At 71.6% G+C, this 57,671-nt stretch carries 44 protein-coding genes (2 of these 44 cut by a window edge); 31 read left to right on the top strand and 13 right to left on the bottom strand.

The window, feature by feature from the left end:
- Together ACIBTS_RS10115 and ACIBTS_RS10110 are read left to right on the top strand one after the other, a co-directional pair.
- Positions 1–60, top strand: the 3' portion of a protein-coding gene (locus ACIBTS_RS10115; protein ID WP_399318131.1) for a gamma-aminobutyraldehyde dehydrogenase. It extends 1,380 nt beyond the left edge of the window; 60 of the gene's 1,440 nt are visible here — the last part of the coding sequence; its start codon lies beyond the left edge, outside the window; its stop codon occupies positions 58–60.
- A 186-nt stretch (positions 61–246) separates the two neighbouring features.
- Positions 247–1,059 carry a class I SAM-dependent methyltransferase gene (locus ACIBTS_RS10110; RefSeq protein WP_399318129.1) on the top strand — a complete coding sequence of 271 codons (813 nt, stop codon included), beginning with the start codon at positions 247–249 and terminating at the stop codon, positions 1,057–1,059.
- 215 nt (positions 1,060–1,274) lie between these two features.
- Here the strand turns inward: ACIBTS_RS10110 and ACIBTS_RS10105 are convergent, their stop codons facing one another.
- Complete coding sequence (locus ACIBTS_RS10105) at positions 1,275–1,859, bottom strand: hypothetical protein (protein ID WP_399318127.1); 585 nt, start codon at positions 1,857–1,859, stop codon at positions 1,275–1,277.
- A 205-nt stretch (positions 1,860–2,064) separates the two neighbouring features.
- Between ACIBTS_RS10105 and ACIBTS_RS10100 the strand changes: the two genes are divergently transcribed.
- The 4 genes from ACIBTS_RS10100 to ACIBTS_RS10085 are packed head-to-tail and all read left to right on the top strand — an operon-like array spanning position 2,065 to position 4,097.
- Positions 2,065–2,418 carry a sortase-dependent protein gene (locus ACIBTS_RS10100; protein WP_399318419.1) on the top strand — a complete coding sequence of 118 codons (354 nt, stop codon included), beginning with the start codon at positions 2,065–2,067 and terminating at the stop codon, positions 2,416–2,418.
- A complete protein-coding gene (locus ACIBTS_RS10095; RefSeq protein ID WP_399318125.1) occupies positions 2,415–3,080 on the top strand; it encodes a class F sortase in 666 nt (221 codons plus the stop codon). Before ACIBTS_RS10100 ends, ACIBTS_RS10095 begins: the two co-directional genes overlap by 4 nt.
- On the top strand, positions 3,077–3,574 hold the full coding sequence (locus tag ACIBTS_RS10090; protein ID WP_399318124.1) for an RNA polymerase sigma factor: 498 nt from the start codon (positions 3,077–3,079) through the stop codon (positions 3,572–3,574). Before ACIBTS_RS10095 ends, ACIBTS_RS10090 begins: the two co-directional genes overlap by 4 nt.
- Positions 3,558–4,097 carry a hypothetical protein gene (locus ACIBTS_RS10085; RefSeq protein ID WP_399318122.1) on the top strand — a complete coding sequence of 180 codons (540 nt, stop codon included), beginning with the start codon at positions 3,558–3,560 and terminating at the stop codon, positions 4,095–4,097. Before ACIBTS_RS10090 ends, ACIBTS_RS10085 begins: the two co-directional genes overlap by 17 nt.
- Before the next feature lie 45 nt (positions 4,098–4,142).
- Here ACIBTS_RS10085 and ACIBTS_RS10080 read toward each other — a convergent pair whose 3' ends face one another.
- A complete protein-coding gene (locus ACIBTS_RS10080) occupies positions 4,143–5,381 on the bottom strand; it encodes a serine hydrolase domain-containing protein (protein ID WP_399318120.1) in 1,239 nt (412 codons plus the stop codon).
- Positions 5,382–5,739: 358 nt separating this feature from the next.
- Here ACIBTS_RS10080 and ACIBTS_RS10075 point away from each other — a divergent pair, with 358 nt between their 5' ends.
- Entirely contained in the window at positions 5,740–7,443 is a 1,704-nt protein-coding gene (locus tag ACIBTS_RS10075; RefSeq protein ID WP_399318118.1) for an RNA polymerase sigma factor, read from the top strand.
- Positions 7,444–7,455: 12 nt separating this feature from the next.
- Here ACIBTS_RS10075 and ACIBTS_RS10070 read toward each other — a convergent pair whose 3' ends face one another.
- Both ACIBTS_RS10070 and ACIBTS_RS10065 read right to left on the bottom strand, forming a co-directional pair.
- On the bottom strand, positions 7,456–8,154 hold the full coding sequence (locus tag ACIBTS_RS10070; protein ID WP_399318116.1) for a glycerophosphodiester phosphodiesterase: 699 nt from the start codon (positions 8,152–8,154) through the stop codon (positions 7,456–7,458).
- A 15-nt stretch (positions 8,155–8,169) separates the two neighbouring features.
- The gene (locus ACIBTS_RS10065) at positions 8,170–9,453 is read right to left on the bottom strand and encodes an adenosine deaminase (RefSeq protein WP_399318115.1); all 1,284 of its coding nucleotides are present in this window, start codon (positions 9,451–9,453) and stop codon (positions 8,170–8,172) included.
- 83 nt (positions 9,454–9,536) lie between these two features.
- Here ACIBTS_RS10065 and ACIBTS_RS10060 point away from each other — a divergent pair, with 83 nt between their 5' ends.
- Positions 9,537–10,337, top strand: coding sequence for a DUF4190 domain-containing protein (locus tag ACIBTS_RS10060; RefSeq protein ID WP_399318113.1), 801 nt, complete (start codon positions 9,537–9,539; stop codon positions 10,335–10,337).
- A 356-nt stretch (positions 10,338–10,693) separates the two neighbouring features.
- Here ACIBTS_RS10060 and ACIBTS_RS10055 read toward each other — a convergent pair whose 3' ends face one another.
- Positions 10,694–11,686: an immunity 49 family protein gene (locus ACIBTS_RS10055; RefSeq protein WP_399318111.1), complete on the bottom strand. Its 993-nt coding sequence runs from the start codon at positions 11,684–11,686 to the stop codon at positions 10,694–10,696.
- A gap of 325 nt (positions 11,687–12,011) precedes the next feature.
- Positions 12,012–12,887: a LysR family transcriptional regulator gene (locus tag ACIBTS_RS10050; protein WP_399318109.1), complete on the bottom strand. Its 876-nt coding sequence runs from the start codon at positions 12,885–12,887 to the stop codon at positions 12,012–12,014.
- Between the two features lie 122 nt (positions 12,888–13,009).
- Here ACIBTS_RS10050 and ACIBTS_RS10045 point away from each other — a divergent pair, with 122 nt between their 5' ends.
- Entirely contained in the window at positions 13,010–14,008 is a 999-nt protein-coding gene (locus ACIBTS_RS10045; RefSeq protein WP_399318107.1) for an NADP-dependent oxidoreductase, read from the top strand.
- Positions 14,009–14,273: 265 nt separating this feature from the next.
- Positions 14,274–14,789 carry a hypothetical protein gene (locus tag ACIBTS_RS10040; protein ID WP_399318106.1) on the top strand — a complete coding sequence of 172 codons (516 nt, stop codon included), beginning with the start codon at positions 14,274–14,276 and terminating at the stop codon, positions 14,787–14,789.
- 576 nt (positions 14,790–15,365) lie between these two features.
- On the opposite strand, the gene ACIBTS_RS10035 is transcribed toward ACIBTS_RS10040, so the two are convergent.
- A complete protein-coding gene (locus ACIBTS_RS10035) occupies positions 15,366–15,926 on the bottom strand; it encodes an NADAR family protein (RefSeq protein ID WP_399318104.1) in 561 nt (186 codons plus the stop codon).
- A gap of 222 nt (positions 15,927–16,148) precedes the next feature.
- Here ACIBTS_RS10035 and ACIBTS_RS10030 point away from each other — a divergent pair, with 222 nt between their 5' ends.
- The 6 genes from ACIBTS_RS10030 (at position 16,149) to ACIBTS_RS10005 (ending at position 23,310) form a co-directional block, all read left to right on the top strand.
- On the top strand, positions 16,149–17,663 hold the full coding sequence (locus tag ACIBTS_RS10030; protein WP_399318102.1) for a gamma-aminobutyraldehyde dehydrogenase: 1,515 nt from the start codon (positions 16,149–16,151) through the stop codon (positions 17,661–17,663).
- 69 nt (positions 17,664–17,732) lie between these two features.
- Positions 17,733–18,980: a PotD/PotF family extracellular solute-binding protein gene (locus tag ACIBTS_RS10025; RefSeq protein ID WP_399318099.1), complete on the top strand. Its 1,248-nt coding sequence runs from the start codon at positions 17,733–17,735 to the stop codon at positions 18,978–18,980.
- A 5-nt stretch (positions 18,981–18,985) separates the two neighbouring features.
- Positions 18,986–20,137, top strand: coding sequence for an ABC transporter ATP-binding protein (locus ACIBTS_RS10020; RefSeq protein WP_399318097.1), 1,152 nt, complete (start codon positions 18,986–18,988; stop codon positions 20,135–20,137).
- Between the two features lies 1 nt (position 20,138).
- A complete protein-coding gene (locus ACIBTS_RS10015) occupies positions 20,139–21,068 on the top strand; it encodes an ABC transporter permease (RefSeq protein ID WP_079659188.1) in 930 nt (309 codons plus the stop codon).
- Positions 21,069–21,869 carry an ABC transporter permease gene (locus tag ACIBTS_RS10010; RefSeq protein WP_399318095.1) on the top strand — a complete coding sequence of 267 codons (801 nt, stop codon included), beginning with the start codon at positions 21,069–21,071 and terminating at the stop codon, positions 21,867–21,869.
- A gap of 22 nt (positions 21,870–21,891) precedes the next feature.
- Positions 21,892–23,310: an NAD(P)/FAD-dependent oxidoreductase gene (locus ACIBTS_RS10005; protein ID WP_399318093.1), complete on the top strand. Its 1,419-nt coding sequence runs from the start codon at positions 21,892–21,894 to the stop codon at positions 23,308–23,310.
- A gap of 6 nt (positions 23,311–23,316) precedes the next feature.
- Here the strand turns inward: ACIBTS_RS10005 and ACIBTS_RS10000 are convergent, their stop codons facing one another.
- The gene (locus ACIBTS_RS10000; protein WP_399318091.1) at positions 23,317–24,945 is read right to left on the bottom strand and encodes an IS200/IS605 family accessory protein TnpB-related protein; all 1,629 of its coding nucleotides are present in this window, start codon (positions 24,943–24,945) and stop codon (positions 23,317–23,319) included.
- A gap of 285 nt (positions 24,946–25,230) precedes the next feature.
- Here ACIBTS_RS10000 and ACIBTS_RS09995 point away from each other — a divergent pair, with 285 nt between their 5' ends.
- Positions 25,231–25,671, top strand: a complete 441-nt coding sequence (locus ACIBTS_RS09995) for a hypothetical protein (RefSeq protein ID WP_399318090.1) — start codon at positions 25,231–25,233, stop codon at positions 25,669–25,671.
- 133 nt (positions 25,672–25,804) lie between these two features.
- Here ACIBTS_RS09995 and ACIBTS_RS09990 read toward each other — a convergent pair whose 3' ends face one another.
- Entirely contained in the window at positions 25,805–27,523 is a 1,719-nt protein-coding gene (locus ACIBTS_RS09990; RefSeq protein ID WP_399318088.1) for a PucR family transcriptional regulator, read from the bottom strand.
- Between the two features lie 87 nt (positions 27,524–27,610).
- A complete protein-coding gene (locus tag ACIBTS_RS09985) occupies positions 27,611–29,995 on the bottom strand; it encodes an ATP/GTP-binding protein (RefSeq protein WP_399318087.1) in 2,385 nt (794 codons plus the stop codon).
- A gap of 280 nt (positions 29,996–30,275) precedes the next feature.
- Between ACIBTS_RS09985 and gabT the strand changes: the two genes are divergently transcribed.
- From gabT to ACIBTS_RS09970, 3 genes are all read left to right on the top strand, one after another.
- Positions 30,276–31,610, top strand: a complete 1,335-nt coding sequence (gene gabT / locus ACIBTS_RS09980) for a 4-aminobutyrate--2-oxoglutarate transaminase (protein WP_399318086.1) — start codon at positions 30,276–30,278, stop codon at positions 31,608–31,610.
- Positions 31,611–32,093: 483 nt separating this feature from the next.
- Entirely contained in the window at positions 32,094–32,831 is a 738-nt protein-coding gene (locus ACIBTS_RS09975; RefSeq protein ID WP_399318083.1) for a phosphatase PAP2 family protein, read from the top strand.
- Between the two features lie 40 nt (positions 32,832–32,871).
- Positions 32,872–34,317 (top strand): aldehyde dehydrogenase family protein, encoded by a 1,446-nt coding sequence (locus ACIBTS_RS09970; protein ID WP_399318081.1) that lies wholly within the window; start codon positions 32,872–32,874, stop codon positions 34,315–34,317.
- 148 nt (positions 34,318–34,465) lie between these two features.
- Here the strand turns inward: ACIBTS_RS09970 and ACIBTS_RS09965 are convergent, their stop codons facing one another.
- Positions 34,466–37,315 carry a glycoside hydrolase family 3 C-terminal domain-containing protein gene (locus ACIBTS_RS09965; RefSeq protein ID WP_399318080.1) on the bottom strand — a complete coding sequence of 950 codons (2,850 nt, stop codon included), beginning with the start codon at positions 37,313–37,315 and terminating at the stop codon, positions 34,466–34,468.
- A gap of 321 nt (positions 37,316–37,636) precedes the next feature.
- Here ACIBTS_RS09965 and ACIBTS_RS09960 point away from each other — a divergent pair, with 321 nt between their 5' ends.
- From ACIBTS_RS09960 to ACIBTS_RS09930, 7 genes are all read left to right on the top strand, one after another.
- Positions 37,637–39,328 carry an extracellular solute-binding protein gene (locus tag ACIBTS_RS09960; protein WP_399318078.1) on the top strand — a complete coding sequence of 564 codons (1,692 nt, stop codon included), beginning with the start codon at positions 37,637–37,639 and terminating at the stop codon, positions 39,326–39,328.
- Positions 39,329–39,355: 27 nt separating this feature from the next.
- The gene (locus ACIBTS_RS09955) at positions 39,356–40,387 is read left to right on the top strand and encodes an ABC transporter permease (RefSeq protein WP_399318076.1); all 1,032 of its coding nucleotides are present in this window, start codon (positions 39,356–39,358) and stop codon (positions 40,385–40,387) included.
- On the top strand, positions 40,384–41,319 hold the full coding sequence (locus ACIBTS_RS09950; protein WP_399318074.1) for a carbohydrate ABC transporter permease: 936 nt from the start codon (positions 40,384–40,386) through the stop codon (positions 41,317–41,319). The genes ACIBTS_RS09955 and ACIBTS_RS09950 overlap by 4 nt, the downstream gene beginning before the upstream one ends.
- A gap of 217 nt (positions 41,320–41,536) precedes the next feature.
- Entirely contained in the window at positions 41,537–43,765 is a 2,229-nt protein-coding gene (locus tag ACIBTS_RS09945; RefSeq protein ID WP_399318072.1) for a WD40/YVTN/BNR-like repeat-containing protein, read from the top strand.
- Positions 43,765–45,747 (top strand): beta-galactosidase, encoded by a 1,983-nt coding sequence (locus ACIBTS_RS09940; protein ID WP_399318070.1) that lies wholly within the window; start codon positions 43,765–43,767, stop codon positions 45,745–45,747. The genes ACIBTS_RS09945 and ACIBTS_RS09940 overlap by 1 nt, the downstream gene beginning before the upstream one ends.
- Entirely contained in the window at positions 45,744–48,005 is a 2,262-nt protein-coding gene (locus ACIBTS_RS09935; protein WP_399318068.1) for a glycosyl hydrolase family 95 catalytic domain-containing protein, read from the top strand. The genes ACIBTS_RS09940 and ACIBTS_RS09935 overlap by 4 nt, the downstream gene beginning before the upstream one ends.
- 26 nt (positions 48,006–48,031) lie before the next feature.
- Positions 48,032–48,760 (top strand): hypothetical protein, encoded by a 729-nt coding sequence (locus tag ACIBTS_RS09930; protein WP_399318066.1) that lies wholly within the window; start codon positions 48,032–48,034, stop codon positions 48,758–48,760.
- Positions 48,761–49,088: 328 nt separating this feature from the next.
- On the opposite strand, the gene ACIBTS_RS09925 is transcribed toward ACIBTS_RS09930, so the two are convergent.
- Both ACIBTS_RS09925 and ACIBTS_RS09920 read right to left on the bottom strand, forming a co-directional pair.
- The gene (locus ACIBTS_RS09925; RefSeq protein ID WP_399318064.1) at positions 49,089–51,131 is read right to left on the bottom strand and encodes a TIM-barrel domain-containing protein; all 2,043 of its coding nucleotides are present in this window, start codon (positions 51,129–51,131) and stop codon (positions 49,089–49,091) included.
- Between the two features lie 102 nt (positions 51,132–51,233).
- The gene (locus tag ACIBTS_RS09920; protein ID WP_399318062.1) at positions 51,234–52,247 is read right to left on the bottom strand and encodes a LacI family DNA-binding transcriptional regulator; all 1,014 of its coding nucleotides are present in this window, start codon (positions 52,245–52,247) and stop codon (positions 51,234–51,236) included.
- Between the two features lie 447 nt (positions 52,248–52,694).
- Here ACIBTS_RS09920 and ACIBTS_RS09915 point away from each other — a divergent pair, with 447 nt between their 5' ends.
- From ACIBTS_RS09915 to ispG, 4 genes are all read left to right on the top strand, one after another.
- On the top strand, positions 52,695–54,632 hold the full coding sequence (locus ACIBTS_RS09915) for an acyl-CoA dehydrogenase family protein (protein ID WP_399318060.1): 1,938 nt from the start codon (positions 52,695–52,697) through the stop codon (positions 54,630–54,632).
- Between the two features lie 109 nt (positions 54,633–54,741).
- Positions 54,742–56,001, top strand: coding sequence for a 1-deoxy-D-xylulose-5-phosphate reductoisomerase (gene dxr / locus ACIBTS_RS09910; RefSeq protein WP_399318059.1), 1,260 nt, complete (start codon positions 54,742–54,744; stop codon positions 55,999–56,001).
- A complete protein-coding gene (locus ACIBTS_RS09905) occupies positions 55,998–57,302 on the top strand; it encodes a M50 family metallopeptidase (RefSeq protein ID WP_399318057.1) in 1,305 nt (434 codons plus the stop codon). Before dxr ends, ACIBTS_RS09905 begins: the two co-directional genes overlap by 4 nt.
- Before the next feature lie 227 nt (positions 57,303–57,529).
- Positions 57,530–57,671 carry the beginning of a flavodoxin-dependent (E)-4-hydroxy-3-methylbut-2-enyl-diphosphate synthase gene (gene ispG, locus ACIBTS_RS09900; protein ID WP_399318055.1) on the top strand. The gene runs 1,016 nt beyond the window's last position, so 142 of the gene's 1,158 nt are visible here — the first part of the coding sequence; its start codon is at positions 57,530–57,532; its stop codon lies beyond the right edge, outside the window.

Raw genomic sequence — 57,671 nt, 5'->3', positions numbered from 1 at the left:
GCCTACGGCTTCGACGACTACACACGCATCAAGCACGTGATGACGTCCCTGGACGTGTAGGAGGCGGGCCACCGCAGCGAGGGGTGTGCCGCGCGCACGCCCCTCGCCTTCCGACGCCCCCTTCTGGGCCGATCGGCTCAAGGGCGGCGCGCCTCGGCCGGGAGGGCGGGCGGCGGTGGACGATCGGTGGGGATGCGGCCTCGGGACCGCTGTCCCGCATCGTCCCACCGCACGAGAGGCCCGGCCATGAAACCGTCCGACGACGGACGCTACGGCGAGGCCGTCTTCGGTCCCGAACGGGTGGGCGAGGGCGAGCGCATCGATTTCGGCGCCCTCGCCTACGACGATTTCACCCTGGCGCGGCTGCGGGCCCTCGGGGCCGGCCCGGGGTGGCGCTGCCTCGACGTGGGCGCCGGTACCGGCACGGTCTCCCGCCGGCTGCTGGACGAGGCCGGGGTGGCGAGCGTGCTCGCCGTGGACCGCGACGTACGCTTCCTCACCGAGCGGGCCGTGCCCGGGCTCGACGTGCTGAAGGCCGACATCGCCGCCCCGCACTTCGCCCCCGGTCGATTCCGGCTCGTTCACGCGCGCTTCGTGCTGATGCACCTGCCCGAGCGCGACCGCCTGATCACACGACTCGCCGAACTCGTCGAGCCCGGCGGTGTCCTGGTGCTCAGCGACGCGGTCGACCTGACGTGCGACACGACGCCCGGCACGCCGTACACGTCGATGATGCGGGCGATGTGGCAGGGGCTGCGGGCCGCCATCGGCACTGACGTCTCCTGGGTGCCGTCGTACCCGCACCTGCTGCGCGAGGCGGGGCTCGCGTCCGTCGCCGCCGAGGTCCATGTGCCGCCGCTGCTGCCGGGCAGTCCCATCAGCCGCTTCTGGGCGGACACCTGGGAGCGGAGCAGAGCGGCGATGCTCGCCACCGGCCTGGTCGACGACCCGGCCGTCGACGAGGCGATCCGGTACCTCGGCTCCGACGAATGCGCCGCACTGTCGGCCGGCATGCTCACCGCCTGGGGAAGGAAACCCGAGGCGACCGCCCCGCGCTGACCCGCCCCGACCCTAGGGCCTGTCCGGCGGATCATGCCGCAGACGCGGGGGGTGGCACGCCCTCCCCTCACTCTCGGCTTCGCTCGAGCGGGGGGACCCCCATCGCGTCGACGCCCTCCTCCGCCTTGCATCTGGACGCACCACCCCCCGCTCACGTGCGCTGACAGGCGCGCCGCTGCTTTCCTCCGACTTGATCCGCCGGACAGGCCCTGGTCTCAGCTCAGCCACTCGAAGATGCCGTCCCAGAACGCGGAGTCGTCCACGAACAGGTCCTCGTCGATCATGCGCGCACGCAGCTCGGTGACGGCAGCCGCGCGTACGTCGTCGTCGGCCGCTTCGAGGGCGTCGCCCGATTCGGCGATCAACCCGAGGAGCACGGCCAGCCGGGGGAGGTCGTCGGCCGCCGGTCCCTTCCAACCGGCCCCGTGGTCCCACCCGTTGGGGTCGTAGTGGGTGATGCCGCCGTCCGCCGCGTCGAGCATCAGGTGCTGGTCGGACCAGGTGGCCACGGTGAAGCAGAAGTTCTTGGGCGGGGAGTCGTCATCGGGGTAGCGCTCCCCGTAGATCTCGTCGGCGTCAAAGGGCTCCCACCCGTCCTCGTCCCGCAAGTGCCTCGTGTCGATTCCCGCCACCCCGATGCGGACGGCGGGAAAGCCGACCCTGAGCAGGAACTCCCTCGATCCGGCATCGGTCAACTCGGCCGGCAGAGCGGCCTCGTCGGGTCGCCACAGCGAGCCCTTGCCCAGCCGTTCCTCCAGCCACACCGCGTCGGGTATCAGCGGAGTGTCGTCGTTCTTCACCGTGTGGCCCCCATGGGTTGCGCGTCTTTGGATCATTGCCGACCCCAGTCAATCGCAAGGCGGACGCGGCCGGATCGACGGCTTCCGTCCCGCAGATGATCAGGCGCATGGGCTTTGCCATCTCTTTGCAACCTGCTCCCGGGCTGCCTCGTCTCTCCGCTCGATCCGTCAACGGACCGATGAAAGAGAGCGATTCATGCGACTCATGCCCCGAACCGGCTTCGCCGCCCTGGCAGTTGCCGGCGCCGCCGTGCTGGCGGGCGCGGCCCCCGCGCTCGCCGACGGCACGCCGACCCCCGTCCCCAGCGCCGCCACCCCGGCGGCGAGCGAGGCCCCGGCCGACCCCTCCACCGCCCCGAGCGCCGCGCCCGCGGCCAGCACGGCCCCGAGCGCCGTGCCGAGCCAGGTGAGCGTCGTGCCCAGGGGAGCGGCCGACACCGGCGTCGCGGAGCCCTCCGAGAGCCACACCGGAGTGATCGGCGGCAGCGCGGCCGCGGCGCTCGCGACGGCCGGCGCGGCCTTCTACGTCGTACGGCGCCGGAGGGCGACCGGCGCATGAGGGCGCTCTCCAGGCGCGCCCCGGCCCTGACGGCCCTGGCGGTGCTGCTGCTCACGGGCTGCGCCGGCCACGCGGCCGACGACCACCCGGCCGCCTCCGCCGACCCGGTCGCCACGACCGCCGCACGTACCCCGGGCGCGTCCTCCACCCCCTCCGGCCGGGCGGCGCGTCCCCTCGCCCGCTCGGCGCCGATCGGGCTGCGGATTCCGGCCATCGGGGTCGACACCCGGGTCATGCGGCTGGGGCTGGCCGGCGACGGCAGCGTGCAGGTGCCTCCCGTCGAGAAACACGACCGGGCGGGGTGGTACGAGCACTCGCCGACACCCGGGCAGACCGGTCCGTCGGTGATCCTCGCCCATGTCACGGTCGGCCGGTACGGCGACGGAGTCTTCCGTCACCTCGACCGGCTGCACCGGGGCGACCGGATCGAGGCGCGCCTGGAGAACGGCACGACGGCCGCGTTCGCCGTCACCGATGTACGGACCGTCGACAAGGCGCGGTTCCCGACCGAGGAGGTCTACGGGAACGTGGACCGGCCCGAACTGCGTCTCATCACGTGCGGCGGGCCCCGTACCGGCGACGGATACCGCGACAACGTGATCGTCTTCGCCGCGCTGAGCACAGGTTCCGGTGCCGCGTCGAGTTCCGCGGGAGAACGTTGAAACGCTCACGCACGCGCGAGAGGGCGGCGTCCGAGCTGTTCTCCGCCCTCTACCCACGCCTCGCCGGCTGGTGCCGCCGTCTCGTCGACGACGACGAGACGGCGCACGAGATCGCCTCGGAGGCGTTCACCCGGCTCTGGGCCCGCTGGACGAGCGTGGCGGAGCCCCAGGGCTTCCTCTTCGTCACCGCCGCCAACCTGGTCCGCGACCACTGGCGCAAGCTCGAACGGGAGCGCAGGGCCGTGCGCCGGGCCACCGTCGAGGCCGCCGTCGCCCCGCCCGCCGAACCGGCCGACCCCTCGGTGCGGCTGCTCGTGCAGTCGCTGCCCGACCGGCTGCGCGTCCCGATCCTGCTGCACTACTACGCTGACATGCCGATCAGGGAGGTGTCCGTGCTGACCGGGCGCAAGGAAGGAACCGTCAAGGCAGACCTGCACGCGGCCCGCGAACTGCTCCGCGCCCACCTGAGGAGAAGCCTTGATCACACCCGCTGACGACTTCGACGACGGCCCGGACCTCGACCCCGACGACCCGCTCACCGTCATCCTGCGCCCCACCCCCGGCCACCTCGGCCCGCCGCCCGGCCGGTACGAGGAGATCCGTCGCGGCGCGGCCCGCCGCAGGGTGCTGCGCGCTGCGGCAGGCGTCGGCGCGACCTGCGCCGTTGCCGCGCTCGCCGTCCTGCTCCCGCTGCGCCTGACCGCGTCCGACGCGCCCGCCCGCCCGACGGTCCCGCTCGCCCCGCCCCCGATGAGCAGTTCCCCGACGATGCCCACGCCTTCACCCTCCGTGCCGTCGTCGTCCATGCCCTCGCCGCCCACGCCCTCGCCGTCCGTCGTGCCCGGCGCCGAGCGCCCTACGCAGGGGGCCGCCACCCCCGCCCCGGCCCCCGTGCCCTCGACTGCCCCCGACGGCACCGCTGTCCCGGAGACCGCCCGCACCCCCGTGGGCGAGCCGAGCCCGTCCGTGCAACAGGCGACCCCGTCCGACCCGAGCACGCCGTCACTCTCGCCGTGAAAGGTGCTCCGGCGGTGCTGGCGGCGGTGGCGGTCGTGACGTCGGCTACCTGAGTGCCGCCAGGGCGATGCGCTTGGCCACCGGGTTCATGTCCTCGCCCTTGGCGTCCGTGGAGTTGACCGAGTAGACGAGGGTCCGGCTCAGGTCCCGCGTCCCGGCGAGCACCGCGTTGTAGCCGTACCGGCCGCCCGACTTGAGCCAGTACACCTTCCCCTCCAGCTCGAAGCGCTGCAGGCCCGCACTGTAGGTGGCGCCCTTGATGCCCGCCGGGACCGTGAACATCTCCTCCAGCTGCGGCTCGGGCACGATCCGGCCCCGGAAGAGGGCGGTGAGCAGCCGCTCCAGATCGGCGGTCGTGGAGATCATGTCGCCGGCCGCGAACCGGTCCGCCTGGTTCCACTCGGTCACGTCCACGAACTCCGTCGTCCTGTCGGCCTTCTTCACTGCCTGGTAGCCGCGGTTGTGGGGGCCTAGGATGCGCGGGTCGGAGCCCGGGAAGTACGTGTCCCGCATCCCGGCCGGTGCCAGCACCAGCCGGGTGGCCTCGGAGGCGTACGAGCGTCCGGTCGCCTTCTCGATCAGCAGACCGAGGAACGTGTAGTTGATGTTGAGGTAGTGCTGCTTCTTCCCCGCGCAGAACTCCGGCTTCTTCGCTCCCGCCGAAGCGGCGACCTGCCGCGGGGGCAGCGTGTCGAAGCGGTGCGCGTACACCTCCTCGAAGGAGTCGCCGAGGCCCACGCCCTCCGGGATGCCGCTGGTGTGGTTGAGCAGCTGCCGTACGGTGATCGGCCGGAACTGCCTGCCGAGGAGCCCGGGCAGATAGCGCTGGATCGGCGTGTCGAGGTCGACCCGCCCCTCGGCCGCGAGACGGAGCACGGCCGCCGCCGTCACCACCTTCGTCGTCGAACCGGCCCGGAAGCGGGCCTCGGGGTCGGCCGCCGTGCCGCTCGCCAGATCGTGTACGCCCGCGCTGCCGCGCCAGACTCCGTCGATGCCGCCGACCCGGACGAGCGCGGCGGTCGCGTCGGCGTCCGGGAGCCCGGTGAGCGCGGCGGTGAGGGCCTGGGTGTCGAGGCCGGCCGTGTGCTGTGCGGCCGCTGTCGCGTCAGCGGCGGCGGGCGTGGCGAAGGCCGGGGCGGCGGGCGTGGCGAAGGCCGGGGCGGCGGGCGTGGCGAAGGCCGGGGCGGCGGGCGTGGCGAAGGCCGGGGCGGCCAGCGGGCCGGCCGCCGTGAGGGCGAGGACGAGGGAGGCGGCCAGGACGGTGGTACGGCGGCGAAGAAGCATGCTCAGGACTCCTGGGAAACCGGCGAGGGCGAGGGCGAGGGCGAGGGCGAGGGCGAGGGCGAGGGCGAAGAGGGGCGAGGGGCAAGGGGCGTAGGGGACGAGGGGGCGAGGGAAGCGGATGAGGGGGTCGGAGGATTCGTGATGATCGTCCGACGGGGCGGGGTCGTTCCGGATCGTCGGCGGGGAGGGGGCCGGTCCCTGAAGGAACCCCGAGCAAGTCCCGTGCAGGATGGGGGAGTTGTGCGGGGCTTCCGCTACGGGTGCGGAAAAAGTGTTATCCCGGGCCCGTTCCGCTCGTCCCCACGGGTGTGATCTCCGACATTGCCAACAGCGGGGGCCCGGCTGAGAGGGTGCGGGCATGAGGACGTACGCCGACGCCGAGGCCGCGCACTGGCGGGCCACCATCGCCGACGCGCAGGCCGGAGACCGGCAGGCGCTGGACGAACTGGTCGCGGGCTGGCTGCCGCTGGTCTACAACATCGTCGGCCGCGCCCTGAACGGCCACGCCGACGTCGACGACGTCGTCCAGGAGACCATGCTGCGCGCCGTCGGCAACCTCGGCTCGCTGCGCGACCCCGACAGCTTCCGCTCCTGGCTGGTCGCGATCGTCATGCGGCAGATACGGGACCGCGCGCGCCGCAGGACGACGCAGCGCCTCGATGAGAGCGTGCCACAGGACGAGGCCGCCGACTTCGCCGAACTCACCGTTCTCCGGCTCCAGTTGGAGGGCCAGCGCCGCGAGGTCGCGGAGGCGGTGCGCTGGCTGGACGACGAGGACCGGCAACTGCTGTCCCTGTGGTGGCTCGAGGTCGCCGGCGAACTCACCCGCCGCGAACTGGCCGCCGCCGTGGGCATCAGCCGCCAGCACGCCGCGGTGCGCGTGCAGCGGGTGAAGGAGCGCCTGGAGGTCTCGCGGGGTATCGTGCGCGCCCTCGACGGCGCCTGCCCCGACCTGCGCGAGGTGACCGCCCGCTGGAACGGCCGCCCGGACTCCGTATGGCGCAAGCGGCTGGCCCGGCACATTCGCGGCTGCGGCTACTGCGGCGACACCAGCGAGCCCGTCGTCCCGGCGGAACGGCTGCTCGTCGGGATCGCACTGGTGCCGATCCCGGCCGGCTTCACGCTCTCCCTGGCCCTCGGCGGCAAGACGGCCGCGGCGGCCACCGGCACGGCCTCCGTCGGCTGGTCCGCGAAGGTGCTGACCGCGCTGACCAAGCCGGCCGTCGCGGTCACCGCCGGCGCGACCCTCGCCGCGGGCGGCGCCTACGTCGTCGTACAGACCCCCGACGACCCGCCCCGGCGCGCGGCGGTCGTCCCCACGGCGGCGAGCACACCCGCCCCCGCGCCGCCCGCCGCTTCCCCCACCCCTTCCCCTTCCCCGTCCGTCTCGCCGTCGCCGTCCCCCTCGCCGTCGGTGACGCAGGAGAAGACCGCGCTCTACGGCAGTGTCGTCGACGCCGTCGACGGCGCGCCCGCCCCCAACACCCCGCCCGCCGCCCTGCCGCAGCGGCCCGCGTCCGGCCTCACCAGCAGCGGCGGGGCGCACGCGACCATGACCCACCGCGGGGACGGCGTGACGCTCAGCGGGCAGGGCTATGTCCTCGTGCGCTGGCAGATAATGCCCCAGTACCGCCCCGGCAGTCTGGTCATGCCGAGTTGGACCGGCCTCAGGGGCAAGCTCTTCCACGTGGCCTCGGGCGGCGGCCGCCGCATGGACGACCCCGTCAGCGACACGGACAGCACGGACACCGGCATGGGCAACAAGACCACCGGGTACACCGTGCTGCCGGCCGGCGCCCAGCAGATGTGGCAGAACGAGTACTTCTACCTCACCGGCAGCGTCACCCTCACCGTGAACGAGCGGGGCGCCGACTACAACCTCAACGTCTTCCCGACGACGTGGGACGCCGTGGAGAAGGACGTCAGGACCGGCCCCGCCCAGGGCGCCCGGCGCTACGGCCTGGTCCGCGACACCGGCGGGGACGACACGCCCGTCCCGCAGTACGTCACCCGCGAGACCCCGGCCGACCCGGCGACCGTGGCACAGCGCTCACGCGTCTAGCCAGGACCCGTCCTAGCGGTCCGGGTCGCCCTGCTCGCGCAGCGCGGTCAGGACGTCGATGCGGTTGGTGGTGATGGAGTCGACGCCCAGGTCGATGAGCCGGCGCAGCGAACGACGGGTGTCGGGGGTCCAGACGGAGAGCAGATAGCCGTCGTGGTGGACGCGCGCGGCCAGCTCCCGGTCGACCAGGGAGAAGCGGTAGTTGAGCCAGCGCGGCTTGACCGCGGTGAGCAGGGCCGGGCGCGGGGGCGCCAGGCTGGTGTGGGTCAGGGCGATCTCGGCGGACGGGTCGGCAGCGCGCACGGCGAGCATGGCGGTGGCGTCGGCGCAGTAGTACGCGCGGTCGGCCGCCCCCGCCTCCCGTACGGCGTCCACGATCCGGCGGGCGGTCCGCACCTCCCGGGTGCCCGGCAGGTCCAGCATCACGCGGCTGCCGTCGGTCGCCGCGAGCGCCTCCGCGAGCGTCGGCACCGCGCCCGCCGTCAGCCCGCGCACCTCGGCCGCCGACAGCGACCGCAGCGGCCGGTCCAGCTCCCACAGCCGCTTCAGCGTCTCGTCGTGCAGCAGCACGGGTACGCCGTCCCGGGTGAGGCGGACGTCGAACTCGACGGCGTCCGCGCCCTGGTCGAGCGCGGAACGCAGCGAGTCGAGCGTGTTCTCACGGAAGCGGTACGGGTCGCCGCGATGGGCCACGGCAGTGAGCGTCTGCATGGGCCCATTGTGACGTCAGGGGGCGAGCCATTCCGCCGTGTAGGCGTCGATCTCGTTCCTGAGCCGCCCCTTCCCGGCCTCGTCCAGGAAGGACGCCTCGACGGCGTTCGCGGCGAGGTCGGCGAGAGCGCGCTCGTCGAGGTCGAGGAGACGGGCGGCGACCGCGTACTCGTTGTTCAGGTCGGTGCCGAACATCGGGGGATCGTCGGAGTTGATCGTGACGAGGACGCCGGCCTTCACGAACTCCTTGATCGGGTGCTCGTCGAGGGTGCGGACCGCGCGGGTGGCGATGTTCGAGGTGGGGCACACCTCCAGGGCGATGCGGTGCTCGGCGAGATGCGCGAGCAGCTTTCCGTCCCGCGCGGAACTGGTGCCGTGGCCGATGCGCTCGGCGCGCAGGTGGGTCAGCGCGTCCCACACCGTCTCGGGGCCGGTGGTCTCGCCGGCGTGCGGCACCGAGCGCAGGCCGGCGGCGATCGCCCGGTCGAAGTACGGCTTGAACTGCGGGCGCGGCACGCCGACCTCGGGGCCGCCCAGCCCGAAGGAGACCAGCCCCTCCGGGCGGATCCGGTCGTCGGTGGCCAGCCGCGTCGTCTCCTCGGCCGACTCCAGTCCCGCCTCGCCGGGGATGTCGAAGCACCAGCGCAGCACGGTCCCGAACTCCGCCTCGGCCGCCTTGCGGGCGTCCTCGATCGCGTCCATGAAGGCCCGTTCGTCGATGCCGCGCCGGGTCGAGGAGAACGGGGTGATGGTCAGCTCGGCGTACCGAACCTGCTGGCGGGCCAGGTCCCGGGCGACCTCGTACGTCAGCAGCCTGACGTCCTCCGGGGTGCGGATGAGGTCGACGACCGACAGGTACACCTCGATGAAGTGGGCGAAGTCCGTGAACGTGAAGTAGTCAACCAGGGCCTCGGGGTCGGTGGGCACCTTGGAGTCGGGGTGCCGGGCGGCCAGTTCGGAGACGATGCGAGGGGAGGCGGAGCCGACGTGGTGGACGTGCAGTTCGGCCTTGGGCAGCCCGGCGATGAAGGCGTGCAGGTCGCGGGCGCCTGCCACGGTGGGCGCGGTGGGAGCGGCGGGCACACCGGAGACGGGGGAGCCGGGGGAGCCGGAGAGGGGGGAGCCGGGGGTTGCGGCGGCGTCGAAACGGTCGGTCATGGGGTCCTCCCCAGGGACGGCGTCCCGGGCCGAGCGGGCCTGACGGGACGCGGGTGATCGGCTGATCGATGAGTCGGGATCATCGTAGGCGGCGCTCTCCCGTGCCCGTCGCCCACATCCCCGAGCTGTGGGCCGTAGCATGACGGAGCGTACGCGGGACGGAACGGTGTTCGGATGACGGAACGCGCACGCTTGGCAGAGGGTGACAAGAGGGGGATCCACGCATGTCCGACGACGCGCCGACTCCGGCCGGTGACGCCGAGGCAGCCGGTCCGCAGGACGCGGTTCCCAGGGTGTCGTTGGGCAAGGGCACGACGGCCTCGGGCACGACGGATTCGGGCTCCGCGGGCAGCGCTGTCGGCGCTACCGGTGGCTCTCCGGTCGCGCCGAACCCCTGGGCCGCCCCGGGCGACGGCGCGCAGAGCGGCCCCGGCCACACCGTCGCCGCGAACGAACCCCTGGCTCCCACCCCCTTCCCGCCGTTCGTCCACGACCGGCGGACGGTCAGCCCGCTGCCCTCGGACGGCGCCTTCGGCGGCCCGCAGGCGAACGGTCCGCTCGGGTCGTTCCCGCCGCCCGACCCGGCGACCGCCGTCGGCGGTCCGCCGCCCAACCCCTTCGCGCCTCCCGCGCAGGGCGGTGTGGTCCCCCCGCCGCCGATCGCACCCGACGGGCCAGGACAGATCCCGTACGGCTATCCCGGCGGCTACGGCTACCCCTCCCACCCCCACTACGGGGGCGGCGCTCCCGGTCTCTACGGCTGGGCCGGGCACGGGGCCGGGGAGAGCAACGGCATGGGCGTCGCCGGGCTCGTGCTCGGGATCATCTCGGCCGTCGTCTTCTGCCTGTGGCCGGTGGCGATCGTCCTCGGCATCCTGGGCGTCGTCTTCGGCGCGGTCGGCCGCGGCAAGGCCAAACGCGGCGAGGCCTCCAACCCCGGCCAGGCGCTGGCCGGCATCATCTGCGGAGCCGCGGGCATCGTCCTGGCCATCGGCCTGGGCGTCCTGGTGATCGTGGCCCCCTGAGGCGGGAGCCCTACTGATCACCTGGGCCGCCATCGCCCTCATGAGCAGGCGCATCGCCCGTAAGGGCGCCACCCCAGCCGGCCAGGGAAACCAGCGTCGGCCGACACCTGACGGCACCGCTCGGCAACCTCCGACGCCTCGCCCGTGACAGGAGGGTTCCAGGATCGCAGGGGAAGTTGAGGTGTCCCGGTCAGTCGTGCCCAGGTGCGTCCGCGTGCCTTGCGGGCTCGGGCAGTGGTTCGGTCTTCCGTCCTCGGCTATCGCACAGGCGTACGCGCTGCCTCGGTGGGGACGAGTCCGTCTCCACGACGATGTCCTGGATGTCGGGCCAGACCCACTTCCGCACTCCGGGTGGCCTACTTGGCGGCCCAGCGGCCCAAATTGTTCCGGTTCCTCTCCGCCGCCAGGCGCGGCGCGTCCGGCGATCCCAGCAGACCGTACGGCAGATACCCGGACCGGACACCGAGTTCCCACCCATGGACCTGGACGGCGAGGCAGGCCAGGGCGAGGGTGCCGAGGGGGAGGAGGGACCGGGGCGCGGGATCACCGGCATCGGCCTCGACGCTCTCCCGGTACGCGACCAGCCGGGCGACGAGGGCGTCCTCGAAGGTGTGCTGGTCGTCGTCGAGGAGCACCCGGAGCAGCCGCTGGTCCGCGCTCAGCGCGTCGCCGACCTCGTCGAGCCGCCGGGCGGCCTCCGCGCGCTCCCCGGCGTCCGGCTTGCGCAGCGGAACCGTGGGCCAGTCGCGGGGCAGATGCCCGGCCGCCTCGGTGAGATAGGGGCACAGGGCGTCCATGGCGGCGAGGTCGGCGGGGTCGGAGACGGAGGTGTACCGGTTGTAGGGCACGCCGTCACGGATGGCGGGCGCGTAGTCGCCGCGCAGCAGCAGCCCGGTGACCCGCTCCCAGTCCCACACATGCCCGCTGACGACACACATCTCGAACATGTCGAGCCAGGTCCGCGCGGTGGGCGCCTCCTTGACGACGTCCCGGAAAGTGATGGGCCCGTCCCCGAACTCGTCGTCGTCCGGGTCCGTGCTGATCCGCTCCCCGACGAGGGGGAACCGGAGTTCCTGGTCGCCGCTCGGGAAGCACATGATGCTCAGCACTGCGTGCACACACTCCGCGGCGGTGACGGCGACCGTGCCGGCCGCAGCGTCGAGCCCCGGCTCCGTCACCGTTCGCGCGGCGACGTGGTCGAGCAGTTCGTCCGCCATGGCCCGGATCAGCGTCGGCGAGATGCTGCCGTACCGCAGCGAGTGCCACCGCGTGTAGGCCCGGCCTTCTATGTCGTCGAGCGCCTCGGCCAACCGCTGCTCGCCGACCTGATGGCATGTCACATTCCGCACGTACCCCGCCCCTTCATGAACTCCCCGACTGGACGAAGCACGTTATCAACGGGCACTGACAGCACTACTGAAACCTCGGCGATCCCAAGCTGCTCGACGGCTACAGCCTCAGTGGGAAATTTCTGAGGTCGGCTGCTGTTGAGCTGCCTCTCTTGGGCCGGGAAGCCGGCTCCACGGACAGCTCCACCGGGGAGGTCCCCGGCGTCCTGTACAAGGTGCGCGGTGTATCCGGGTGGGCTTCAGCCGGGGGTGCCAGTTGCACTCCTCGGGCTGGACGACGCCCTGGTGGACCTGCCACCCATGGTCATCGCCGACCTGGTCCCGGTCAGGCTGCCGGGGCGGTCAGGACGGCCTGGGCGGCCAGGCGGAGATTCCTGATCATCGGATTCGGGTCGCCCTTGCGACTGACCAGGACGACCTGGCTGGGGGGAGCGCCCTCGATCGGGACGGTGACCAGGTCGGGACGCAGTGAGCTGCGCCGATCGCCGACCGGTAGCACGGCGATCGCCCTGCCACTCGCGACGAGTTCGAGCTTGTCCTCGTAGTTCTCCACCGGCGGCACGCCGGCCCCGAGGATCCGGTAGGAAGTCCAGTCCGCGGTCGCGAACGCGCACGGCGCCGCCTCTTCGCCGGCCAACTCCTCCGCGGTCACCGACGCGCGGTCGGCCAAGGGATGGCCGCGCGGGACCACGAGCATCCGGGGCTCCTCGTACAGCGGGGTGGTGAACACGTCGTCGGCGGCGAGCGGCAGCGGGGTCCGCGCGATCAGGGCGTCGACGCGCTTGTCGGACAGCGCCCCGACGTCGCGGCAGCTCAGATGCCGGGTGCTGATCTCCGCGTCAGGGTAGTGGCGGCGCAGTTCCCGTACGGCGGCAGTGACCACCAGGTCTTCGACGTAGCCGATGGCGATCCGTTCGGTCTGGGCTTGTTCACGCACGGCCAGCTCGGCCTGCCGGGCGGCCTGCAGCAGGGCATGGGCCCGGGGGAGGAACGTCCGGCCGGCCGGAGTGAGCCGGGTGCCCTGGAAGGTGCGGTCCAGCAGTCGTGTGCCGAGATATTTCTCAAGCCGTTGGATCTGGCGGCTCAGCGCCGGCTGGGCCACGTGCAGTTCGGCGGCGGCCCGGCCGAAGTGCTGGTGCGCCGCCACCACGGTGAAGTAGCGCACCAGCCGCAGTTCCAGGTCCTGCCCGAGATCGTTCACCCGTGCAGCGTATGTGTCATGCCGTTTCGGAATGGCCAGGTTGCCGAACCGGTCTTGGACGGCCATGCCGTCCCGGGCCTTGACTGAAGGAGCAACGTTTCCCCGAGAAAGCGACAGGCGCGATGAAGGCGATCCAGTTCCACGAAGCGGGCGGGCCGGAGGTTCTGCGGTACGACGAGGTTCCGGTTCCCGAGATCGGCCCGGGCGAGGTGCTCGTCCGGGTGCACGCGGCGGGCATCAACCCGCCGGACTGGTACCTGCGTGAGGGGATGAAGGTCATGCCGGCCGAGATGAGGCCGGCGCTGGAGTTCCCGCTGATCCCCGGAACGGACATGTCGGGCGTGGTCCAGGCGGTCGCTCCGGACGTACTGGGGTTCGCCGTCGGTGACGAGGTCTTCGGCATGCTGCGGTTCCCTGGATTCGACGGCCGGACATACGCCGAGTACGTGGCCGCCCCGGCTTCTGACCTGGCACTCAAGCCGGCCGGTATCGACCACGTGCAGGCGGCCGGTGCGCCGATGGCCGTGCTGACGGCCTGGCAGTACCTGGTTGATCTCGGCCACGACGTGCCGTCTCCTTTCACCGGCCAGGTCCACCGGCCGGTGCCGATCACGCCGGGGACGACCGTGCTGGTGAACGGGGCGGCCGGTGGAGTGGGCCACTTCGCGGTGCAGCTGGCCAAATGGAAGGGGGCACACGTCATCGCGGTGGCCTCGGGCCGGCACCAGCGGTTCCTGCGCAAGCTCGGCGCCGATGAGTTCATCGACTACACCACGACGCGGGCCGCGGACGTGGTCAGGGGCGTCGACCTGGTGATCGACACCGTCGGTGGGCCGGCCGGCTCACGCTTCCTGAGCGTGCTCAAGCGCGGCGGCACCATGCTTCCGGTGTTCTTCGCCCGGTACGACCCGGAAGATACGGCGCGTCTGGGCATCACCGTCTCCAACATTCAGGTGCGTTCCAACGGCCCCCAGCTCGCCGAGATCGGGCGCCTGTTCGACGAGGGCAAGCTCCAGATCGGGGTGGACAGCACCTACCCGCTGCCCGAGGCGGCCGGCGCACACACGCGAGCCGCGCGGGGCCACATCCAAGGCAAGATCGTGCTGACAGTGGTCTCGTGATCGCCGAACTCCAGCAGACGGTGGCGCACTACGCCGACCGGAAGGGTGCGGCACCACCTGAGCAATGTGGGACGGCACCGTCATGGCAATGGATTCCGGGCCGCCCGACGGGCGCTCAGCACTCCTTGTGCGCGTCTGGTTGTGCAGCCAACGTGGACAGCCCGATCGGCATGGAACCGGGGACGGCCCCGAGCGCCTCGCGATACTGTTTTTGCACGCATTGCGAGACGGGGGCGGCGTGTCGGCAGAAGCTATAGGTTCGTTGGTGGCGGCACTGGCATTCTGTGTGAACGGGTGGTCGATGCTGTACCTGGCCAGACAGACGAAGGCGGCCGGGCAGCAGACGCGCGTGGCCGTTGAGCAGGCCAAGGTGAGCAACGTCGTGGCGGCCGTGTCGGCGAACGACACGGTACTGCGGTCCCTGCGCGAGGTGCATACCCTCATGCTTGGGCGGGAGGGCGTGCGGGACTACTTCTACGGCGGTAAGCCGCTCCCCGATTCGGGCCGCGAGCGTGAGGCAGTCATCACCCTTGCGGAGCTCCTCGCCGATGTGATGAGCAGTGGCGTGCATGTACACGAGCGCGTCCCTGAGAGCGGCAGCGCCGGCCCGTGGGCGGACTACTGCCGCCATACCGTTGAGAACAGCCCGGTCCTGCGCCACCTGCTGCGAGCACATCCCACTTGGTGGCCGTACCTGCTGTCGGTACTGCCCGACCACCTTCTGCAAGCTGACGGTCCGGCCCGCGTGCCCGCCCCCGGCGGAGGCCAGGGAGTCGCTTGAGCGTCAACTAGACGCAGGATCAGGCAGGCCCGGGCTGGCACCCGGGAGGCCCGGCCAGGCACCCGGGAGGCCCGGCCAGGTACTCGGGAGGCCCGGCCAGGTACTCGGGAGGCCCGGGCAGGTCCCAGCCGGGGCCGTCCGTTTTCCGGCCCGGGCACAGGCCCCGGCACGCCCGGCACAGGCCCCCGGCAGGGGCCGGCACAGGCCCCGGCAGGACTAGGCACAGGCCCCGGCAGGACTAGGCACAGGCTCCGGCCTGACCTGCCATGCCTCGGTTGGACCGAGCTGGACCGGGCTGAGTCCGGCTGGCCCGCGCAGTCTCGGGAGGCCCGGGCAGGCACCCGGGAGGCCCGGGCAGGTCCCAGCCGGACCGTCCGGTTTCTGACCGGGGCGCAGGCCCCGGCAGGCTCGGTACAGGTCCGGCTGGTCCTGCCAGGCCTCGGTTGGACCGGGTTGGACCGGGCGCAGGCCTCGGCTGGACGGCCAGGCGCCCGAGAGGTCCGGGTAGGTGCCGGCTGGTCCCGGGCGGATCGGGCGGGGAGTCGGGTGGGGTGGGTAGGGGCCGGGTGGTCTGGGTCAGGCTTTTGCTCTCAGCCGCTCTCGGGCCTCCATCAGGGCGAAGCCGAGGAGGTTCAGGCCTCGCCAGCGCTCCGGGTTCATCGCGGCCTCGTCGTCCGCCGCCAGGCCGATGCCCCATACGCGGTCCGTGGGGCTCGCCTCCACCAGCACCCGCTCGCCGGTGCCCAGCAGGAACGCCCGCAGTCCGGCGTCCGAGGCGAACTTGTGGACGCTGCCCTCGACCACGATCCGGAACCGCTCCCGCTCCCAGACCGCCTCGTCGAAGCCGCGCACCAGCCGCCCCTCCTTCTTCGCCTGGGCGGGGGACCTGGCGGCCAGCGCCCGCCGCTCTGCCTCCGCGTCTTCGAAAAGTCGCGCCTTCCCGGCCATCATCCAATGCTCGGCCGTCGCATACGTGACCCCGTCGACCACGAACGGTGACGGCCACCACTGGCTCAGACAGCTCGGCCCCACCTGGCCGTCCGGCCTCGGCCGGTGTCCCCAGAAGTGCAGGTACTTGATCCTCGCCCCCGCTCGGGCCGCACTGACCAGGGCGGCCCGGCCGTCGATCGTCTCCATGCACGCCAGCATCGCAGGGGCCACTGACACCGCGTCCCGCCTTTTCCGTCGCCACTCGGCATCTGGGCACCCCCCAGTCGACAGATTCCGTCGCGTAACCAAAAGGCAACAACGGAATCACTTGTTGGAGTGCCATTGCTCTGTCAGGATCGGCAATCAAATCAGGCCGGAGCTACGCCACCCGCTCTCGCGCAGAGCGGGGCGAAGGCGGAGGAGAGCGACATGCAGGACCGGTTCCCCGCACAGGAACGTTTCGCGGACGGCGCTCAGTACATCGGAGGCCGTCTCACCCACGGCACGTCCGGCCGGACCCACGCCGTGATCGACCCCGCGACCGGCGAGGAGGTCTTCACCTACACGCTGGCGAGCGCCGACGACGTGGACGCGGCCGTCGCCGCCGCCCGCGCCGCCTTCCCGGGCTGGTCCGGCGCCACGCCGGGCGAGCGTTCGGACGCCCTGCACCGCCTGGCCGCCGTCCTCGCCGACCGTGCGGAGGAATTCGCCCGCGCCGAGTCCCTCCAGTGCGGCAAACCGCTGAAGCTGACCCGCCAGTTCGACGTCCCGGGGACGATCGACAACACCGCCTTCTTCGCCGGTGCCGCCCGCCACCTCGCGGGCCAGTCCGCGGGCGAGTACTCCGGTGACCACACCTCCTACGTCCGCCGCGAGCCCATCGGCGTCGTCGGCTCCATCGCCCCCTGGAACTACCCCCTCCAGATGGCCGCCTGGAAGATCCTCCCGGCGATCGCCGCGGGCAACACCATCGTGCTCAAGCCCGCCGAGCTCACCCCGCTCACCTCCCTCCTCTTCGCCCGGGCGGCGACGGAGGCCGGCCTGCCCGACGGTGTCGTCAACATCGTCAACGGGACCGGGAAGGAGGCGGGCGAACACCTCGTCGGACACCCCGATGTCGCCATGACCTCCTTCACCGGCTCCACCGCCGTCGGCAAGCGCGTCGCCGAGCTCGCCACCGCGACCGTCAAGCGACTCCACCTGGAGCTGGGCGGCAAGGCGCCCTTCGTCGTCTTCGACGACGCCGACCTGGAGGCCGCCGCCAACGGCGCGGTCGCGGGCGCGCTCATCAACACCGGGCAGGACTGCACGGCCGCCACGCGCGCGTATGTGCAGCGGCCCCTCTACGAGGCGTTCGTCGAGCGGACGGCCGCCCTGATGGAGACCGTCCGGCTCGGTGATCCCTTCGCCGCCGGCACCGACCTCGGCCCGCTGGTCTCGCACGTCCAGCGCGACCGGGTCGCCGCCTTCGTGGACCGGGCGCGTGCCTACGCGCGCGTGGTGACCGGCGGCGAGGCCCCGCAGGGCGAGCTCAAGAACGGCGCCTACTATCTGCCCACCCTGATCGCGGACGCGGCCCAGGACAGCGAGATCGTCCAGTCCGAGATCTTCGGGCCGGTCCTGGTCGTCCTGCCGTTCGACGGAGACGGCGAGGGCATCGCGCTCGCCAACGACACCCCGTACGGGCTCGCGGCGTCCGCCTGGAGCCGGGACGTCTACCGGGCGAACCGGGCGACACGCGAGATCAAGGCCGGGTGTGTGTGGATCAACGACCACATCCCGATCATCAGCGAGATGCCGCACGGCGGCTACCGGGCGTCCGGCTTCGGCAAGGACATGTCGGCGTACTCGTTCGAGGAGTACACCCAGATCAAGCACGTAATGTTCGATAACACGGCGGTGGTTCGGAAGCCCTGGCACCGCACCGTCTTCGGGGACGCGTAAGCGACGACTGACAAGCGACGACGAACGGCCGCCGACCACGGCCGGACCTCCCGAAAGGGCACCACGCGCATGGAGCAGTACGAGCCCGACCGCCTGAGCCCGGCCCAGGTGGCCGCCATACGGCGCAGTTTCCGCAACGGCAGGGCGGCCATGACCCGCCGGTCGCTGCTGCGCGCCTCCGCCGGCGGCGTGCTCACCCTCGGCGGCCTCGGCGCACTGAGCGCCTGCGGGATCCCCGCGGCCGGCAAGTCCGGGGGCGGCACGTCCGCCGAGGACCACTCGGCGCAGGAGAAGACCGTGAACTTCTCCAACTGGACCGAGTACATGGACGTCGACGACAGCGGCAAGCACCACCCCACGCTCGACGCCTTCACCAAACGCACCGGCATCAAGGTCAAGTACACCGAGGACATCAACGACAACAACGAGTTCTTCGGCAAGATCAAGCCGCAGCTCGCCGCGGGCCAGGACACCGGCCGCGACCTCATCGTCCTCACCGACTGGCTGGCCGCCCGCCTCATCCGCCTCGGGTGGGTCCAGAAACTGGACGCCTCCCACCTGCCGCACGCCTACGCCAACCTGTCGCAGCAGTTCCGCAGCCCCGACTGGGACCCGGGCCGGGCCTACTCCTACCCCTGGCAGGGCATTTCCACGGTCATCGCCTACAACAAGAAGGCGCTGGACGGCATCGAGGTGAAGTCGGTCTCCGACCTGCTCGACAATCCCAAGCTGAAGGGCCGCGTCGGCTTCCTCACCGAGATGCGCGACAGCATGGGCATGACGCTGCTGGACATGGGCAAGGACCCGGCGAAGTTCACCGACGACGACTACGACGCGGCCATCGCCCGCCTGCAGAAGGCCGTCGACAGCGGCCAGATACGCCGCTTCACCGGCAACGACTACACGTCCGACATCACCAGCGGCGACTTCGCGGCCTGCCTCGCCTGGGCCGGTGACGTCGTCCAGCTCAAGGCGGACAGCCCCGACGTCGACTTCGTCATCCCCGACACCGGCTATCTGACGTCCAGCGACAACATGCTGATCCCCAACAAGGCGCGCCACAAGACGAACGCCGAGCGGCTCATGGACTACTACTACGAGCCGGAGGCGGCAGCCGAACTCGCCGCCTACATCAACTACGTCTGTCCCGTCGACGGAGTGAAGGACGCCCTTGCGAAGATCGACGCGGATGCGGCGAACAACCCGCTGATCATCCCCGACAAGGCCATGCAGGCGAGATCCCATTCCTTCCGCTCCCTGAGCTCTAAGGAAGAGACCGCCTACGAAGCAAAGTTCGCGAAGCTCACTGGGGCGTGACGACGATGAAGACAACGGACAACGGCAGCGGCGACGTCCGCCTGGCCGGCATCGGCAAGACCTACGGCTCCTTCACCGCCGTCCACCCGCTCGACCTGACCGTCCCCCAGGGCTCCTTCTTCGCCCTGCTCGGCGCCTCCGGCTGCGGCAAGACCACCACCCTGCGCATGATCGCCGGCCTGGAGGAACCTTCCTCCGGGACGGTCCACCTCGGCGACCAGGACGTCACGGCCCTCCCGCCGTACAAGCGCCCGGTGAACACCGTCTTCCAGTCCTACGCCCTCTTCCCGCATCTCGACATCTTCGAGAACGTCGCCTTCGGCCTGCGCCGACGCGGCATCAAGAGCGTGAAGAAGCAGGTCGAGGACATGCTGGAGCTCGTCCAGCTCGGCGAGCAGGCCCGCAAGAAGCCGCACCAGCTCTCCGGCGGCCAGCAGCAGCGCGTGGCCGTGGCCCGCGCCCTCATCAACCACCCCAAGGTGCTGCTCCTCGACGAGCCCCTCGGCGCCCTCGACCTCAAGCTGCGCCGCCAGATGCAGTTGGAGCTCAAGCGCATCCAGACCGAGGTCGGCATCACCTTCGTGCACGTCACGCACGACCAGGAAGAGGCCATGACGATGGCCGACACGGTCGCCGTGATGAACGCGGGCCGCGTCGAACAGCTCGGCTCGCCGACCGACCTCTACGAGAACCCGATCACCACCTTCGTCGCCAACTTCCTCGGCACGTCGAACCTGATCGAGGCCGAGGTCGACGCCATGAGCGGCGACGACATCGTCCTGAAGGCGGGCGGCGGCAAGCTGGTGCTGCCCGAGGCGCGCTGCGCCGCGCCCACGACGACCGGCGGCAGGGTGCTGGTCGGGGTCCGTCCGGAGAAGATCTCCCTCACCCACGCCGACGACGCCGGCGAGATCCCCGAGGGCCGCAACCGCATCACCGGGAAGATCGCCAACTCCTCGTTCATCGGTGTCTCCACCCAGTACGTCATCGACAGCGCGGTCTGCCCCGAGTTCGAGGTCTACGCCCAGAACATCGACCGCGACGCCCGGCTGGTCCCCGGCGCCGACGTCGTCCTGCACTGGAGTCCGGCCCACACCTTCGGCCTGGACGCGTCCCAGGACATCGACGCGGGCATCCAGGAAGAGGCGGCGGTCTGACATGGCGACACTCGCCGAGGCGCCCCCGCCTCTCACCCCCACGGCCCCCGAGCAGAAGCCGCCCCGCAGGCGCGGACGCCTCACGCCGTACTGGCTGCTGCTGCCCGGGCTGCTCTGGCTCTTCGTGTTCTTCGCGCTGCCGATGATCTACCAGGCCTCCACGTCCGTGCAGACGGGCTCCCTGGAGAACGGCTACAAGGTCACCTGGCACTTCGCGACCTACTGGGACGCGCTGAGCGAGTACTGGCCGCAGTTCCTGCGCTCCGTCCTCTACGCGGGCGCGGCCACGATCCTGTGTCTGGTGCTGGGCTACCCGCTGGCCTATCTGATCGCCTTTCGCGCGGGCCGCTGGCGGAACCTGATCATGATCCTGGTGATCGCGCCGTTCTTCACCAGCTTCCTGATCCGCACCCTCGCCTGGAAGACGATCCTCGCGGACGGCGGCCCGGTCGTCGGCGCCCTCAACACGCTGCACGTCCTGGACGTCACCAGCTGGCTCGGCTGGACCGCGGGGGACCGCGTCCTCGCCACACCGCTCGCGGTGGTCTGCGGTCTGACGTACAACTTCCTGCCGTTCATGATCCTGCCGCTCTACACCTCGCTGGAGCGCATCGACGGGCGCCTCCACGAGGCCGCGGGCGACCTGTACGCCAGGCCGGTCACCACCTTCCGCAAGGTCACCTTCCCGCTGTCGATGCCGGGCGTGGTATCCGGCACGCTGCTCACCTTCATCCCGGCCGCCGGCGACTACGTCAACGCCGAACTCCTCGGCTCGACCGACACCCGCATGATCGGAAACGTCATCCAGACGCAGTTCCTGCGGGTGCTGGACTATCCGACGGCTGCTGCCCTCTCCTTCATTCTCATGGCCGCGATCCTGCTCATGGTCACCTTCTACATTCGCAGGTCCGGGACGGAGGATCTGGTCTAAATGCCCGTCGTCAACTGGCTCAAGCGCCATTTCGTGGTCATCGCGGGACTTCTCACTCTCGGCTATCTCCTGCTGCCGAACATCGTGGTCACGGTGTTCTCCTTCAACAAACCGAAGGGCCGCTTCAACTACCAGTGGCAGCAGTTCTCCACGGACGCCTGGAAGGACCCGTGCGGGGTCGCCGGGCTGTGCGGCTCGCTCTCGCTCAGCCTCCGGATCGCGATCTGGGCCACCATCGGCGCCACGGTCCTCGGCACGATGATCGCCTTCGCGCTGGTCCGCTACCGCTTCCGCGCGCGGGGCGCCGTCAACTCGCTGATCTTCCTGCCCATGGCGATGCCCGAGGTCGTCATGGCCGCCTCGCTGCTCACCCTGTTCCTCAACCTGGGTGCACAGTTGGGATTCTGGACGATCCTCATCGCGCACATCATGTTCTGCCTCAGCTTCGTCGTGACGGCCGTCAAGGCACGCGTCATGTCGATGGACCCACGCCTGGAGCAGGCCGCCCAGGACCTCTACGCCGGGCCGGCGCAGACCTTCCTGCGCGTCACCCTGCCCATCGCGGCCCCCGGAATCGCCGCGGGCGCGCTGCTCGCCTTCGCGCTTTCCTTCGACGATTTCATCATCACCAATTTCAACGCGGGCTCGACCGTCACCTTCCCCATGTTCGTGTGGGGTTCGGCCCAGCGTGGAACGCCCGTTCAGATCAACGTCATCGGCACGGCCATGTTCCTCGTCGCCGTACTGTTCGTCCTGATGTCGATGGTCATCGGAAACCGTCGCCGCAAACAAAAGGCATAAAGCTCTGTAGGGAGTTGAAATCATGGCCCCAAGCGCCATGAACCGGTGGATCACTTCTCTTTCCGACGCCCAGCCGGTCCCGTACTGGCTGGAGGACCCCGGCAAGCCCCACCCCGAGCCCGCGCTCACCGGCGCCGAGACCTGCGACCTGCTGGTCGTCGGCGGCGGCTACAGCGGACTGTGGACCGCGCTCATCGCCAAGGAGCGCGAGCCGCGGCGGGACGTGGTGCTGCTGGAGGGCCGCGAGGTGGGCTGGGCCGCCTCGGGCCGCAACGGAGGCTTCTGCGCGGCCTCCCTCACCCACGGGCTGCCCAACGGGCTGGCCCGCTGGCCCGACGAGATCCACCGGCTGCAGGAGCTGGGCGGGCGCAACCTCGACGAGATCGAGGCGGCGATCGCCCGGCACGGCATCGACTGCGACTTCGAGCGCACCGGCGAGATCGACGTCGCGACGCAGACGTACCAGGCGTGGGAGCTGCGCGACTGGTACGAGGAACTCGACCGCAAGGGCCTCGCCGAGGGCCTGGAGTTCCTCGACGCGGACGCGGTCCGCGAGCAGGTCGCCTCGCCCACCTTCGAGGCGGGCCTGTACGACCGCCGGGGAGTGGCCATGCTCCACCCCGCCAAACTGGCCTGGGGCCTGAAACAGGCCTGTGCCCGCCTCGGCGTCCGCATCTACGAGCACACCCCCGCCCTGGACCTGAAGCCGTACGGCGCGGGGATGGCCGTACGCACCCCCTACGGGTCGGTCCGCGCCCGGCAGGTTGCCCTCGGCACCAACATCTTCCCGAACCTGGTCAAGCGGGTGCGGGCGTACACCGTCCCGGTCTACGACTACGCGCTGATGACCGAACCGCTGACCGCCGAACAGCTCGACTCGGTCGGCTGGAAGAACCGTCAGGGCCTCGGGGACAGCGCCAACCAGTTCCACTACTTCCGCCTGTCCGCGGACAACCGCATCCTCTGGGGCGGCTACGACGCGATCTACCCGTACGGCGGCCGGGTGCGCGCCGAGTACGACGACCGGCCGGAGACCTACGCCAAGCTCGCCGGCCATTTCTTCGGCTGTTTCCCGCAGTTGGAGGGCGTCCGCTTCACGCACGCGTGGGGCGGCGCGATCGACACCTGCTCGCGCTTCTCGGCGTTCTTCGGCACGGCCCACCAGGGCAAGGTGGCGTACGCCGCCGGCTACACCGGCCTGGGCGTGGGGGCCACCCGGTTCGGCGCCGAGGTGATGCTGGACCTGCTGGCGGGGGAGACCACCGAGCGGACGTCCCTGGCGATGGTCCGCAAGAAGCCGCTGCCCTTCCCGCCCGAGCCGTTCGCCTGGACGGGCATCGCCCTCACCAAATGGTCCCTGGCCCGCGCCGACGCACACGCCGGCCGCCGCAACCTGTGGCTGAAGACGATGGACCGACTGGGCCTGGGCTTCGACAGCTGACCGTTCCTAAAGACTGAGCGGGAGTGAGTCCTGTTGCCAGGGCTCGTGCTCAGCCGGGCGCCCCGAACGGTGTTGGGCGTCCTGGTTCCCCGCGTTCGCTCCGCGTCCGGCGCGCACGGATCGTGTCCGTGGTCCGGGGATGCGGGGGCGGGGTTCCTCACGCCCCGGGGTGCCCGGTGCGGCCTGGACGGTCCGATGCCCCACACGATCGCTCTGGTCGTGTGGGGGCGGTGTCGTCCGTCGCCGGATCGGGTGTCCCAGGGCGCGCCTTCCGATCGCCACGGCGGCCGCGTCGTGGCGGGTGGTCTTCCTGGTCGTGGTGGTGAGGGGTTTCTGCCAGTGCTGCGCGCCCCACCTGCTGGTGTAGGCGGGGTCGACGGCGACGACCGTGATGCCGAGTTCGGCGGCCATGGCGACGAGGCGGGCGCGCAGCCGGGCCACGGGCATACCGGAGACGAGGTGGCGGAAGCGCTTCTTGCGGCCGTGTTTCTCGCGGGTGGTCTCGGCGGTGAAGTCGAGGTCCTCGACGGCGATCGCGAGGCCGTGGCGTTTCGCCCAGTGCAGCAGGCGGATGAGGGCGTGGCGGATCTGGGCGTCGCGGTATTCGGCGGTGCCGGTGAGGTCGTAGCCGAAGCGGCGGGGTTCGCCGAGGGGGTTGCCGTGTACGTCGAGGCGCCAGGCCGCCAGGTGATCGGCGTTGGTGTCCACGCCGACCACGCCGTTGGCGCGGGCCGTGGCCAGGGGGACGGTCCGGACCGAGGCGATCGTCCACGACGCGGTCAGGTACCAGCGCCCGCGCTGGACGTCTTCGTGGATGCGGTAGGCGACGGCCCGGTTCGCGGCCACCCGGTCGCGCCACTGCTCACCCCGGTGCGCGAAGCCGACGCGGGCGGCCAGCGTGTACCGGCCGTGCGGGGCGTTGGCCAGGTGCGCCAGCGGCGCGGGCAGCTTGAGGCTCACCTCGCCGTCCGGGGTGACGCGGATCGTCTCGTTGCCGTACCGCTTCCCCGACTCGCCGTCGGCCTGCAGGAACCGGCGTTCGGCCTGCCACCGCTCGCGCCACTGCTCCTCGGTGAGCTGGGCGGCCCCGAGGTGGTGGCGGGTGTTCAGCAGCCGCTTCCCGCCGCGCACCACACGCACGCGCCCGGCCGCGACGTCGGCGCGCGCCGCCTGAAGCCGGTCGGTGAGCACGTGCAGGCGGCGGGTCTTGGCATGCCACTCCCGCCTGCTGCGGTAGCCCCCCGGAGCCCGCCTGCTGCCCTTCTCCCCGACCGGCAGGGACAGCCGGTGGGCGATCGTGCGCACGCCCGCTTCGAGTGTTCGGATGTGCGCGAGCTGGCCGCGCCGGGCGAGCGCCCACTGATCGTGGGTGGCCTTCGTGACCGACCCGGCCCAGCGCGAGGAGGACTCCGGTGTGAGGGCGCGTTTGCGCTCGGCCCACCGCTGGGCGTCGTGATCCAGCCCGGCCACGCACCGTGCTTTGAGATCCTGGGAGGCGAGCGCGCCCAGGTGGTCACCGACCAGCCGCAGCACCTTCTCGTCCTTGGCCGTTAGGCCCTTGAGCCGGTCACGGACCGCCACACCCGACGGGCCCAGGGCGACGAACGGCGCCGCCATCTCCCGCAGCCCGCCCATCCCTTCCGCCCCCTCACCGCGTCGGCCTGAGAACCCCTCACCGCATCCAACGACCATCACCGGCAAAGGTCACCCATTCGACCAAGAAACTCCTGTTCCTTTCCAGGCCCACCGGACCCGCCGCGGCGGCAAGACTCACTCAGGCGCGCCAGAACACGCCCGTGCGCACTCAACCGCCAGCAGTTCACAACCCCTACAGGGCGTTGGAACCCGCGTAATCCTCGCCGCGGACCTCCCCTCTCCCTCGTGACGCGCGTGCGTTCACGAGGGAAAGCGAGGCTTCCTATGGCTGGGGCGAAGACGGCGGTCGAGTGGCTGGCATCCGTCGCACCGGATCCCGAGGCATGCCGGTGGGAATGGGAGCGCAACCCGCTGGGTGTTGTGCTGCTGCCCGCGGGCAGGGCCTGGGACGTGCTCATCCTGCCGGGCGAGCTCGGCTATCCCACCCTCGACGTGCTCAACCGGATCCTCGACCGGCCGGGCCCCGTCCTCGTCGACTTCGGGGACGACCGCATGGGGTTCTTCGTGACGCCGGGCACGGCCGCCCGCTGGCTCGGCGCCGGCATCCGCACCGCCGGGTCCGGCGCCTGGATCGTCGTGCCGTATCCGGGCCGCTCGACCGGGAGTGTCCGCTGGCTGGTCCCGCCGGACGGCTCCGGCACCCTGACCGACCCCGCGCTCCTCGAACTCGCGATGCACGAGGCTGCCGCCCGCCTGGCCGAATAGGCGGCACCGGGGCTGTCATCGGCAGGGCGCGGCTTCGTCGTGGCGTGTCGCGCCCGCGCGGCGGAGCCGCAGATGTCAGCGCCCCGCCCCTTTGCAGGGCCACCGGCCTGGTCGTGCTGGGCCGACCAGTCGACTAGTCCGACGTCGTCTTCAACGCCAGCCACAGCTCCATCCGGACGTCCGGGTCGTCCAGCGAACGCCCGAGGATCTCCTCCACCCGCCGCATCCGGTAGCGCAGAGTGTGCCGGTGGACGCCCAGGTCGGCCGCCGCCGCGTCCCACTGGCCGTGGCGGGAGAGCCAGGCCCGCAGGGAGGCCACCAGGTCGCCGCGGCCGGTCGCGTCGTGCTCGTGCAGAGCCCGCAGCAGGCCGTCCGCGAACGCCTTCACCGCGTCGTCCGCGAGAAGGGGCAGCACGGAGCCCGCGGCGAGCTGCTCATGCTCCACGAAGACCCGGCCGCGGCGCCGCGCCACCGACAGCGCCTGCTGGGCCTGCTTGTACGCCGCTGCCGCCGCGATCGGCCCGGCCAGCGCCGACAGGCCGACGACCAGCTCGTCCTCGTCCACGCCCTCGCCGGTCCCGCGCCTCGCCTCCAGCGACGCCGCGTACCGCGCGCACGCCGCCACGGCCGCGCCCCCGTCCGTGACCAGCGCCACCAGCTGCTCGCCCTGGGGCACCACGAGCACGGCCTCCCCGGCCCGGGCGGCCGCCGACTCGACGACTTCGGTGAGACCGCCGAAGGGCTCCTGGGTCCTCTCGGCGCCGACCGCCGGACGGGCGTCGACCGACCCGCGCGCCTGCCCACGCCCTTCGGCCGGCCCGTCCGCCGCCGTCGTCGCAGGCCCGCGACCCTGACGCTCGGCGTGCGCCCGGGCGGCCGGTGCCGGCTCGGCGACGATCACCCGGAACGGGGCGTCGAGCAGGTCGCCGTACAGATCCCCGGCGACGGCGCGCGCATGGTCCGGTTCGCCCGCCAGCAGCATGCGCAGCACCGCCGCGCCGATCCGCTGCTGCGCCTCCTGCAACGGGCGGGAGCGTTCCGTGGCGAGGGTGAGCAGCGCGATCGCCGAGTGGACGGCGTACCGTTCGGCCGTGCCCAGAGCCGACGCCGTGCCGACGGCGAGCGCGGCGCGCGGGCGCCGGCCGGTGCCCAGGGAGTGCAGTTCGACCCGGTCGTCGTAGCGCTCGTCGGACCCGGAGCGCTCCGGGCCGCCGGCGCCCCCGACGACCGCCGAGGCCGGCGCCGGCCGCTCCCGCAGCCGCTCCACCTCCGCCGTGAGCCGCGCGGCCCGCCGGCCCGCCCACTCCGGCGCGGCCGCCACGACGGCGCCCGAGGCGTCGTACAGCGCCGCCCACCCGTCGACCTGGGCGGCGAGCGCCCCGAGCAGCCCCTGCGGGCCGTCCGTCAGCGCCTGCTTCGTCAGCTCGCGCTGGGCCGCGAACCCGTCCGTCACCGCCCGGTACTGGTCGGCCGCGATCGCCGCCGACACCGCCTTGCTGATCGCCAGGAACGGGGTGCGGCGCGGCACCTCCAGCAGCGGCAGGCCCTCCTCCTCGGCCGCGTCCACCAGCGCCTTCGGGATCTCCTCGTAGGCGACGCCGACGGCGAAGCCCAGCCCGACCACCCCGGCCTTGGCGAGCCGCTTCACATAGCGCCGCATGGCCTGCGGGTCCTCCGCGTCCAGCTTGAGCGCGGTGATCAGCAGCAGCTCCCCGCCCTCCATGTACGGCACGGGGTCCGCGAGCTCGCTGACGTGCGCCCAGCGCACCGGCACATCCAGACGGTCCTCGCCCGCCCGCACGGTCAGCTTCAGCGCGGAGTGGTGGACGAGCGAGGCGAGCGTAGGAGGCATGGGGCCTTCAGGTCGGAGAGCGAACGACAGCGAGGGGTGAGGTGATCTTTTGTCCGCCGCGTATGAACGGCCTCCCTCGATTCTGCCTCACTGTACGGACCGCAGGTCCACCAGCAGCGGCGGCGCGTGCTCGCCCGCCACGCTCGTCAGGGACAGCACCGCGTGCCCGGGCGGCACCTCGTGCGCCAGCCGCGACGCCGACCACCGCTCCCGCTCGACCTGGCGCACGGTCACCGCGTCCGTGGTCACCGCCTTGCCGGTCACCAGCTTGCGCAGGGCGTGGATGGCGCGGGTCATCGGCTGGTCGGCGAAGACCGTGTGCTTGGCGACCTCCGTGGTCTCCACCCACTCGGTGCCCCAGGTCTGCGCGAACCTGCTGCCGTCCCAGGTGGTGATGCCGGAGAACGCCATCCGGCAGCCGACAGCCCCGTACAGCGGCCCGTGCAGCGCCTCGGGGACGTCGCCGATCGTACGCAGGGCCAGCACCACGCCCGCGTTCTGCGAGCGCAGCCGCTGCAGCCGGCGCACCGACCCGTCGGTCACCGCCCCCGTCGCGTCGTCCAGGACCAGACAGACGAAGTGGTCGCGCCGCTCCCGTACGACGGTGTGGAACTGGGCGAGGACCAGCCGGGTGATCAGCCGGGCGGCCTCCTCGTGGCCCCGCTCGGGCAGGTCGACGCGGACCCGCAGCGGGTGGTGCGCGACGGCGCGCAGCGAGAACGCCCGGTGCGCGTTGCCGCCCGCGCCGAAGAAACCCGCGAACACCGGCCGGTTCAGCAGCGCCAGCCGGTCGGCGAGGGCCCGGCCGACGTCGCCCGGCGTGCCCGTCTGCCGGATGCGCGCCTCCAGCTCACGGCGCATCATCTCGTCCCCGGCCACCGCCGTCCGCAGCGCGGCCAGCGCGCCCGGCTCGCCCTCCAGCAGTTCGCGCAGCTCGGGGAGGGTGGGGAAGCAGCCGTGCACGCTCCGGTACGGGCCGAGCAGCTGGGCCAGCGCGGTGGCCGCGCCCTGGGCGCTCACCGTGTCGAGATCGCCGACCAGTGCCTCGCCGAGGATCGCGGCGGCCTCGTCCGGGTCGTCGGACTCGGCGTAGGGGTCGAGGTCGTGCACGGACGACGGATCGCCGAGCCGGACGATCACGTCGAACGCGGAGTCGGCGCCGAGCGGCCCGCTGCCGGGCGAGGACACCGCGACGACGGCGCACGACCCGGTGAGCGCCTGCAGGGCCAGCGCCTCGGTCAGCGGCTCGATCAGCGTGCGCGTCTTGCCCGAGCCGGACGGCCCGACCGCCAGCAGCGAGGTGCCGAGCACGTCCGGGCCGAGCGCGGCGCCCGCGTCGTGGTACGTCGTCGGCGTGCGCTCGGCGGCCACCCAGCGGCCGATGCGCACCTGTCCGGCGAGCAGATCGTGGCGGGCGGTGCGCCGGGGCAGGTCGCGGGCGCCGGAGGGGTGCGTCCAGGCCGCCCCGCCGTGGCGCAGCACGGTCTCCCGGAAGTCGGGCAGCCCCGCCGTCCAGGCCCGCCGCACCCGCGTGCAGTCGACGTCGTTCATCCGCCCGGCGGCCACCTCACCGGTCAGCAGGTCGGCCGCCTCGTACTGCCCGGCGTCCCGCAGCTCGGGCCACTGGGCGCGGGGCCGCTCCCCGGCGGGGGCGGCCGCCGGGCGCTCACGCAAGGCGCGCCGTTCCTTCAGATACGGCAACCAGCCGCCGAACCGGGCGAACGGCCACACCACGAGCAGTGTGATGACCGCGTACAGCGCGTTGGTGAACAGGGGGGAGGCGAACAGCTCGTAGCTGCCGGAGATCAGCACGATGAGCGAGAACAGCGGGTCGACGACCGGCAGCGCGTCCCAGCCGACCCCGAAGGCGTCGGGGAAGACGAAGCTCAGCGTGGCGAGCGCGCCGAGCAGGGCGAGCAGGGCACGGGCGGGCTGCGGGCGGCGGCCGACGAAGTGGCGTACGGCGTGCGGCCAGCTGCCCAGCCGGCCCATGGCGTAGACGAGGACGGCGAAGAACACCCCGTCGTAGACGACCCGCGCCTCGGCGCCCTCCATGGTCTTCGGTGAGGCGATCGTGCCGCCCCACCACCAGCCGTCCGGGGTGAACAGCCGCAGCAGGGTGAACTGGTAGGGCATGCTGCCCCGCCGCCACAGCGACCACGCGACCAGCGCCACCACCAGCGGGACCAGCATCCCGACGACAGTGACGGGCGCGAGCCGCTCCACCGTCGCCCGCGCCGCCTTCGGCAGCCGGTATCCGAAGCGCCAGATGCCGGGCTTCGCGGCGGGCCGCTCCTCATCGAGCCACTCGGCGACCGCGGACGAGGCCGGCGGGGCATGTTCCGGCGCAGGTGGGACACCCGGCGCCCGGGCCGGGCGCGGCGGCGTCGAGGGCGCCCGCGGCGGCCCCGCCGGGCGCGGCACGGGACTCGCATGCGTGCCCCGCGCGTCCTGCGTCCCGTCGCTGTCCATCGCCCCTGCCCCCTGACCAGCCGTTCCGTCCACCATCAGCGAGTCAATCTAACGCGCCCGCAAGGGGAGTTCACCGCTTACGACGCCGGGCCCGCGACGATCACCGTTCAGGGCGCCGTCACCGGCACTGTCCACGGCGGACAAGCGGCCTCGCCGACACCGCCCACATGGAGCATGCCCACCCTCCGTTCCCCGTCCTAGCCTGCGAGAAAAGAAGGCAAGCGTCCGCAACGCCCCGTTCCCCCCGTTCCCCCCGTTCGCAGAACCACAGGAGCCCCTCATGACCGCCCTTCCGCAGGAGCGCCGCGTCGTCACCGCCATCCCCGGCCCGAAGTCGCAGGAACTGCAGGCCCGCCGTACCGCCGCGGTCGCGGCCGGGGTGGGTTCGGTGCTCCCTGTCTTCACCGCGCGAGCGGGCGGCGGCATCATCGAGGACGTCGACGGCAACCGCCTGATCGACTTCGGCTCCGGCATCGCCGTGACCTCCGTCGGCGCGTCCGCCGAGGCCGTCGTGCGCCGGGCCGCCGCCCAGCTCGCCGACTTCACCCACACCTGTTTCATGGTCACCCCCTACGAGGGCTATGTGGCGGTCGCCGAGGCCCTCGCCGAGCTCACCCCGGGCGACCACGCCAAGAAGTCGGCGCTGTTCAACTCCGGCGCCGAGGCCGTCGAGAACGCCGTCAAGATCGCCCGCGCCTACACCAAGCGCCAGGCGGTCGTCGTCTTCGACCACGGCTACCACGGCCGGACCAACCTCACCATGGCCCTGACCGCGAAGAACATGCCGTACAAGCACGGCTTCGGCCCGTTCGCCCCCGAGGTCTACCGGGTCCCGGTCGCCTACGGCTACCGCTGGCCCACCGGCGCCGAGAACGCGGGCCCCGAGGCCGCCGCGCAGGCCATCGACCAGATCACCAAGCAGGTCGGTCCGGACAACGTGGCCGCGATCATCATCGAGCCGGTGCTCGGCGAGGGCGGCTTCATCGAGCCCGCCAAGGGCTTCCTGCCGGCCCTCAGCAAGTTCGCGTCCGACAACGGCATCGTCTTCGTCGCCGACGAGATCCAGTCGGGCTTCTGCCGCACCGGCCAGTGGTTCGCCTGCGAGGACGAGGGCATCGTCCCGGACCTGATCACCACGGCCAAGGGCATCGCGGGCGGGCTGCCGCTCGCCGCCGTCACCGGCCGCGCCGAGATCATGGACGCCGCGCACGCGGGCGGCCTCGGCGGCACCTACGGCGGCAACCCGGTCGCCTGCGCCGGTGCGCTGGGCTCCATCGAGACGATGAAGGAGCTCGACCTCAACGCCCGAGCGAAGCGAATCGAGGCGACGATGAAGTCCCGCCTCGCCGCCATGGCCGAGAAGTTCGACATCATCGGCGACATCCGGGGCCGCGGCGCGATGATCGCCATCGAGCTGGTCAAGGACCGTACGACGAAGGAGCCGAACGCCGAGGCCACGGCCGCGCTCGCCAAGGCCTGCCACCAGGAGGGCCTGCTGGTCCTGACCTGTGGCACCTACGGCAACGTGCTGCGCTTCCTGCCCCCGCTGGTCATCGGCGAGGATCTGCTCGCCGAGGGCCTCGACATCATCGAGCAGGCTTTCGCGCGCATCTGAGCCCGGATGTCGCACAGCTGATTCCCACCGGCCGCAGAGGGTGTGAAGAAGGTGTGCGGGGAGGATGGCGGGACGGAATGGGGCCTGTCGTACCGCCTGCCCCTGCCGTAGGTTCTACCGAGATGAGAGATACACCCCGCCCACAGGGGACTGTGGGCGGAACCCAGGCCGGGGCCTCCCCAGCTTCGACCTGGTCGTGCCCTCGCGCACACAACCGGAGCTTCCAGCTTCGGATCTCCACACCGATCGGACGGTCGCCCGCCCCAAACCCCCCGGGGCGGTCGGCGTTTCCGGTCCGGACGGCCACCCCGGAATCACCCCCCCTGTTCCGGGGTGGCCGACCTCCTTCTCTGGCGCGTACCACCGAAAGCGGACCCCGGATTCGTTCCGGGGTCTTTTTTCGAGCCGGCCGCGGTCCCGGCCGCGGACCACACCGCCCGGACCCCCGTCCGCGGAGCGATGGCTCCTGACAAGCTGGGGCCCATGTCGTTCCGCGTCCGGCCGCAGACTCTGCTGGGCCTGCCCGCCCTGCTCTTCGTGCTGATCACCTGGCAGGTCGCCGCCGGCGGGCCCCTCCTGGGCCTGGACGAGCGCCTCAGCCGTGCCCTCGTGCACCCCGACCGGACCTCCGAGCTGCTGTCCGACCTGGGCAGCGTGCAGGTTGCGGTGCCGGCCCTGCTGCTGGCCGCGGCGTATGCGGCCTGGCGGGGGAGAACGGCCGGCGATGCACGCTGGTGGATGCCGCCCGCCGCCGCGGTCGCACTGATCGTGCTGGTGCCGCTGATCATCGTCCCCCTGAAGGAGTGGACCGACCGGCCCGGCACGACCGCCGTGCCGCCGGCCACCGGCTACTACCCCTCCGGGCACACGGCGACGGCGGCGATCGCCTACGGCTCGGCGGTGATGATCCTGCTGCCGTGGCTGCGCACGGCACTCGCCCGCCGGGCGGCCGTCGCCCTGGGCGCCCTGCTCGTCCTGGCCGTTTCGTTCGGGCTGGTCCGGCGGGGCTACCACTGGCCGCTGGACGTCGTGGCGAGCTGGTGCCTGTGCACGGTGCTGCTCGGTGCGCTCCGGCTCTTCCTGGCCCGGCACCCGGTACGGGAGCAGCACCGACCGTGCCAAACCGGCGCACCGCCGCCGTCCACCCGTACGACTCGGACAAGCGACCCCCGTGCTCTGCGCCCCTACCGTGGAGCACGGAAACCACAGGACACCCCCTAAGCGGAAGGGCCGGGACTCGCATATGCCCCAGGAAAAGAACGTGGGGGGCACCCACGCCTTCTGGCTCGCCGGCCGCCAGGTCACCGGCGAGGACACCTTCGACGTCACCTCCCCGTGGGACGGCCGCCTCGTCGGCAAGGTGAGCGTGCCGACCGACGCGCAGGTCGAGGAGGCCGTGGCCGCCGCGTACGCCGTACGGGACGAGTTCGCCGCCACCCCCGCCCACGTCCGTGCCGCCGCCCTCGACCAGGTGAGCCGTCGCCTCGTCGAGCGCACCGAGGAGATCGCGCAGCTCATCTCCGCCGAGAACGGCAAGCCGGTCAAGTGGGCGCGCGGCGAGGTCGGGCGCGCGGCCTCCGTGTTCCGGTTCGCCGCCGAGGAGGCCCGGCGGTTCAACGGCGGCGAGGCCCAGCGCCTCGACACCGACCTCGGTGGTCAGGGCCGGCTCGCCCTCACCCGGCGCTTCCCCAAGGGCGTGGTGCTCGGCATAGCGCCGTTCAACTTCCCGCTGAACCTGTGCGCCCACAAGATCGCCCCGGCGATCGCGGCCGGCGTGCCGATCATCCTGAAGCCCGCTCCGGCGACCCCGCTGTCCGGTCTGGTCATCGGCGAGCTGCTCGCCGAGACCGCGCTGCCCGCCGGTTCCTGGAGCATCCTGCCGGTCGCCAACGACCGCATGCCCGCCCTCGTCCAGGACGAGCGGCTGCCGGTCATCTCCTTCACCGGCTCCGAGAAGGTCGGCTACGCGATCATGGACTCGGTGCCGCGCAAGCACTGCACCCTGGAGCTGGGCGGCAACGGCGCGGCCGTCGTCCTCGGCGACTACGCGAGCGACGCCGACCTCGACTGGGCGGCGACCCGCATCGCGACCTTCTCCAACTACCAGGGCGGCCAGTCCTGCATCTCCGTGCAGCGGGTCATCGTGGACGCCTCCGTGCACGACCGGCTGCTGCCGCGCATCGTCGCCGCCGTCGAGGCCCAGGTCACCGGCGACCCGTCCGACGACACGACCGACGTCGGGCCGCTGGTCAGCGAGGACGCGGCCAAGCGCGTCGAGACATGGGTGGACGAGGCCGTCGCGGCCGGCGCCTCGCTCCTCGCGGGCGGCAAGCGCGACGGCGCCTCCTACGCGCCGACCGTCCTCACCGACGTACCGGCGGACACCAGGATCGCCTGCGAGGAGGTCTTCGGGCCGGTCCTCACCGTGCAGAAGGTGCACGGCGAGAGCGAGGCCTTCGCGGCCGTCAACTCCTCCAAGTACGGCCTCCAGGCGGGCGTGTTCACGCACGACGTGCAGGCTGCCTTCCGCGCCCACCGCGCGCTGGAGGTCGGCGGTGTCGTCGTCGGCGACGTGCCCTCCTACCGTGCCGACCAGATGCCGTACGGCGGCGCCAAGCAGTCCGGGGTGGGACGCGAGGGCGTGCGCTTCGCGATGGAGGACTACACCTACGAGCGCGTCCTGGTCCTGACCGGGCTCGCCCTCTGACCCGAGGAGCCTTGAGGGTCCAGACCCTCTAGCTAATGGGAACCATTTTCAGATAGTCTCGGGGTGGCGCGAAAACGCCGTCCCCCGAAGGGGCCCGGCACCGATGCCTTCCGGTGCCGGGCCCCTTCATGCCGACGACTCCAGCCCCTCAACCGGAGAAGCCGACGTGCGCGAGCCGCAGTGGGCCGCGCAGCCTGAGGTGCAGGTCGTGGACGCCCTCGGCGGTGAAGGGCGCCTCGACGTCGAGATAGTCGTACCGTCCCGGCGTGGGCGTGGCGACCGTCACCGTCGCCAGGGCCGGCCCGCCGCCGAGGGACAACTCGACCGTGCCCGACCCCGCCACCGTCACCGTCGCGCGTGTGGCGCCCGTGCCGAAGTCGCAGGCGCGGTAGACCAGTTCGCCCGTTCCGTCCGCCATCCCCGGCGCCGGCGTCACGGCGTCGCCCGAGACCTTCGCGCGGTCGACGATCTCCGTGCCGCTCTGCTCGTCGAAGTCGGCCGCCTCCAGACCGAGCCGGCGGACCGGCCGCGGGGCGGACGGCTCGCCCTCCAGCGTGACGGACCCGCGCAGACGGACGTCCGTGCTCGACGCGCCGACCAGGAGGTCGTAGGGGCCGGACTCCAACCGCCACCGGCCGTGCGCCACGTCCCAGAACGCGAACGCGGACAGCGGGACCTCGAAGGACAGCTCCGCCTTCGCGCCGGGTGCGAGCCGCACCCGCCGGTGGCCGAGCAGCTCGCGGCGCGGCCGGGTGACCGACGGGTCCACGGCGCGGGTGTACAGCTGGGCGACCTCGTCGGCCGTCATGTCCCCCGTGTTGGTGACCGTGAAGGCCACGTGCACCGCGCCGTCCTCGGCGCGCACCGCCAGGTCGGCGTAGGAGAACGACGCGTACGACAGGCCGTGCCCGAACGGGAACAGCGGGGCGCCCTCGAAGTAGAGGTACGTCTGACGGGCGCCGATCACGTCGTAGTCGAGCAGGTCGGGCAGGTCGGCGTCGTCGGCGTACCAGGTCTGGGGGAGCCGGCCGGCGGGGGAGACGTCGCCGGCCAGGACGCGCGCCAGAGCGGTGCCCGCCGCCTGGCCGCCGTGCGCGGTCCACAGCACCGCGGACAGCGGACCCGGCTGGAACGCGTACGGGTACGCCGACACCAGCGCCAGCACCGTGCGCGGGTTCGCCGCCCGGGCCGCCGCCAGCAGCCGCTCCTGATGGGCGGGGAGCCGCAGGGTGGTGCGGTCCTCGGTCTCCCGCCCGTTGAGGTGCGGGTCGTTGCCCGCCACGACCACGACCACATCGGCCTCTGCCGTGACGCGGGTCACTGCTTCCTCGCCGTTTTCCACGACGATGACCTCGACAACCTCGGGATCGTCCTCGGCAACCCGCACGCCGTCGGCGGCGACACTGACGTGGCGACCCGTACCCAAGTGCCGGAGGAGGTGACCGCTCTCATGGGGTTCGAGGCGGAACGTCTCCTGGACGATCCAGCCGCCGGGCTGGTCGGCGGAGGCACGCAGGAAGCCGTCCTCGGCGACGGAGACATAGCGGCCGTCCGGGGCGCGGAGCGTCAGCACGTCATCGCCCCAGTCGACGAGCGCGAACTCCGTGCCGGCCACGCCGTCCGTGGTGAGCGGGGGCAGGTCCGTGCGGCCGGCGAGCAGCGCCGGGTCCAGGGCGCCCTCCGCGCCGCGCGCCTCGTCGGCGGCCCCGGGGGCGGCCGGGACCTTCAGAAACGTTCCCGCGGAGGTCTTCAGCAGGACCCGGTCCGCGCCCTCCGCGAACTCCACCCGCTCGGCGCCGAACCGCTCGTACAGCCCCTCCAGGGGTGTGGAGCGATGGATCAGCGTGCCGCTGTACCAGTCGAGCTTGCACTCGTCGGTGAGCAGACCGACCACCGCGATCCGGGTGTCGGCGGCCAGTGGCAGCACGCCGTCGTTGCGCAGCAGCACGATCGCCTGCTCGGCGGCCTCCTCGGCGAGGGCGCGGTGCGCCGGGGTGTCGAACTCGCCGGTGTCCGCGTGCGGGTCGTAGTGCGGGTCGAACTCGCCCAGCCGGAAGCGGACCGAGAGCTGGCGGCGTACCGCCGTGTCGACGTCGGCCTCGGTCAGCAGGCCCTGCTCCAGGGCGCCCCGGACCCGGGCGACGATCGTCGAGCCGTCCGTGCCGTGGTCGGTGAAGCTGTCCACGCCGGCGACCAGCGAGGCCGCCGTCGCCTCCTCGTGGGTGTCGAAGTAGTGCTCGGAGTCGACCAGGTTGGAGGGCGCGCCCGCGTCCGAGCAGACCAGCAGCTCCTCGTCCGTCCAGGCCCGCAGATGCTCGCGCAGATACGGCGAGACATGGTTGGGGCGGCCGTTGACCAGGTTGTAGGCCGGCATCACCCCGGCCACCGCACCCGCCTCGACGGTCTCCTTGAACGCGCGCAGATCGTACTCGTGCAGGACGCGCGGGCGGACCGAGGAGGACGTGACGGACCGGTCGGTCTCGTTGTTGTGGGCCAGCCAGTGCTTGAGCACCGGGGCGGTGCGCCAGTACGTCGGATGGTCACCGCGCAGGCCGTGGGTGTAGGCGGTGGCGATGGCCGAGGTGAGCTTCGGATCCTCGGAGTAGCCCTCCTCGTTACGTCCCCACAGCGGGTGGCGCAGCAGGTTGACCGTGGGCGACCAGACGTTGAGGCCGACGCGCTCGTCGCGGGCGCGCATCGCCCTGACCTCCTTGGACACCGCCTCGCCGACCCGGCGCACCAGCTCGGTGTTCCAGGTCGCGCCCAGCCCCACGGCCTGCGGGAACACTGTCGCCGGACCCATCCAGGCGACGCCGTGCAGCGCCTCCTGGCCGGTGCGGAACTCGGCGATGCCGAGACGGTCGACGGCGGGGGCGAACTGGTGGAGGAAGGAGACCTTCTCGGCCAGGGTCAGTCGCGACAGCAGATCGTCGATGCGCTTCGCGAAAGGCAGCTGAGGATCGCGGAAAGGCGGCGTGGGCGTCGGGTGTGCGGTCACTTGGGGATCCCTTTGCGGTGGAGCGGCAAGGCTCTTTCGAAGCGCTTCGATGCTCATTCGACGTACGGGCGGGTGTCAAGGGCATCTCGCCGCTATTTCAAGCAGCGCATGCGAACAGGTCACCCGTGATGGGTCGGAGGAATGTTTGAAGCGACCCTTGTGCACCCCCGGGTGTTCACTTAACCTCGCAGCAACATCGAAGCGCTTCGACTGACATTCACCAAGGTCGGAGTATCCGCTTCAGCTCAGCCAGTTCCACTCGAGACACCGCAGCCGACGGCCACCGCCGGGTGTCCTGGTGCGCCATGAAGGGTTGACGCAATGACGCCGAACGCCGCTTCCGCCTCCTCCGGGCCCAGCCGGAGAAGCTTCCTCGCCTCCACGGCGGTCGCCACCGCAGTGGCGGCGGGAGGAATGCCGTTGCTGGCCGCGTGCGGAGGCACGGACGAGGGTTCGCGTGAGGGCACCACGTCGGGCAAGGGCGCAGCGAAGATCCTGCCGGCGTACGTGGCCAGCAACGTGGTGGTGCCGGACATCCCGGCCAAGAACGGCTCCGCGATCGGCTTCACCGGCAAGCTGGACCTGGCCGCCCTGAAGACGTCGGTTCCCAAGAAGCTCGGCAAGGGCGGCAAGGTCACCATCATGTCGCCGTTCTGGGGCTCCCCGCCCAAGAGCGACAACGCCTACTACAAGGGTATGAACTCCCTCATAGGTGTCGACGTCGTGTGGCAGAACCAGGACGGCAACACCTACGACCAGAAGCTCGGCGCCATCCTCGCCTCCAGCGACATCCCGGACGTCGTGGTCGTCCCCGGCTGGAACATGGGCGGCAAGATACCCACGGCCATCATCAGCAAGTTCGCCGACCTCGGCCCCTACCTCTCCGGCGACGCGGTCAAGGAGTTCCCGAACCTCGCGGCGATCCCGACGGACGCCTGGCGGCGCTCCATCTTCGGCGGCAAGCTGCGCGGCCTGCCGATGCCGATGCCCTCGGCCCCCAGCATGGTGCCCCTGTACCGCCAGGACATCTTCGAGAAGGAAGGCTACGAAGTCCCCAAGTCCTGCGACGAGTTCATGGCGCTGGCCAAGGAGATCACCAAGCCCAGGGCCAGGCGCTGGGCGTGCCTGGACATGAAGTGGACCGCCTTCCAGGCCTTCGGTGTGCTCTCCGGCGCCGAGAAGCCGCTGGGCTGGAACCTGGTCGACGGCAAGCTGATCTACCGCATCGAGACCGACGAGTACCTCGAAGCGCTGGAGTGGTCCCGCAAGCTGTTCGCGGCGGGGGTCGTCCACCCCGACTCCAAGATGGGCAAGAACGCCCCCGACCCGGGCCCCAAGTTCGCCAAGGGCGAGTTCCTGATCTACCCCAACAACATCTCCCAGTGGTGGGGCCGCACCGCCGAACAGGCCACCCAGAACCCGGACTTCAAGATCTGGGGCATGGACGTCTGGGGCCACGACGGCGGCAACCCCACCCTGTGGGCCGACCAGCCCGCCGGAATCTTCGCCTTCGTCAACAACAAGGCCTCCGAGTCGGTCATCCGCGACGTGCTCGCCGTCGCGAACGTCACCGCGGCGCCGTACGGCACCAAGGAGTACATGATGACCAACTACGGCGTGGAGGGCACCCACTACACCGTCAAGGACGGCGTCCCCACCAAGACCGACCAGGGCAACATCGAAGTGGCGAACGCGTTCGTCATGGTCGCGAGCCCCGCCGCGACCATCGCGCACCCCGACTTCCCCGAGGTCGCCAAGGGCCAGGTCGAGTGGGAGCAGCGGATGGGCGCCTTCGCCAAGAAGTCCTCCTTCTGGGGCATGCAGATCACCGAGCCGAACCGCTACACCAACCTCTCCAACGACTTCGAGCAGCTGGAGGACGACATCGTCCGCGGCCGCAAGAAGATCAGCGACATGCAGCAGGCCGTCTCCGACTGGAAGAGCAAGGGCGGCGACGGTCTGCGCGACTGGTACAAGAAGATCCTCGACGAGAACGGCTCCGCGGCCGGCTGACCCGGTAACGAGGCAAGGAGAACGGCCGTGTCGCACACCACGGTGCCTCGGAGCAGGTCCGAGGCCAAGACAGCGGGGAAGACCTCGGCGGCATCCGGCGCCGCCGGACCCGGGAAGGAACGGCGCCCGGGGAGGGTGAGCCTGCGGCTCAGGTTCAGACGCGACCGGGCGCTGCTCCTGATGAGCCTGCCGGCCGTCGTCCTGATCCTGCTCTTCAACTACGTGCCGATCCTCGGCAACGTGGTCGGCTTCCAGGACTACGATCCCTACATCAGCGACAACGGCGCCGTCGCCATGCTGCACAGCCCCTGGGTGGCGTTGGAGAACTTCCAGCGCGTCTTCGCGGACTCGGCCTTCTGGAGCGCCCTGCAGAACACGCTGGTGCTGTTCGTCCTCCAGCTCGTGCTGTTCTTCCCGATCCCGATCCTGCTCGCGCTGCTCATCAACAGCGTGATCAGGCCCCGGGTGCGGGCGTTCGCGCAGGCGGTTCTCTATCTGCCGCACTTCTTCTCCTGGGTGCTGGTCATCGCCGTCTTCCAGCAGCTCTTCGGCGGCGCCGGGTTCCTCTCGCAGGTCCTGCGGCAGCACGGCTACGACGGTCTCGACTTCATGACCGACCCCAGCACGTTCAAGTTCCTGATCACCGCGCAGAGCGTGTGGAAGGACGCCGGCTGGGGGATCATCGTCTTCCTCGCCGCGCTGGCGTCGGTCAGCCCGGATCTGTACGAGGCCGCCGCGATGGACGGGGCCAACCGCTGGCGCCGCATGTGGCACGTCACGCTGCCCGCGCTGCGCCCGGTGATCGCCCTGCTGCTGGTGCTGCGCGTCGGCGACGCCCTCACCGTCGGCTTCGAGCAGATCCTGCTGCAACGCGACGCCGTCGGGCCGGGCGCGGCGGAGGTCCTGGACACCTTCGTGTGGTGGAACGGCGTCCGCAACCAGGACTTCGGCTACGCGGCCGCCGCCGGTCTCGTCAAGGGCGTCGTCAGCCTCGGCCTGGTCCTCGCCGCGAACAAGGTGGCCCATCTGATGGGCGAGCAGGGGGTGTACAAGAAATGACCGCGGTCATCGACAAACCTGTGCGCAGGCCGAGCCCGTGGGCCGCCCCGCCGCGGCCGGTGTGGGAGGAGGAGCCCACCAAGGCGGGCCTGGCGGGCAAGGGCGTCGTCCTCGCCCTCGCCTGCCTGGCGGTCATCTTCCCGCTCTGGATCGTGATCGTCACCAGCCTGTCGTCGAGGAAGACCATCGACGAGGCCGGCGGTCTGGTGATGGTGCCCAAGGACATCACCTTCGTCGCCTACCAGGAACTGCTCAGCGGCGGACAGGTCACCCGCGCCGCGGTCATCAGCATCCTCATCACACTGGTCGGCACGGCCTTCTCGATGACCGTGTCCGTGCTCTGCGCCTACGGCCTCTCCCGCATCGGCTCGCTGGGACACCGCTGGATCCTGATGCTGCTGCTGGCGACCATGTTCTTCAGCGCCGGCCTCATCCCGACCTATCTGCTGGTGCAGACCCTCGGTCTGACGGACAGCTATCTCGCGCTGATCCTGCCGAGCGCGATCAGCGTCTTCAACATCCTGGTGCTGCGCGGCTTCTTCATGGGCATCTCGCAGGAACTCATCGACAGCGCCCGCATCGACGGCGCCGGCGACTTCCGCATCCTGTGGCAGATCGTCATGCCGCTCTCCCGGGCGGTGCTCGCGGTGATCACGCTGTTCTACGCCGTCGGGTACTGGAGCGCCTGGTTCAACGCGTCGCTCTACCTGAACGACCAGGACATGATGCCGTTGCAGAACGTCATGATCCAGCTCGTGCAGAAGCAGGAAGCGCCGGTCGGCCTGGGCCAGGCCATCAAGACCGGTCAGCTCTCGGGGCTGGCCGTCCAGATGGCTGTGATGGTGATGGCGTTGCTGCCGGTGGCGGTGCTCTCCCCGTTCGTCCAGAAGCACTTCAAGAAGGGCATGCTGACGGGCGCGGTCAAGGGCTGACGCCCGGCGTCGGGGGCGCGGCAGGCACGGCGGCTGCGGGTTCGTCGTGAGGCGTGCCCACGTCGCGCAGCCGCGCAGCCGCACAGCCCCGCGCCTCGTGGGCCGCGTGTGACCGGCCCTGCGGGGGGCGCGGGGGAACCGCGCGACCAGCGCCCACCACCCGCAGCCGAACGACATGGTCCCGGCCCGTACACCTTCACCCACCGAGGTACCCACCATGCTCCCCACCCGCCGCACCCTCCTCACCGGCACCGCAGCCGCCGCCACGCTCACCGCACTCCCGCTCACCCAGAACCCAGCCCGAGCCGCATCCACCCGAGCCGCATCCACCCGATCCGGCTCGACCGCCGGAGGCTACCGCTGGCGCAACGTCGTCATCGGCGGCACCGGGTTCGTCACCGGCGTCCTCTTCCACCCCACCGTCCGCTCTCTCGCCTACGCCCGTACCGACATCGGCGGCGCCTACCGCTGGGACGACAGAGCCGCCCGCTGGACCCCCCTCACCGACCACCTCGGCTGGGACGACTGGAACCTCCTCGGGGTCGAGGCGCTCGCCGTCGACCCCGCCCACCCAGACCGCGTCTACCTCGCGCTCGGCACCTACGCCCAGTCCTGGGCCGGCAACGGAGCCGTCCTGCGTTCCGAGGACCGCGGCGCCACCTGGACCCGCAGCGACCTCACCGTCAAGCTCGGCGGGAACGAGGACGGCCGGGGCACGGGGGAGCGGCTGCTGGTCGACCCGCGCGACAGCGACACCCTGTGGCTCGGGACGCGACACGACGGGCTGCTCAAGTCGACCGACAGAGGAGCCACCTGGGCCGCCGCCACCGCCTTCCCCGGCGCCCCGAGCGCGAGCGGCCAGGGCGTCACCCTCCTCGTCGCCGCCGGCCGCACCCTGTACGCCGGCTGGGGCGACTCCGACGGGACCACCGCCAACCTGTTTCGCACCGCCGACGGCGCCACCTGGGAAGCCGTCCCCGGCCTGCCCGCCGGCGCCGCCGCCAAGGTCCCCGTCCGCGCCGCCTACGACTGCCACACCCGCGAGCTGTACGTGACGTACGCCAACGCACCAGGACCGGGCGGGCAGTCCGACGGCAGCGTGCACAAGCTGGCCACCGCCACCGGCAAGTGGACCGACGTCACGCCCGCGAAGCCGGGCGGCACGACGAGCGACGGGAGCGTCGACAGCTTCGGCTACGGCGGAGTCGCCGTCGACGCCCGCCGTCCCGGCACCGTCGTCGTCTCCACGAACAACCGGTGGGCCGCCGTCGACACCCTGTACCGGACCACGAACGGCGGCCGCACCTGGACCTCCCTGAAGGACTCGGCGGTCCTCGACGTGTCCGAGACGCCGTTCCTCACCTTCGGCGCCGACCAGCCGAAGTTCGGCTGGTGGATCCAGGCCCTCGCCGTCGACCCGTACGACTCCCGGCACATCGTCTACGGCACCGGCGCCACCCTCTACGGCACCCGCGACCTGAAGCACTGGGCCCCGCAGATCCGCGGCCTGGAGGAGACCGCCGTACGCTTGCTGATCTCGCCCCCGACCGGGCAGGCGCACCTGATCAGCGGGCTCGGCGACGTCGGCGTGATGTACCACGAGCGGCTCACGGCCTCGCCGTCGCGGGGCATGGCGACGAACCCCGTGTTCGGGTCGGCGACGGGACTCGCCCAGGCCGCCGCCAAGCCGTCCTACGTCGTCCGCACGGGCTTCGGCGACCACGGCAACGGCGCCTACTCCAGCGACGGCGGCAGGACCTGGGCGCCCTTCGCGACCCAGCCGGCCCTCGCCAAGGACGCGCCCGGGCCGATCGCCGCGAGCGCCGACGGCAGCGTCCTGCTGTGGACCTTCGTGCACTGGGACGGCACCAAGTACCCCGCCCACCGCTCCACGGACAACGGCGCCACCTGGACCGAGGTCTCCTCCTTCCCCAAGGGCGCCACCCCGCTCGCCGACCCGGCCGACCCGAGGCGTTTCTACGCCTACGACACCGACACGGGAACCCTCTTCGCCAGCACGGACGGCGGTCTCACCTTCACCGGGCGGGCCGGCGGACTGCCCTTTGGCGACAGCCAGTTCCAACTGGCCGCGGCCCCGGGACGCTCCGGCGACCTGTGGCTGAGCACCAAGGGGAACGGCCTGCACCGGTCCACCGACGGCGGCGCGACCTTCACCAAGCTGACCAGCTGCCGGGCCTCGTACACCCTCGCCTTCGGCAAGGCCGCCGACGGCGCCGACTACCCGGCGATCTACCAGGTCGGCTCCACCGAGACGATCACCGCCGTGTATCGCTCCGACGACGGCGCGAAGAGCTGGACGCGGGTCAACGACGACCAGCACCAGTGGGGCTGGATCGGCGCGACCATCGCCGCCGACCCGCGGATCCACGGCCGTGTCTACATCGCCACCAACGGCCGGGGCATCCAGTACGGGGAGCCCGTCTGATGCCGGCCGTCCACCGGCCCACCCTCGCCGACGCCACCCGGGGCCGCATCCTCTTCGGCGGCGACTACAACCCCGAGCAGTGGCCCGAGGAGACCTGGCACGAGGACGTCCGCCTCATGAAGGACGCCGGCGTCAACTCCGTCACCCTCGGTGTCTTCTCCTGGGCGAAGCTCGAACCCGAGCCGGGTGCCCGGGAGTTCGGCTGGCTGGACCGGCTGATGGACCTGATGCACGAGCACGGCGTCGGCGTCGTCCTGGCCACCCCCACCTCCGCCCCACCCCCATGGCTGGGCCGCCTGCACCCGGACACACTGCCCCGTGACGAGAACGGCGACGTCGAGCTGTGGGGCGGCCGGCAGCACTTCTCGCACTCCAGCGCCACCTACCGCCGCTACGCCGCCGCCATCACCGAGGACCTGGCCGCCCGCTACGGCGGCCACCCCGCCCTCACCATGTGGCACATCAACAACGAGTACTGCACCGCCGACCACGGCGACGAGGCGGCCGCCGCGTTCCGCCGCTGGCTGCGCGAGAAGTACGGCACCCTCGACGCCCTCAACACCGCCTGGGGCACGGCGTTCTGGAGCCAGGGCTACGACAGCTGGGACGGCATCCTGCCCGCCCGCCGCACCCACTACCTGAAGAACCCGGCCCAGATGCTGGACTTCCGGCGCTTCACCTCCGACGCGCTCCTGGAGTGCTACCTCGCCGAACGTGACATCGTCGCCCGGCACACCCCGCACATCCCGGTCACCACCAACTTCATGCCGCTCTTCTTCGGCCAGGACGCCTGGCGCTGGGCCGAGGAGGAGGACGCCGTCTCCGTCGACCTCTACCCCGACCCGCGCGACCCCCTCGGCGCCCAGCACGGCGCTCTCGTCCAGGACCTGACCCGGTCCCAGGCCCGCGGCCCCTGGATGCTGATGGAGCAGGCGGCCGGCCCGGTCAACTGGCGCGGGGTCAACCATCCCAAACCGCGTGGCCTGGGCCGGCTCTGGTCCCTGCAGGCCGTGGCCCGTGGCGCGGACGCCGTCTGCTACTTCCAGTGGCGCCAGTCCCGGCAGGGCGCCGAGAAGTTCCACTCCGGGATGGTCAGCCACGCGGGCGAGCACGGCCGCACCTTCCAGGAGGTCAAGCAGCTCGGCACCGAACTCGCCCGCATCGGCGGTGAGGTGACGGACAGTCATATCTCCGCGGACGTCGTGATCCTGCACGACTGGCACGCCTGGTGGGCGGGCGCCCAGGACGGCCGCCCCTCCACCCGGGTCGACCACGCGGCCGTCCTGCACGCCTGGCACCGCGCCCTGTGGGAGGCCCACCTCACCACCGACTTCGCCCACCCCGAGCACGACCTCACCGGCTACAAACTGGTCGTCGTCCCACAGCTGTACGCGATGACCGACGCGGCGATCGACAACCTCCTCGCCCACGTCCACGGCGGCGGCACCCTCGTGACCGGTTTCCTGACCGGTGTCGCCGACGAGGACGACCGGGTCCGCCCCGGCGGCATGGACGCCCGGCTGCGCGAGCTGTTCGGCATCCGCACCCTGCACGAGTGGTGGCCGCTGGAGGCGGGGGAGCGCGTCGAGACCGACGGCTTCCACGGCACCCTGTGGTCGGAGGAGCTTCAAGCGGCCGACCCGGGCGCGGTGGAAGCCGTCTACAAGGGCGGCGAGCTCGACGGACTGCCCGCCGTGCTGCGAGGCGACCGCGCCTGGTACGTCTCCACGCTCCCCGAGCCCGACGCCCTCCGCACGCTGCTCGCCCGTGTCGCCGCCGACGCGGGCGCCCGGCCCGTCCTCGACGGCCTCCCGCCGGGCGTCGAGGCCGTCCGCCGCGGTGACCTGCTGTTCCTGCTCCACCACGGCCGCGAGCCGGTCACCGTCGGCCTCCCGGGCACCCATCACGACCTGCTGACCGGGACGACCCTCACCGACGAGGTCGCGCTGGGCCGCTACGGCGTGGTGGTGTTGCGCTCATGACCCACGCCCCGCCCCGCGCGTACCCCGCCCGCCCGAGCACCGACAGCCCCGTGCACGCGACCTTCGAGTACCAGCCCGCCGTCCGCTGGGAGGACGCCTTCCTCAGCGGCAACGGCCGGCACGGCGCCCTCGTGTTCGGCGATCCCTACGACGACCGGGTCATCGTCACCCACCACACCCTGGTCCGCCCCAACGGCGCCGAACACGCCCGCCCGCCCGAGCTGGCCGCCGAACTCCCCGCCCTCCAGGACAAGTTGCTGGCCGGCGAGTGGGAGGCCGCCGAGGGCTTCACCGACCACCGGCCCCTGCAGTGGGTCCAGCCCTTCCACCCCGCCTTCCAGATACGGCTGCGCAGAGCGCCCTCGGACGAACCGCGCCGATACCGCCGCTATCTCCGCCTCGTCGACTTCACCACCGGCGAGACCGACGCCGCCTGCGTGGGCGGCGCCGGCCGGGTCTTCGTCTCCCGCGCCGACGACGTGATCGTCCACCGGATCACCGGCCTCGACCTGGACATCTCCCTCGACCACCGGCTCCCCGGCGCGCCCGCCGACCTGGCCGTCGGCCAGGGCTGCGTCCTCACCCCGGACGGCGCCCTGCTCACCCTGCGCGCCCGCTACCCCGACAGCGACCGCGCCTACACGGGCGTGACCCTCGTCGTCGCCACCGGCGGCCGCACCCGGCTCTCCCACCCCGGCGTACGGGTCACCGGCGCCCAGTCCGTGCTGCTGCTCACCCGCGTGCACCGGCACACCGGCGAGCTCGACGTCACCGCGCAGCAGCGCGCCCTGAACGAGCTGCCGCACTCCTACGACGACCTGCTCGCCCGCCACCTCCCCCTCCACCGCACCGCCTACGACCGCGTCACCCTCGACCTCCACGCCGACCCCGCCGAGCGCGGCCTCCCCGGCTCCGAACTGCTGGAACGCCCCCGCAGCACGGCTCTTCTGGAGCGCCTCTTCGCCGCGGGCCGCTACCACCTGCTCTCCTCCTCCGGCCTCAACCCGCCCCGCCTGCCCGGCCTGTGGACCGGCGACTGGGACACCGCCTGGTCCGGGGCCTTCACCAACGACGCCAACGTCAACCTCCAGACCGCCTCCGCCGCCCCCGCCGCACTCCCCGAAGTCACCGACGCCCTCGCCACTCTGATCCACCGTCAGTTCGACGACTGGCGGGAGAACGCCCGAGCGGTCTTCGGCGCCCGGGGCGCGGTCGCGCCCGCTCACACCGACGGCGAGTCCGGACTGTCGTACCACTTCAGCCGCGAGTACCCGCTCCACCTGTGGACCGCCGGCGCCGACTGGCTGCTCAAACCGCTCGTCGACCACGACGAGACACGCGGCGCACGCGACCCGCGCACCGCCGCCGCCCTCGCCGAAGTCGCCCGGTTCTACGAGGACTTCCTGACCCGCACCGACCCGGACGACCCCGACGGCCACCTCGTCGTCGTCCCCTCCTACTCGCCCGAGAACCGGCCCGCGGGCGCGAGCTGGGGCGCCCTCAACGCGGCCATGGACCTCTCGGCGGCCCGGCACGCGCTGCTCACGGCCGCCGACTACCACCCCGGCACCCCGGACGCCGGCCGCTGGCGCGCCCTCGCCGACCGCCTCCCGCCCCACCGGATCAACGCGGACGGCGCCCTCGCCGAATGGGCCCGGCCCGGCCTCGACGACACCTACGACCACCGCCACCTCAGCCACCTCTACGGCGTCTGGCCCCTCGACGAGATCAACCCCTACGACACCCCGCGCCTCGCGGCCGCCGCCCACCGCGCCCTCGCACTGCGCGGCGCCGAGAACGACTCCGCGCACGGCCACCTCCACCACGCGCTGATCGCGGCCCGGCTCCGGGACGGCCGGCGCGTCGCGCACGCCCTCGCCCAGGTCCTCGACGGCGACTTCTTCCACGCCTCGCTGATGAGCGCCCACTACCCCCGCCGCGACGTCTACAACGCGGACGCCGCGCACACCCTGCCCGCCGTGCTGATCGAGACGCTCGTCCAGTCGACCCCCGACCGGCTGGTCCTGCTGCCCGCCCCCGACCCCGCCCTCCCGTCCGGCGAACTCCGCGGAGTGCGCACCCGGTTCGGGGCCGAACTCGACCTCGCATGGGGCCCCGACGGCGCGCGGGCCGTCCTGAAACCGCACCGCAGCCACCGCATCGAGCTCCGGACTTCCTCCGGCGACGGCGACGACGCAGCAGAGCCGCTCGACCTCGTCGCCGGAGAAGACCACGTCCTCACCCTAGGGGCGTGGTAACTCCCCCCACCCATGGAAGGGACACCATGGCAACACGCACCCTCGGCAGGGTCGCCAAAGCCCTGCTCGCCCCCGCTCTCGCTCTCGGCGCCACGATCGGCCTCGCCTCCGCCCCCGCATCGGCGGCCGTCTGGAACTCCTGCGACCAGTGGGGCAACACCAGCCTGAACGGCTACACCCTCTACAACAACATCTGGGGCTCCGGCGCCGGCAGCCAGTGCATCTGGGCCAACTCCGGCACCAACTGGGGTGTCTGGGCCAACCACCCCAACACCGGCGGCATCAAGTCCTACCCCAACGCCAAGAAGGTGATCAACAAGTCGATCACCTCCCTCGGGTCGCTCAACAGCAGCTACAACGTCACCGTCCCGTCCTCGGGCTCGTACAACACCTCGTACGACGTCTGGGACACCGGCAACAACCACGAGATCATGCTGTGGGTCAACTACAACGGCAGCGTCGGGGCGCTCGGCAGCCTCCAGGGCAGCGCGACGCTCGGCGGCCACAGCTGGAACGTCTACAAGGGCACGGCCACCCGCTCCGACGGCTCGACCTGGCAGGTCTACTCGTTCCTGCGCACGTCGGACTCGACCTCCGGCACCGTGCAGATCCTGCCGATCCTGAAGTGGATCAAGGACACGAAGCAGTGGATGGGCAACGTGACCATCACCGACGTGCAGTTCGGCTTCGAGATCACCTCGTCCTCCGGCGGCCTGGACTTCCAGGCCAACAACATCACCGTCAGCAGCAGCTGACCCGTCCGGCCGGGCCGGCCCCGCACCGCGCGGGACCGGCCCGGCCGGCCTGTCGCCGTCCCGACCCGGCTAGGGCCTGTCCGGCGGATCATGCCGCAGACGCGGGGAATGCCACGCCCTCCCCCACTCTCGGCTGCGCTCGAGCGGGAGGTGCCCCCACCGGCGTTGTCGTCGGTTGCCGACTCCCCCACTCTCGGCTTCGCTCGAGCGGGGGGACCCCCATAGCGTCGACGCCCTCCTCCGCCTTGCAGTTGGACGCACCATTCCCCGCTCACCTGCGTCGATCAGGCGCCGCTGCTTTCCTGCGACTTGATCCGCCGGACAGGCCCTACTCCGCCACCGGCAGCCGCGCCCCGTCCCGCAGAAACAGCGGGAGCCGGTCCAGCGGGGCGTCGACCGTCACGGCCGTACCGCCCTCGTACGTCTCACCCGTCCACGCGTCCGTCCAGGTCGCGCCCGCCGGGAGATACGCCGTGCGGGCCGTGGCACCCGCCGTCAGCACCGGCGCGACCAGCACATCCCGGCCGAAGAGGTAGGAGTCGTCGACGGACCAGGTCGCGGGATCGTCGGGGAACTCCAGGAACAGCGGCCGCATCGGCGGCAGCCCCTCCTCGTGCGCCTCCCGCATGACCTCCAGGACATACGGCTTGATGCGCTCGCGCAGCCGCAGGTACTTCTCCATGACCGCCCCGGCCTGCTCGCCGTACGACCACACCTCGTTGGGGCCGCCGGTCATGTCCGGGCCCAGCGGCATGCCCGGGTCGCGGAAGCCGTGCAGACGCATCAGCGGGGACAGCGCGCCGAACTGGAACCAGCGGACCATCACCTCCTGGTACGCCGGGTCGCCCGGGTCGCCGCCGTGGAAGCCGCCGATGTCCGTGTTCCACCACGGGATGCCGGACAGCGCCGTGTTGAGGCCTGCCGCGATCTGGCGGCGCAGAGTCGCGAAGTCGGTGCCGATGTCGCCGGACCACAGGGCGGCGCCGTAGCGCTGACTGCCCGCCCACGCCGACCGGTTGAGGCTGATGATCTCTTCCTCGCCCGCCGCGCGCAGCCCCTCGTAGAAGGTGCGGGCGTTGTCGGCCGGGTAGATGTTGCCGACCTCCAGACCCGGACCGGCCCAGTACCGCAGGTTCTCCTGGAAGCCCGGCTTCAGCTCGGGCTCGCAGGCGTCCAGCCAGAACGCCGTGATCCCGTACGGGGCAAGGTAGTTGTCCCGGATCTTCGACCACACGAACTCACGGGCGTCGGGGTTCGTCGCGTCGTAGAACGCCACCTGGACCGTCGAGGCGACCCCCTTGTCCGGCCAGTCGGCGTGCGCCATCGGGCCGTACTGGGTGCCGATGAAGTAGCCGCGCTGCTCCATCACCGGGTGGTTCTCGCTCAGCGGCGACACCGACGGCCAGACGCTGATCACCAGCTTCACGCCCAGCTCGTCCAGTTCACGGACCATCGCCGCAGGGTCGGGCCACTCCGCCAGGTCGAACTTCCACTCGCCGAGGTGCGTCCAGTGGAAGAAGTCGCAGACGATGGCGTCCAGCGGCAGCCCCCGACGCTTGTACTCCCGTGCCACGGCGAGGAGTTCGTCCTGCGTGCGATAGCGCAGCTTGCACTGCCAGAAGCCCGCCGCCCACTCCGGCAGCATCGGGGTGCGGCCCGTCACCGCGCTGTAGCGGCGCTGGCCCTCGGCCGGCGTGCCCGCACTGATCCAGTAGTCGATCTGCCGGGCCGAGTCCGCCACCCAGCGCGTGCCGTTCCCGGCCAGCTCCACCCGGCCGATCGCCGGGTTGTTCCACAGCAGCGTGTAGCCGCGGCTGGAGGTGAGCACCGGGATGCCGACCTCGGCGTTGCGCTGGACCAGGTCCAGGACCAGCCCCTTCTGGTCCAGGCGGCCGTGCTGGTGCTGCCCGAGCCCGTACAGCTTCTCGTCGTCGTACGCGGCGAAGCGCTGCTCCAGACGATGGTGTCCGTTGCCGACGGCCGTGTAGAGCCGTGAGCCCGGCCACCAGAAGTGGGCGCGCTCCTCGGCCAGGATCTCCGTACGGCTCTCCGTGCGCAGAAAGCGGATCAGGCCCTCGGCGGACACCTCGACGGTCAGCGCGCCGACCGTCAACTGCCCTTCGTCGTCGCCGACCTTGACGCTGCTCTCGGTGGCCGGCGGCTCGTCGAGCAGCGCACCCGGCAGCCCTTCGAGAATCGGCCCGCCGAGCCGGGCCCGTACCCGGACGGCGTCCGGACCCCAGGGCTCGATCCGCAGGGTCTCCTGACGGCCGCTCCACTCCAGTGCGCCGCCGCGTTCGCGGAACGTGCCGACCGTGGGCGAGGACTGCGCGAGTGAGACCTGGGGCTGGTTGTCGGCAGGCTGGTTCATGTGGGGTGCTCCTTGAAGGAGTAAGGAGTGCAGACATGGCGGTGCCCCGGCAGGGCACGACAGCGGGAACAGCAGGGGTGGGGCAGGCGGCGAGGGGGTGGGTCAGGAAGCGGCGGGCGCCGGTCCCGTGCTCGCCCTGATCGTCAACTCGGGGGAGATCAGCACGACTTCGTCGCTGCCGCGCCCCTCCAGCTTGGCGACGAGGCGTTCCACCGCGTGGCGGCCCATCTCCTGGGCGGGGATGGCGACGGACGTCAGCCGGACCGAGGCCTGCACGGCGACCTGGTCGGGGCAGATCGCCACCACCGACACGTCCTCCGGCACGGCCCGGCCCTGTTGCCGCAGCAGCGCGAGCAGCGGCTCGACCGCCGACTCGTTCTGCACGACGAACCCGGTGGTGCCCGGACGCTCGTCGAGGACCCGGGCCAGGGTCACGGCCATCGCGTCGTACCCGCCCTCGCACGGGCGGTGCAGCAGCCTGAGGCCCAGGTCCCTGGCCCGGTAGCGGAGTCCGTCGAGCGTGCGCTCGGCGAATCCGGTGTGCCGTTCGTAGACCGCAGGCGCCTCGCCGATGACAGCGATGTCGCGGTGCCCCAGCGTCGCCAGATGCTCCACGCACAGCGCGCCGGTCGCCGCGAAGTCCAGGTCGACGCAGGTCAGTCCGGAGGTGTCGGCGGGCAGCCCGATCAGCACCGACGGCTGGTCGGTGGAGCGCAGCAGCGGCAGCCGCTCGTCGTCCAGCTCGACGTCCATCAGGATCATCGCGTCGGCGAGCCCGCTGCCGGTGACGCGGCGCACCGCGTCGGGGCCCTCCTCGCCGGTGAGCAGCAGGACGTCGTACCCGTACGTGCGTGCCGTGGTGGCCACCGCGATGGCGATCTCCATCATCACCGGCACATACATGTCGGTGCGCAGCGGGATCATCAGGGCGATGATGTTCGACTTGTTGCTGGCCAGTGCGCGGGCGCCCGCGTTCGGGTGGTAGCCGAGCTCCCGGATGCTCTGCTCGACCCGCTGCCGGGTGGTCGTGGAGATGGACCGCTTGCCACTGAGGACATAGCTCACCGTGCTCGCCGAGACTCCGGCGTGCTGGGCGACCTCGGCGAGGGTGACCATCCAGCTCTCCAAGTTTTGTGAAGCGCTTCGACAGTGCGCATTGCGAACAGGGGCGGGTGAGGTTGGTTCGACAGTAGCTCTAGCGGGGGTGGGTGTCCATAGGTTGTCGAAGCGCTTCGACAACGAGTTGTGGGGGACTGGTGGAGAAGAGTACGGCAACCCTTCGTCGGGGTCTCACCCCCGCCCGGACACTCGCTCGGGCAGTCGTTCGGGCACTCGTTCGGCGCAGGCCGCCGAGCGGCGACGAACACGCCCCCGGCAACGGGTCCGGCCCCGGTGCCGGCCGGGGGACGGGCCGGGAGGCGGGCAGCGGAGCGGGCCGTCCGGGACGCCCGAACCCGCCCGCGAGGGGTGGCGGGCTCGTCCCGGATCGGGTACCAACGATCGGGTAGCACCCATCGGTAACCAATGTGGTCCGAGATCCCGATTCGCGGCGAGGTGAGCCTCATGTCCGCACCACCCCTCAAGAAACCCACCGTCACCGAGCGTGAGGCCCGCCAGGTCGCCGAGGCCGCCCGGGAGCAGGACTGGCGCAAGCCGAGCTTCGCCAAGGAACTGTTCCTGGGCCGATTCCGGCTCGACCTCATCCACCCCCACCCGCTCCCCTCCGACGAGGCCGTCCGGCGCGGCGAGCAGTTCCTGGCCAAACTCCGCGACTTCTGCGAGACGAAGGTGGACGCGGCCCGCATCGAACGCGAGGCCCGTATCCCCGACGAGGTCGTGGGCGGGCTCAAGGAGCTCGGCGCCCTCGGCATGAAGATCGACCCCAAGTACGGCGGTCTCGGCCTCACACAGGTGTACTACAACAAGGCGCTGGCCCTGGCGGGCTCGGCCAGCCCCGCGATCGGCGTGCTGTTGTCGGCGCACCAGTCGATTGGCGTACCGCAGCCGCTGAAGCTGTTCGGCACCGACGAGCAGAAGCAGCGGTTCCTGCCGCGCTGCGCGACCACCGCCATCAGCGCCTTCCTCCTCACCGAGCCGGACGTCGGCTCCGACCCGGCCCGCCTCGCCACCAGCGCGGTCCCGGACGGCGACGACTACGTCCTCGACGGCGTGAAGCTGTGGACGACCAACGGCGTCGTCGCCGACCTGCTGGTCGTCATGGCCCGGGTCCCGAGGAGCGAGGGGCACAACGGCGGCATCACCGCCTTCGTCGTGGAGACGGACTCGCCCGGCATCACCGTCGAGAACCGCAACGCCTTCATGGGACTGCGCGGCATCGAGAACGGCGTCACCCGCTTCCACCAGGTCCGGGTCCCGGCCGCCAACCGCGTCGGCCCCGAGGGCGCGGGCCTGAAGATCGCCCTGACCACGCTCAACACCGGCCGGCTCTCGCTGCCCGCGTCCTGCGTCGCCGCCGGCAAGTGGTGTCTGAAGATCGCCCGCGAGTGGTCGGCGGCCCGTGAGCAGTGGGGCAAGCCGATCGCCCACCACGAGGCCGTCGGCGCGAAGATCAGCTTCATCGCGGCGACGACCTTCGCCATGGAGGCGGTGCTGGACCTGTCGAGCCAGATGGCCGACGAGGACCGCAACGACATCCGCATCGAGGGCGCGCTCGCCAAGCTCATCGCCTCCGAGATGGGCTGGCGCATGGCCGACGAGCTGGTCCAGATCCGCGGCGGCCGCGGCTTCGAGACGGCGGAGTCGCTCGCCGCCCGGGGCGAGAAGGCGGTCCCCGCCGAACAGGTCCTGCGCGACCTGCGGATCAACCGCATCTTCGAGGGCTCGACGGAGATCATGCACCTCCTCATCGCCCGCGAGGCCGTCGACACCCACCTCACGGTCGCCGGCGACCTCATCGACCCCGACAAGTCCCTCCAGGACAAGGCGAAAGCGGGCGCGGGCGCGGGCGTCTTCTACGCCAAGTGGCTGCCGAAGCTCGTCGCGGGACCGGGCCAACTGCCTTCGTCGTACGGAGAGTTCAAGCACGCGGGCGTGGACCTCTCCCCGCATCTGCGGCACGTCGAGCGGCACGCCCGCAAGCTCGCCCGCTCCACGTTCTACGCCATGTCCCGCTGGCAGGGCCGGATGGAGTCCAAGCAGGGCTTCCTCGGCCGGATCGTGGACATCGGCGCGGAACTCTTCGCGATGAGCGCCGCCTGCGTCCGCGCCGAGCTGCTGCGCTCGCGCGGCGAGAACGGCCGCGAGGCCTACCAGCTCGCCGACGCGTTCTGTCGTCAGTCCCGCATCCGCGTCGACGAGCTCTTCGCCCGCCTGTGGACCAACACCGACGACCTGGACCGCAAGGTCGTCGAGGGCGTCATGGCGGGCGCCTACGAGTGGCTGGAACAGGGCATCGTCGACCCGTCCGGGGAGGGCCCCTGGATCGCCGACGCCACACCGGGACCGAGTGAGAAGGAGAACATGCACCGCCCGATCGGGTGAGGCGCCGCACACCCGTCCGCAGGGTGCCCCCTGTCCCGAGCCTCTCATGAGGGGGACGAGGAGGGGGCACCCTGCCCTGCCGCCCACCCGCCTCGGCAACAATGGGGGGATGACCGACAGTCCAGCCCCCCGCGCCCTCGCCGACCCGCACCTCGTCTACGACCCGGTCGCGGGCGACGGCCCGAAGGACGTGGTGATACTCGGCTCCACCGGTTCGATCGGCACCCAGGCCATCGACCTCGTGCTGCGCAACCCGGACCGCTTCCGCGTCACCGGCCTGTCCGCCAACGGCGGCCGGGTCGCCCTCCTCGCCGAGCAGGCCCGCCGGCTGCGGGTGCGGACCGTGGCGGTCGCCCGCGAGGACGTCGTCCCCGCGCTGCGCGAGGCGCTCACCGCCGAGTACGGGGCCGCCGAGCCCCTCCCCGAGATCCTCGCCGGCCCGGACGCGGCCACCCGGCTCGCCGCCTCCGACTGCCACACCGTGCTCAACGGCATCACGGGCTCCATCGGCCTCGCCCCCACCCTCGCCGCCCTGGAGGCGGGCCGCACCCTCGCGCTCGCCAACAAGGAGTCGCTCATCGTCGGCGGCCCGCTGGTCAAGGCACTCGCCGAGCCCGGGCAGATCATCCCGGTGGACTCCGAGCACGCCGCCCTCTTCCAGGCGCTGGCCGCCGGCACCCGCGCCGACGTCCGCAAGCTGGTCGTCACCGCCTCCGGCGGCCCCTTCCGCGGCCGCACCAAGGCGGAACTGGCGAACGTCACCGTCGAGGACGCCCTCGCCCACCCCACCTGGTCCATGGGCCCGGTCATCACGATCAACTCCGCGACCCTGGTCAACAAGGGCCTGGAGGTCATCGAGGCGCACCTCCTCTACGACATTCCCTTCTCGCGCATTGAGGTGGTCGTACACCCCCAGTCGTATGTCCACTCGATGGTTGAGTTCACGGACGGATCGACACTGGCCCAGGCGACGCCCCCCGACATGCGTGGGCCGATCGCCATCGGCCTCGGCTGGCCCGGGCGCGTCCCCGACGCGGCGCCCGCCTTCGACTGGAGCACGGCGTCGACGTGGGAGTTCTTCCCGCTCGACAACGAGGCCTTCCCCTCGGTGAACCTCGCCCGGCACGTGGGCGAGCTCGCGGGCACGGCCCCGGCGGTGTTCAATGCCGCCAACGAGGAGTGCGTGGAGGCGTTCCGCAGGGGCGCGCTCCCGTTCAACGGGATCATGGAGACCATCACCCGGGTTGTGGAGGAACACGACACGCCGGTGTCGGGAACTTCACTCACCGTGTCGGACGTCCTCGAAGCGGAGACCTGGGCACGGGCCCGGGTCCAGGAACTGACGGCTACCGCGGAGGCGCGTGCATGACAGCCCTGATGATGATCCTCGGCATAGTCGTCTTCGTGGTCGGCCTGCTGTTCTCGATCGCCTGGCACGAGCTGGGACACCTGTCCACGGCCAAGCTCTTCGGCATCCGGGTGCCGCAGTACATGGTCGGCTTCGGCCCGACCGTCTTCTCACGCAAGAAGGGCGACACCGAGTACGGCATCAAGGCCGTCCCGCTCGGCGGCTACATCCGCATGATCGGCATGTTCCCGCCCGGCGAGGACGGCCGGATCACCGCCCGCTCCACCTCGCCCTGGCGCGGCATGATCGAGGACGCCCGCTCGGCCGCCTACGAGGAGCTCCAGCCCGGCGACGAGACGCGCATGTTCTACACGCGCAAGCCGTGGAAACGGGTCATCGTGATGTTCGCGGGCCCCTTCATGAACCTGGTGCTCGCCATCGGGCTGTTCCTCACCGTCCTCATGGGCTTCGGCATCTCGCAGCAGACCACCACGGTCAGCTCGGTCTCGCCCTGCGTCATCGCGCAGAGCCAGAACCGCGACGTGTGCAAGTCGACCGACCCGGCCTCCCCGGCCGCGGCCGCCGGCATGAAGCCCGGCGACAAGATCGTCTCCTTCGCCGGGAAGCAGACGGACGACTGGAACACCCTCTCCGACCTGATCCGCGTCAGCGCCGGCAAGAAGGTCGACATCGTCGTCGACCGGGCCGGCCGGGAACTGACCCTGCACACGACCATCGCCACCAACCAGGTCGCCAAGAAGAAATCCGACGGCAGCTACGTCCAGGGCGAGTACATCAAGGCCGGCTTCCTCGGCTTCAGCGCGGCCACCGGCGTCGTCAAGCAGGATTTCGGCGACTCCGTGTCCTGGATGGGCGACCGGGTCGGCGAGGCCGTCGACTCCATCGCCGCCCTGCCCGGCAAGATCCCGGCCCTGTGGAACGCCGCCTTCGACGGCGCGCCCCGCGAGCCCGACTCACCCATGGGCGTGGTCGGCGCGGCCCGCGTCGGTGGCGAGATCTTCACCCTGGACATCCCGGCCTCGCAGCAGCTCGCCATGGCCGTGATGCTGGTCGCGGGCTTCAACCTCTCCCTGTTCCTCTTCAACATGCTCCCGCTGCTGCCCCTGGACGGCGGGCACATCGCGGGCGCCCTGTGGGAGTCGCTGCGCCGCAATCTGGCCAGGGTGCTGCGCCGCCCCGACCCGGGCCCGTTCGACGTGGCGAAGCTGATGCCGGTGGCCTATGTGGTGGCGGGCATCTTCATCTGCTTCACCGTCCTGGTCCTGATCGCGGACGTGGTGAACCCGGTGCGGATCTCCTAGGGCGGATTTCGGCCACTTCCACGTCACGCGCGGTTCGCTGCGGCCCGGGACGATCCGTCCCGGGCCGCTTCCGTCGGCCGGACCGCGCCGGCGACGGGGGTCCCCCGCCGAGTGGGTTCGAGGCGGGGGAGTGCTCGCGCCCGGGCCGGTGCCGTAATCTCGAAGCCTGGAACCCGCCTGAAGAGCGGGACCTGGGCCTTGATCCACGACTTGGGGTTGCACAGCAGATGACTGCGATTTCTCTCGGCATGCCGTCCGTTCCGACCAAGCTCGCCGAGCGCCGCAAGAGCCGGCAGATCCAGGTCGGCTCCGTGGCGGTGGGCGGAGACGCACCGGTGTCGGTCCAGTCGATGACCACGACCCGCACGT

Origin of the sequence: Streptomyces sp. NPDC050121 (assembly GCF_044460385.1) — a bacterium.
In the GTDB taxonomy this organism is placed as follows: domain Bacteria; phylum Actinomycetota; class Actinomycetes; order Streptomycetales; family Streptomycetaceae; genus Streptomyces; species Streptomyces soliscabiei.
Note: the sequence above shows the minus strand (reverse complement) of the source record. Positions and strands in the feature narration are given on the sequence as shown.

Excerpts from the sequence above, each read along its gene's own strand:
- ACIBTS_RS10065 (WP_399318115.1), bottom strand. The coding sequence starts at position 9,453 with ATGCTACGGCCCACAGCTCGGGGATGTGGGCGACGGGCACGGGAGAGC.
- ACIBTS_RS09975 (WP_399318083.1), top strand. The coding sequence starts at position 32,094 with ATGTCGTTCCGCGTCCGGCCGCAGACTCTGCTGGGCCTGCCCGCCCTG.
- ACIBTS_RS09915 (WP_399318060.1), top strand. The coding sequence starts at position 52,695 with ATGTCCGCACCACCCCTCAAGAAACCCACCGTCACCGAGCGTGAGGCC.
- ACIBTS_RS10020 (WP_399318097.1), top strand. The coding sequence starts at position 18,986 with ATGAAGACAACGGACAACGGCAGCGGCGACGTCCGCCTGGCCGGCATC.
- ACIBTS_RS10000 (WP_399318091.1), bottom strand. The coding sequence starts at position 24,945 with ATGGGCGGGCTGCGGGAGATGGCGGCGCCGTTCGTCGCCCTGGGCCCG.
- ACIBTS_RS10010 (WP_399318095.1), top strand. The coding sequence starts at position 21,069 with ATGCCCGTCGTCAACTGGCTCAAGCGCCATTTCGTGGTCATCGCGGGA.
- ACIBTS_RS09950 (WP_399318074.1), top strand. The coding sequence starts at position 40,384 with ATGACCGCGGTCATCGACAAACCTGTGCGCAGGCCGAGCCCGTGGGCC.
- ACIBTS_RS10045 (WP_399318107.1), top strand. The coding sequence starts at position 13,010 with ATGAAGGCGATCCAGTTCCACGAAGCGGGCGGGCCGGAGGTTCTGCGG.
- dxr (WP_399318059.1), top strand. The coding sequence starts at position 54,742 with ATGACCGACAGTCCAGCCCCCCGCGCCCTCGCCGACCCGCACCTCGTC.
- ACIBTS_RS09940 (WP_399318070.1), top strand. The coding sequence starts at position 43,765 with ATGCCGGCCGTCCACCGGCCCACCCTCGCCGACGCCACCCGGGGCCGC.
- ACIBTS_RS09990 (WP_399318088.1), bottom strand. The coding sequence starts at position 27,523 with ATGCCTCCTACGCTCGCCTCGCTCGTCCACCACTCCGCGCTGAAGCTG.
- ACIBTS_RS10110 (WP_399318129.1), top strand. The coding sequence starts at position 247 with ATGAAACCGTCCGACGACGGACGCTACGGCGAGGCCGTCTTCGGTCCC.
- ACIBTS_RS09905 (WP_399318057.1), top strand. The coding sequence starts at position 55,998 with ATGACAGCCCTGATGATGATCCTCGGCATAGTCGTCTTCGTGGTCGGC.
- ACIBTS_RS10100 (WP_399318419.1), top strand. The coding sequence starts at position 2,065 with ATGCCCCGAACCGGCTTCGCCGCCCTGGCAGTTGCCGGCGCCGCCGTG.
- ACIBTS_RS10025 (WP_399318099.1), top strand. The coding sequence starts at position 17,733 with ATGGAGCAGTACGAGCCCGACCGCCTGAGCCCGGCCCAGGTGGCCGCC.
- ACIBTS_RS09930 (WP_399318066.1), top strand. The coding sequence starts at position 48,032 with ATGGCAACACGCACCCTCGGCAGGGTCGCCAAAGCCCTGCTCGCCCCC.
- ACIBTS_RS10080 (WP_399318120.1), bottom strand. The coding sequence starts at position 5,381 with ATGCTTCTTCGCCGCCGTACCACCGTCCTGGCCGCCTCCCTCGTCCTC.
- ACIBTS_RS10095 (WP_399318125.1), top strand. The coding sequence starts at position 2,415 with ATGAGGGCGCTCTCCAGGCGCGCCCCGGCCCTGACGGCCCTGGCGGTG.
- ACIBTS_RS10015 (WP_079659188.1), top strand. The coding sequence starts at position 20,139 with ATGGCGACACTCGCCGAGGCGCCCCCGCCTCTCACCCCCACGGCCCCC.
- ACIBTS_RS09935 (WP_399318068.1), top strand. The coding sequence starts at position 45,744 with ATGACCCACGCCCCGCCCCGCGCGTACCCCGCCCGCCCGAGCACCGAC.
- ACIBTS_RS09985 (WP_399318087.1), bottom strand. The coding sequence starts at position 29,995 with ATGGACAGCGACGGGACGCAGGACGCGCGGGGCACGCATGCGAGTCCC.
- ACIBTS_RS09995 (WP_399318090.1), top strand. The coding sequence starts at position 25,231 with ATGGCTGGGGCGAAGACGGCGGTCGAGTGGCTGGCATCCGTCGCACCG.
- ACIBTS_RS10005 (WP_399318093.1), top strand. The coding sequence starts at position 21,892 with ATGGCCCCAAGCGCCATGAACCGGTGGATCACTTCTCTTTCCGACGCC.
- ACIBTS_RS09945 (WP_399318072.1), top strand. The coding sequence starts at position 41,537 with ATGCTCCCCACCCGCCGCACCCTCCTCACCGGCACCGCAGCCGCCGCC.
- ACIBTS_RS10060 (WP_399318113.1), top strand. The coding sequence starts at position 9,537 with ATGTCCGACGACGCGCCGACTCCGGCCGGTGACGCCGAGGCAGCCGGT.
- ACIBTS_RS10070 (WP_399318116.1), bottom strand. The coding sequence starts at position 8,154 with ATGCAGACGCTCACTGCCGTGGCCCATCGCGGCGACCCGTACCGCTTC.
- ACIBTS_RS10030 (WP_399318102.1), top strand. The coding sequence starts at position 16,149 with ATGCAGGACCGGTTCCCCGCACAGGAACGTTTCGCGGACGGCGCTCAG.
- ACIBTS_RS09920 (WP_399318062.1), bottom strand. The coding sequence starts at position 52,247 with ATGGTCACCCTCGCCGAGGTCGCCCAGCACGCCGGAGTCTCGGCGAGC.
- ACIBTS_RS09925 (WP_399318064.1), bottom strand. The coding sequence starts at position 51,131 with ATGAACCAGCCTGCCGACAACCAGCCCCAGGTCTCACTCGCGCAGTCC.
- ACIBTS_RS10075 (WP_399318118.1), top strand. The coding sequence starts at position 5,740 with ATGAGGACGTACGCCGACGCCGAGGCCGCGCACTGGCGGGCCACCATC.
- ACIBTS_RS10035 (WP_399318104.1), bottom strand. The coding sequence starts at position 15,926 with ATGGAGACGATCGACGGCCGGGCCGCCCTGGTCAGTGCGGCCCGAGCG.
- gabT (WP_399318086.1), top strand. The coding sequence starts at position 30,276 with ATGACCGCCCTTCCGCAGGAGCGCCGCGTCGTCACCGCCATCCCCGGC.
- ACIBTS_RS09960 (WP_399318078.1), top strand. The coding sequence starts at position 37,637 with ATGACGCCGAACGCCGCTTCCGCCTCCTCCGGGCCCAGCCGGAGAAGC.